Here is a 57,671-nt window from a genome sequence, read left to right as displayed (position 1 = left end):
ATGGGCCCTTGAGGACCAGGCCGAGCCGGAAGACTCAGCATCCGGAGAAACCCCACGTCTCAAGCCGGCTCTTTCCCAGACCCATCGGTGAGATCAGTCAACGACAGCGGACGGTATGACTCAAAGCGCAGGCATGCCGTCCGCTTTCGTATCCGGAAATTACGAATCACGATCACCCCGGGTGCTGCCATCGAAGGCTCCGTGCTTGCGGCCTCCTGGTGGGTGATCACCTCGATCGCAGCTTCCCCCGCTCACATAACACTGGACACGGTCCCGCCGGCCCTTCTTTTCGGCGCCGCCTGTTTCGCAACCACCGTGGCCCATGAAGCCGGGCACGTTCTCTGCAGCCTGGCCCTCAGGAGACGAGTCCACACCATCCACGTCGGAACCTCATCGTTCATTCACCACGACCAAGGACACCCCGTTGAGAACCTTCTGATTCTTACCGCGGGCCCCATCACCCAGATCCTTGCCGGAATAGCACTCCTGGCCGCGGGCTTCCCCGCCGGGAACCCTGCCATTATGTGGGCCGGCATTTTCAGCATGGCTTCCGGCTCGGCGCAGCTCCTGCCCGTCGGTCCCGTCACCGCAGACGGGCGCAAGATCTGGAGGAGCATCAGGTTGCGTCCCAGTAAGGAAATTCCTGATTCCGGGGGGTCCTTGTCGAAAGCTGCTTGACAGCAGGCCGGTACGTTACTAGTTTTATATTTGTCAGATCAAGTAATTAGAAAGGTACCGTCATGCACAACTCATCCCTGCCTCTGCCGTCCCCGAAGCACAGTTCCGCAGCTCCGGGCCAGGCAGCATCCTGCAACACCTCCAGCTCAACGCCCAAAGGGCGGGTCACCAACTTGAGGCACTTCGCCCAGGCCAAGCTGCGCCTTTCGGACAGCACATTCGAAAGGCACCTGGTCTCCGTAGCCGACTCCGACTACCAGGCGCCGGACAGTCACTCTGTTGCTCCGGAGCGGACGCCATGACACCGCGCGCGCTCAAACTGCTACAGGACAAACGTCAGGCGATCGACGCAGCAACTGCGAAACGCGAGGATGCCATCAGCGGGCTTGTGCATTGGATCTCCTCAACCCACAGGGCCTCCGGCCGGTCCCTGGTGGAGCTGATCCGTGAAGCCGGATTGAGCCGGCAGACATACTACAAACGCCAGGGTGCCGGCACGAACCAGGGCGTGACTCAGGACTTCCACGCACTCCGAAAGAGCTACACGGAGGCGGAATCGGAACTGGAGACACTGCGGAAGGAGCGCCAGGAACTTGTAGTCGAAGCTGCAGATCCGACCGCCGAGGAAGTCGCCCGGGCGGCCGGGGTAACAGCGACCTGGGTTAGGGTCCTGCGTCGCCAGCTGGCGAACGAGGGCAACGAAGCCGGCGTACCGCGACCTGACACACAGCACAGCTAACAAGTTTGCCGCTCGAACGGGAGCGCGCGGGCCCTGGGAATCACACCCAATGGCCGAATACAGCAAAGCCCTCGTGGCGACTGCGACTTCCAGTCACTACGAGGGCTTTTGCTATGCCAAGGTTATGCAGCCTGGTGCCGCCGGTGCTTCCTCACTGCTGAGTACAGGGCACCCAGCAAAGCCAGCCACACCATTCCGCCGGCGATCAGGATCCTCGGCATGTCCAGCCCAACTGATCCGTCCCCACCCAAGGGAACGGTAACGCTGCTGGTAACCATCAGTCCCTGCTGGATTGCCCAGGCTTGGATCGGCTCGAAGAAGCCAACCAAGCTGAAACTCCCCAGCACCCCTGTTGCCAGCAGGATGGCGATGATGGTGAGGACCTGATCCTCAACGCTCTCCGACGATTCGTTCATTACTCATCCACTCCTTGCGCTGGTTTCATTGCTGTTTCCGTATTGGGAAAATCTCGCCTTCAGGCGCAACGATGGTTTCGTCCGCACCATCGTCAGTGACACAGGCGATCACCCAGTGCCCCTCTTCTGATTCGTCAGCCATGGAATCCGCGACGATGCCCCAGATCCCTTCACCTTCATCGATGAGGACCTTCGTCCCTGGAACGATGTCCTCGATGCGAAGGGTTTCGATCTCCCCGAAACAGTCTTCGGATTCTTCTTCCGCGGAATCCTCTTCTTCGAGCTTTTCCCTGATGCGAAGATCCGAGACACTGGCCAAGCCTTTTCCGGAGTTCGCACGGGATGTTGACTGCATCTTCTCTGGTCCTGCTTCGGAGGGCTCCGGATCACCAGCGCGGACAAGCCGGAGAATCGAGCGTTCGGGCTCAGACTCGGTCACTTCAGTGCTGATCTGCGTATCCTCAACGTCAGCTTCCAGCGCGTCCCTTCCACCTTCTTCCTGATCGGATTCTGCGTCCTCCGGTTCTTCATAGTCCAGGGGGAACATCCTTGCGTTGGCATACTCGGAGTAACTGGGGAGCAGCTCTTCGCTCGACCCATCCTTGGATTCTCCGAACGTTGATGTGGGCAGCACGATCTTCATCTTTGGATGCAGAGTCTGGGCGGGTTCGAGGCCCTCGAGAATGGCCAGGTCTTCGGGTTCTTTCGCTTTGCGGGGATCTGGTGTCCAGTAGGCCTGGAACTCGACGATGTCCCCTGCTTCGTTCCTGGTGGTCCCGCGGCCGCGGATGTTGGTTGGAACGGCCACGCCAGCGGTCGGGTTGTTGTACATCATCCGTGCGCCGTCCATGTCCAGGGGGCCCATGGAGACGCGGCAGCTAAGGTTCAACCGCGGTTCACCGGATCCGAGCACCTCAGCGTCTGGCCGCTGCGTCAGCAGGACGATGTGCACCCGCGCTGTACGTCCGGCGCGAAGGACGGCGTTGACCTTGCGCGACGTCGGAACTTTGGCCGGTTCGCCCTGTTGTTTGATCTCTGAGTACCAATCGGCCAGGTCTTCCCGAAAGAGTGCGTATTCATCCAGGAAGAGGCAGTACGGCTGGAAGTCGTCTTCCTCCGCCTCGCCGGCGACGATCTGTGCATAGCGGTCCTGCATCAGTTCAAGGGCTGCGTGGACCAGGCGGACCTGTTCTTCCAGGATGGCGCCGACACATCTGACATTGGGCCAGGACTTGTACCCAATGAACTCGATGAGCTTGGCGTCCGAGACGTCGATGAGCCAGCCTCTTGCCGCCAGTTCGGTCAGGATGCTGTGGGCCACGACGGTCTTGCCTCGGCCGGTGCGCCCCACGATCAGCATCATGGGGTCAAGCCACGGCCGCCAGGCCATGTGTTCGCCGGTTTCGTCGATCCCGTAGCGAAGTGGTGTTTTGTAGTTTTCCTGGGGTGTGCCCACCATCGGAGCTATCGGCGGGTGGGCAATGAAGGTGGGAAGGTCTGGCCGAAGCGTGAACGTTGCGGTGTCCTCTTCGGTGTTCCAGTCGACCTTCCACCTCCCCGGGATCTGGACAGAGAACTTGTGCGCCTTGTCCTTACGGACCAGGGCGCTGGTGAGGTTCATACCGATGTTGTGCTGTACGTGCACCTTCGAGAGTTTTTCGTTCTCCCATTCCAGGTCGATCCTGGGAGCATCCTCGTTCGGTGCGGAGAACAGCTTGGTCGCGATCTTTGTGACTCGCTCAGTCAGCGGATCCTGCTCTTCTTCCGCAGCAATTTCTTCCGCCCCGGGATCGATCTGGTAAACGAGCTGGCGTTTCCGGGGGTCATGCTTGACCAGCTCATAGGTCATACCGACCCGATCGGAAAGCAGCTCGGCCAGTTCCTCACGGAGGGTGGCGTTGCCGGCCGCGCCCTGGTCATAGGTGATTCTGATCTTGGCTGGATATCCCAGCCAGCCGCCGGACCAGCGAAGTACTTTCAGCGATTTGCGTGTCAGGTACGTGGAGACAAGCGAGGCAATGTCCTCGGTTGCTCGATCGGAAAGAGCTGCCCTTTCCTTCCGCCGAAGACCGAGGGCAACGATCCCGCCGCACACCACTCCGGCGGCCAGGACGGTCGGTGCCACCGCGCCGGTGGCCGCCTGCAGCAGCTCGGCGCCCACGGCCACCCCGGTTGCCGGCGGAACCGCTGCCACACCAAACTTCCAATCCTGGGGCTTGGGTTTCAGCGTGGGGGCAATCCCGGATTGGACGCGCTCATATCCCCACTGGTGGACTCCCGGCTCAACCGGCCGCACGGGCATAGGGGGCTTCTTGACGCGCTGCTTTGTCAGCATCTGATCTCCTCGGTGGTCGACTCTTACCAACAAGAGGGGCCGCCAAATTGCGAAAACGGACAAATCCGGTGTTGCTATTAACTTGACAGGGTGATTAGACTCGGCAAGGAGTTGCGCCTTCAGGCCAACCTCTGCAGACTCCGAGTCTCGATCTCACCCAATCTGCGTTAGCAATATATGCTCCGCGCGCTCCTGACGCAGGCATCATTGTCCTGTCTCATCTAAGTTGAGGCAATCTCACTACAGATGAGGCATTGCCCGTTTTTGTCTCACTGTAGTTAAGGCATTCGCGCGGGCGTGTCTCACTTCACTTAAGGCATTGGCCAGTTTCGTCTCATTACAGTTGAGGCATGGGACACGCTGCGGCGGCGTCCGAGGCTTGTGCCGGACGCGACATTGCTCCAGGCGCCCTGACCTACAGGGAGCAGTTTTCCTCCACACCCCACCAGCCAGATCTGGCAATTTCCCAAAGCAAATGCACGAATGTCCAAAGTCGTCTGCAATGCCTAGGACTGAAACCACCGAAATGGTTCCGAGCCCCCCTCAGGCTGTCGTGGCCGCCGGGCCAACCCCTATGATCGCCGTATGGGCATGTCTTCGCGGATGATCATTATTGGCAGCATAACCGTAGTCGTGCTCACGTCCAGCCTAGTGGGATTGTGGTCCGTATCGACTCAATTAGAAACGTCCCAGAATGCGCTTTCAGGCGCACAATCGCAGCTTGAGCAGACAAGAAAAAGATTGGCCGAGCGGGAGGCGGATTTGGATGACATGGCGGCCGAGCTTGAGGCAAGCAATTCTGACTTGGAACGAAGCGCTGCGAAGGTAGCCGAACTGGACTCGCGCTTAGGGGCCCAACACGCGAATCGTGAGCAAGGAGACATGGTATCCAGCCAACAGGTCGCAGATCTACAGGCAGCCCTGAGCCAGTGCCGGGCCGTGTTGGTCGGAGCGAGGCAGAGCGGACAATTCCTTGAGGACGCCTATGACAATCTCCGCAAAATTGCGTTATCCGTACTCGCCAATCCCTCCAATCCCGCCTTCGTTCCCGGGCTTGAAGCCCGGACGTATCGGGACCAATATGCAAACAATCCCGCCTCAGCGTGGCGGTGCTGAGAGCATTTATCGCCAGACGGCCAATTCCACGATCTGAGGCTTTGGCTGCTTACCGGAGCCCCTTGAGGAGACCAACGCAGGCATCCAACAGATGCTCACGGAACAGTTCGTACCGACTGTTGGCCGGGTCATGTGCCGGATGGAATAGGTACAGCCTCGGACGGCCATCCGATTCAGTGTCGAGATAGAGGCCACCGACTCTCACCGACTGCCCAGGGTATCTGGGGTGCTTGCCGATGCTGTCCTTTATCCATTGACGAAAATCGATTCTGGACGGGCCAAACCAGGCAGGGGGAGGGGCGAAGTCTCCGTGGGCGACTAGTTTGTCTGGTTCGACTAAGTTGTGACGCCATTCCCAGAGTTGCCCGAAGACGTCGATCCCCCATTTTGAAGCCAGGACCCAGCCATCGGCGGCCCTTACCATGGGGTTACTCGCAGGCCCCTTGAAGAAATACTGAAGTCTAGACGTCGGCTGTGCAGAAAGAACCTCGAAAGGTTCCGTTGGAACTCCGCGTTCAAGGAGCAATTTCGCGAGCTCAAGGCACAGCAGTCGAATTTCATCTACTGCCGCTACGACATCCGGGTAGGCCTCTGCCCCTGAATCGACATTCGCGTCGTCACCCATTTTTTCGTTGAGCTCGTCCTCGATCCCCATAAGGTGATGTTAGCCGTAGGGGCCAAAAGTGCACGAGTTGCGCCGCACCGGTGGGGACTGTGGCCATGGCCGCCAAAGGCGCGATGACCTGGTCCTGCCAGCGCAGGCGCTCCCACGCCTCATCCGACATCCCTAGCAGGCCCCGCTCCAGGATCTGCGGGTCATCCGATGTCATGACCGGAGAGAACAGTGCAGACGACTCTTGACCATGATTAAGGCTAGTGCAGGCGGCTTCTGAAGAAAATGCCGGCAGTGCAGATGACTTCTAACAATCGGATGTCAACAGTCCCGTGCACCCGGGCCGTTCTTCCGCATGAAGTGGTGAAGGCGACTTCTGAAAATGACATCAATTCCGCGGAATCCGGACACGTAGGGTCACGGTCGCAGTAGTCGGTGAGACGTCTCGTATCCTTAGGAATAAGAAACCGTGGTGCGGCTCTAGATCCTCGTTCATTCGGCTCGATGCGCCATCTAGCGATTACAGAATGCCGCCAAAGAGCGCCAAAAGTCACATCCAAGTTGGGGCATTCCGGGTTTCTGTTTCATTACAGTTGGGGCATGGGACGCGCGATGGCGGCGTTCGATCGTCCTCCCTTGCTTTTACCATGACCCAGACGCTAAACAAGAGCCAGGACATTTGGGCGCAGGGACGTCGACAATAGGCCTCTGCGAACTTGAGGGATGATTGGAAAGAGGCCCACCCAACATGACACCACGAGTGAAGTTCCTCTTGAACGTCGGGCTCGTTCTACTTGGCCTAGGTATCCTCATTGGCATCATGCCCGCACTCGTCTTTGGAAACTTTGAACCTGTTTGTGGATCGGCTTGGTTCCGCGGCATTGGTGGTCCGATTTGCACTCCTGCGCTTCTAATGCCGACCGTTTTCTCCTTGATGCTTGCAGTACTAGGTATCGCCTTGCTGATCGTTGGTTTGGCCATGAAGCAAGGGAATGAATAGCACACACTTTGCGGCGCCTCAGGAGCTATGCACTTCTCCAGATCTCTTCATCCCGAGTGGATTTGATGCATCTGCAGGGCCTGACTGTTCGGCAGATAGCTGACCTCTGCGGGGGCGGTGGGGCCTCAGACCGACCGGATTCACAAGGGCCCGGCCCTCGGGTTCCAAGTGGAGCATGGGAGTGCAACAGCCCAAGGTTGAGCGCTTTCAGCGGATCAGCAGCCTCGTGGGAGGTTGTCCATGCGCACTCTTCGGCGCGACGGCAGCGGGCCTGGCCCCTGAAAACCACCACCACTAAACGAACCGCACAGCTACGCCAGACGATAGGGTCATTCTTCGATCTGCCCCAACTTGGATGAGACAACCAACCTTCAATTTGTCTCATTCAAGTTGGGGCAACCCCTCGATTCAGACACTCGCTGCCTCAAGTTATCTGAGACAGGACATCATCTAAGATGACCCAATCTCACTACAGTTGGCCCATCCAGCCAATCTGTCTCACTACAGGTGAACCATTCGTCCGGCGTGTCTCATCACAGATGACCCAGCACTCGCGATCGTTGGCCTGTTCCAGCGGGCGCGCTCCTCCAACGGGAGAATCCTTGGTGCGTTGAAGACTATTGACCCGTTCTGGCAAGAATCAGCCGCTTCGATGCACGGCTCAAGGCAACGTACAGATGATTTCTCGAAGTGATCGTTGGAGGGTCGAGAACAATCACGTTGTCGAACTCCAAACCTTTGAGCCGCAGCGTCGTGCCCACGATCGTTCCGAACGGTTCCCACGACGAACGATGGTTTTGTCCTTCGATTAATTGGGACACGCATTCCTCTATGGAGGAATCCGGGTCCGCTTGGCCCATGAAAAGACCTTCGACAAGAAGCTTTTGGAGTTGCGGCCGGTACGTATAGCCGCACGGACTATGGATGAGAAGCCGGAAGAATTCGAGCACGGCTTCACGGCTTCCGTGGTTGAGATAGAGCGCAGCTGCAGCGACAACGGGTTGCGTCGACTTGCTGGCCTGGCCCTTGCTCTTCAGGTTTCTGCAGAGAGTCGTGACGATGGGACTCGACACTGCGGTACGTGTTTTTGCGGCGAATTCGACAATAGCGAGGAGGACTGCCACGCGATCAGATGCGTTATCGACGGTCCGTGCAACATTTCGGACGTCGACAAGATCGGATGTCTCAGCTACGCGAATCAGGCCCCTATATGAACGCGCTATAACGGAAAGCGCGTTGATGTTTGAGTGATTGGGATAGATCACTGCAGTGGTACCTTCGCGGGGGATGACGTCGTACAGACCCCCGCGTGATGCCTCGCGTTGAAGCGTCACGATCTCCAGCGGGTGGCTGTCCGGAACCGAGGGTCTCCTGCCAGCCATCAAGTCAGTCCTGGCAACGGCAAGCCATTCACCGAGTGCCGGATTCGTATTGGTCCACCGGTGCGGTGTCGACAATGTTTCCAGGAGCGGGAGGGTGTCAGTCGACCCGTTCCAGGGAGCTGAAGGCGTGCGACCGAAATCGAAGATGGCTTGAAGAGGATCTCCGAGAACGACCGTTGGAATGACGCCGGCCAGGATTTCCACAGTGCGGGCCTGATCTGGGCTGCAGTCCTGGAACTCATCGACTATGACGAGATCAAACCCCAGTGCTACGACTTCCAGAACGGTGGTGCTCTGTAGCGCTTTAAGAGCTGCGGATTGGATATTCGACAACTCTGGCTTGGTGCCTTCCGTCCATTCGGCCCGGCTTGGAAAGGCACGTACGAGCTTAAGCGAGAAGGCGGAGATGGTTTCGATGCGAGGCCTTTTACTTCCACGAATGGCAACTCGGCGCCTAAGCGCTGCAATTCCGGCGTTCGTATGTGTGAGGACCAAGATTCGCAGCTCGGGATGGTTCTCGACGGTTTGCCCGATTGAATGGGTCTTGCCATGCCCCGCGGGCGCCACCACGGCACCCGTCCCGAGCGCTGCCAAGTCTACCCAGTCAGACACTGGCCGCCCACGCTCGGAGTTCGTGGACAATTCGTAGCGCTGAAGTACCCTCCCTAATTGCCTCCTGATCGGCGAGCACGATCGCTGCGAGATGTTCACCGCCGCTCAAGGACTTGAACCAGGCGGAATCCTTATCTTTTGCGAGGGCACCAAGGGCGCCCCGCATGATGTCCAGTTGGGCGCCCGGCACCGCTTCCTCTGTGAGGATTCTTGTAGTGACAGACTCTTCGCAGCCCCTTGACCTGAGGGCATCAACCACCGACTGGTGGGAGGCATTAGTCAGACCGTGCTTGAGCGCTCGGCGTAAGCCGTCCGCCGAGAGCGATCCGATGACCTGCTGTTCCGTGCTTCTTCCGTTGTCGCTTCGGATCAATGTCGCGGATGGAGGCAGCGATGAAAGGTCAACATCCGAATCGTGGTCACAAAAAACGGCTGTGCGGTAGCCGAGTTCGGCGAACGCCGTCGCATATTTGACCAGGTTTCCGTCGCCGCCGGCGTCGGCCGTGGAAACCGCCGTAATCAGGAGCGGATTGTTTTCTTCGGCGTGCGAATAGACGCCGCGTGCGAAGCCGGCCTCAGTGACGCCTTCGCAGACCAGGACGTTAGGCCCGAGGAATGCTTCGGCATTTTTTCGCAGGACACCCTGGAAGGTTGGACTAGGGATGATTGCTCGCGTCCTGCCTGATGGTTCCCTGCGGATGACAGTCAAGTTCGAATGGTTCAGTTCTCGCAGAACGACGGGCGAGTGCGTGGTCACGAACACTTGGGAGAGGTGCGATTCGTCGGAGGTGCGCTGTTCGAGGGCGCGCAACAGGTGTCGGATCCGAAACGGTTCCAGACCAGCTTCGAGCTCATCGACGAGGAGTATACGTGCGTCCTCGGAGTTAGCCAGCTGAACCGCCACCCCGGTGAGCCGCCGCGACCCCAATCCGTGTCGTTCTAGGGGCACGTCTCCGTTGTGAAGGGATACAGCGCCTTCGCCGAGCTGAAAGGAATCTGAGTTCAGCGCCGCTGAAAGCGTTGCCGTCGGCTGTATGCCGCGCAGCAAATGTGCCTGGACCGTGACCTTTTCGGCGATCCCGTTTAGTTCGTTGAATGCCTGAACCGTAGCGCTTTTGGCAGCTCGCGAGGCTTCGACGAGCGCTTGGCCCGTGGGACGCTGGTCCGCAGCCCCGGTCATGCGAAGGAGCGCGGAGTTCCGTGACCATCGCAGATCGGTGACGTTGTCGCCGCCCACCCGAACTACCCCGAATGCTGCCCGGTGCGAAGCACGCAGAACACCTGGCGTGCTTTGTCGGTCAGCGATCACCTGCCAGACAGGTTCGAGATAGCGGTCGACACGAAGCTCCACGGTCAATGCAGGCCGATCAGTGTCGGGCTCATCGTTAATCTCGCCCTTCGCATCAACACCGCGTACGTAGCCCATGAAAGTGCCGAGACCGAGAAGTTCGGCCGGTGGCTCAACAACGGTGGCCTGAATAAGGAAGCCCTTGGTGGCAGTCGCCGGACCGTGGAAGTCGTTGTCCGTGAAGGTGTGGCTCCACCGTGAGGAAAACAGAAGGCCAAGGGCATCGAGAATTGTTGTCTTACCCGAGTCACCTGGCCCGACAAGGGCAGTGAGACCCGTGCTCGGGCGCCATTTCAAATAATGAATTCCTCGGAAGTCTTCGATCAAGACTTCGTGTATGCGCATGCGATCTGTCCCCTCGTCAGTCGGGGCAGGAGCGCCCGAAGCATGATTGTGTTCAACCTATGGGGCGGGGAGCTGATTCATGTGTTCTGCCCCTGCCTTCCGTAGCCCTACCGCGTCTCGGCAGGTCCCACTAACAGCATGACTTCCATTCACACCATTGACTTTCAGTGTGAATGCCATTCACACTGAAGTCAACCAGTCAAGCAAAGGAGGACCCATTGGCAGAGCCGAATCCAGCCAAGGAATCGGACCTTTTGGGCCTGTTCGAGGTCGCCGACCTGGCGCATACAAGTCGGCCTGTAGTAGCAAATTGGCGAAACCGGGATCCGCGTTTTCCGAAGCCGATCGCCGAGCTGCGCAGCGGCCCTGTCTTCAGTGCGGAGCACATCATCAGGTATCTACAGAGAAGGAAGAAGAAGATGACTCACGTCGTTTCGACAATCAACCTCAAGGGTGGGGTCGGCAAAACCACGACCACTGCGGCCTTGGCCGAGTTCTTGTCAGCCGAATTTCATAAGAAAGTTCTGGTCATCGACCTGGATCCACAGACGAACCTGACGACGGTGCTAATTGGTGAGGACAAATGGAAGGAACTGAACGATGCCGGGTACACCCTAGCCACTCTGTTCACCGACGCACTGAAGTCCGATGAAGATGAACCGGACTTCGACCTTGAAAAGACACTGCAGCGGAGAGTGTCTCCTGTGCGGGATGTCGGCAGCGTTGACCTGATCCCGTCTTCGCTGGACCTCATCGACGTGCAGGATAGGTTGGGCTCAATGTCATCTGGTCGCTTCCACTCCAACGTACCGACTGACCTGCTTCGCAGAGCTGTTCGAGGCATTCTCGGCGACTATGACTACGTTCTGGTCGACTGCCCACCCAACCTCGGCATCGTAACGTTGAATGGTCTTCGTATCTCCGACGGCTACATTATTCCGACAATCCCCGATGTACTGTCCACCTATGGAATTCCCCAGATTCAAAAACGGGTAAAGCAGTTTGCCGACGGCATCGGTGAAGACATTGCGGAGATCGGAATCATCGTGAGCAAGTACCGGTCGGCCTCTACTTTGCATATGAATACCGTCAAGCGGTTGAAGGAGAACCCGAACCTCCCAGCCGTCTTGTCATCGGTTGTGCCTGAGGCCAACCAAATCGCGTCCTCCGCGGAGTTTGCAGACTACGGAACCCTGCGGCAAAAATATGGATACGCGGGCCAGTTCGACACCTTCCGTGAATTGACTCGTGAGTTTATGCAGCTAGTCGAGGAGACGACATGAGCGTGGAACGGGATCGGACGCCTGCAGTTGCTGCCGAGCAGGTTCTAGCACAGGAGATATCACGCCTATGCAACGCCCTTCAGGAGCTAGCGAAACAACGCGGTGCGGGGCTGGCGTTGACGCTTGTCCGTACATTTGCGGCGATAGCAGACGAAGCCTCCCGGACGGCTCGCTTTGCCAAGACCCTCATGTCAGCTTCAACGCCTTTAACTGAACAAGGAACTAATGAATCGAAGCCGAGATCTCGCAGGCGTTCCCCGGGGGCCATTGATCCCTTCGCCGTTTACAGCGAACTGGGCGAAGAAGGCCTTCGGCTAGACCTTGCGAAACTAGAAATCGAGGGACTGCGCGACATCGTTGCCGAGCACGGAATGGATCCAGATCGACTTGCCATGAAGTGGAAGGATCCGTCGCGGGTAATAGATCGAATAGTGACACGTGTCGCTGCGAGGGCTTCCAAAGGATCTGCCTTTAGGTGATTTGCGGTGGCGCATCGCCTAAAGTTCCGGAACAATCGCGGCCAGTAATCGACGATGATCCACGAACTGGCTGCGCGGGATAAATTCTCATCCTTGCCGCCGCCTGGCACATGCTCATCGACGGCGAGTGCTACCAGGACCCCGGAGCCGACTTCTTCGCCCGACGCACGATCCAGCCAAAGCCAAAAAGCGCCATCAAAGGCATCAGCCCCCTTGGTTACCAAGTCACCCTGCCCCTACCACCGCTACCTGGCGCACGTTACTTTCACTCAGCCGGGAATGGCGGTTTCTCCGCTCCCGCAGGAGGTCCTTGGGTTCCTTTCCCGTCCGCAGGAGTGCCCCGCACAGGGTTCCCCTGAACCTTGCTCTGGCGCCCAGGGCCACTGCTGACGATGCGGTTGATAGCCGCTAAGGCTGGAGCGAAGTCACCGGCAGTATTCGACAGTTTGGGTCAACTAAAGTGAGACAAATCAGGGAAAACTGTCTCACTCTAGTTGACCCACCCCGCGAAATTCCGGGGCGCCGTGGTTCAACTTAATTGAGACGGGACAATCATGCAGTCATTGAGCCTTTCAGAGCCCACCAGACCCTCCTTCACTTACCTGGACGCCTTTCCCTCGGCTCACCCACAGCGCCTTTTCCGCCCGGTCATGGGCATCTCAGAAACCATGCCGTGGCCCCTGCCGACGGCCTGAACAGATCATGCGCTGCACTCGCCTGGTCTTTGCATTGACCATGCCTGGCAGGTTCCTTGCATTGGATAGCCCCACATCAGCGTTCTCCTGCCCGGGACATGCACGGCGCAACAAAGAATGGGTGGACGGAATGATCCGCCCACCCATCTCCTTTTGAAGCTCCGGGATCCTGACCCGGTGTTATCTACTCTGAGTGCTCAGCGTGGTCGTCGTGGACATGATCATCAATCACTGGTGGATTGGCCGGAGTCAACACCGGACGCGGGAGTTCCGGGACCGAACCTGAAACGGGGGCAGTGAAGGCGGCAACCTCCCAGCCGGCGGCTGCCTTCTGCACGATGACCATTTTGGTGAAGGGCTCGAAGGATTCCGGCACTGATCCCTCGGCTGCAGTGCTGATCCGGTACCTTGCCAGCACTGTCACCGACCCCTTGCTGAGGTCCTGGCTTTGCACGATTTCCAGGTCATCGATGATGGCCTGGCGCACGATTCGCGCCTGCACGATCTCATTCCATCCACGATCGCTTCCCTCCTGGCCGTACATGGATCGCAGCTCGGAGCCATATGTTGCGGTCGTGAAGCTGGTGGCCCGTTCCACCCAGGAGCCAGCGGTGGAATCGTCCCAGCGTTGGCCGGTGTAGGCGAGGATGAAGCTCTGGACGGTTCCCAGGACTGCTGCCTCATCGCTGGGAGGCAGGTCCTGGGAAAGGTTGGGATCCTTGCGCGGTGTGGCCGGGGTAGCCGGCGCAGCATCCGATGCCGGGCTTTCCACCGCAGTGGCTGGCGGCTCTTCTGCCGGCGGGGTGTTGGCCTTGGATACGGCACCGATGATCATGAAGGCGATGGCTATGGCCAGCACGGCCACGATGATGAGGGTTTTCTTTGTCACGGGGATTGCCTTTCAAGATCAGCCGTCGATGAAGGTGAAGTATTCGCTGCCAGGGTTCCAATCAACGGGGTGCAGAAGTGTGCCGACTGAGGGGTTCAGTGCGCTGTACATCATTCCGTCGCCGGCGTAGATCCCTACATGGGACCAGTGATTGGTTCCATCGGGGCTCTGAACGACAAGATCTCCCGGCTGTGGGTTGGTGGTTTTCTTACCCACTTCCCATTGCTCCGTGCGTGGGATCCCTTGGATGCCGGCCTTGCTCATCGCCCACAGGACGTAGCCGGAGCAGTCCCAGGCTTTGAAGTCGGTTCCGCCCCAGACGTAGCTCCCGCCCATGCCCTCACGGGCAGCAGCAATGATTTTGCCCCTTGCTGATGATTCAGCCCCGGGCAGCGGCTTGCCGGCGCCGAAGTCCTGGCCGGGGGTGCACCCGGTGTTGCCGCCTCCGCCAAGCCGGGCCAGCAAGGCCCGCGCAACAGGTTCCCATTTGCTGTAGGCGTCGGGGACTCCCGAGCGCTGGACAGCCTGGGCCGCATCGTTGAGGCTCCGTTGTTCCCATCCAGGAATCTGCAGCAGGCCCGGCGGCCAGTTGCCTGGGGAATCGTGGATCCCCCAAAACTTCAACGCTGACTTTTCCGGATCCATCAGATCCGTCACCGTCCCCCAGCCTTGTGAGGGGCGCTGCTGGACCAAGCCCACTGAGTCATGATCAGAGCCGACGGCGTCATGGGCCACGCTGAGCGATTCCTGCACGGAGGCGTTCGCATACATTTTGAACTTGGACTCCTGCAGTGCCGTCATCAGGAATACGAGGACGCCCTTTTCGCTGACGCCCGCGGCCCGGCCTGCTTTGACCGCCCGCTCGGCGTAGCCAAGCTTGGTTGCGTTCAGCTCGATGGTGATTCCTGCTGTCGTCGTGCCGGTGAATGTGGCCTGGGCTGCCGGCGCGGCTTCCCTGGGCTGTCCGACGGTGACGGTGCCAGGTCCGGATCCCTTGCTCCCGAGGGTAACTCCCCTGGATTTCATGAAGGCAACGGGATCCACGATCGCCCCGTTGACGTGGACCTCAAAGTGCAAGTGTGGTCCGGAGGACATTCCCGTGCTTCCGACGTTGGCCAGCGGCTGGCCCGCCTGGACTTTGTCGCCCTTGCGCACTTTCGTGGATCCGTTCTGGGCGTGCCAGTACCAGATCTGCACACCATCGCCGGCGTCGATGATGATGCCGTTGCCGGTGTCTCCCTCGGGGTTGGTGTCGCCGTTTCCGTAGGCTGCCACGACGGTTCCCCCGGAGGCGGAAAGGAAGGGCGTGCCATCCGGCGGTGCAATGTCCTGTCCGTTGTGGAAGGACCCTGCTCCGGCGACCGGCGCATCCCTGGGGCCATAGGGGGAAGTCAGCGGGCCCTCGACCGGGTTGGTCCAGCCGCCGGCGCTGATCGATCCGCCGATGGTGCAGATGTCCGTTCCTGAGCCGCTGCTCCTGCTCGCCACGGCCCCGACCAGGATGACCGGCAACGAGGCAACGCAGCCGGCCATGATCAGGACCAGGGCGAGAATGCCGGCGACGAGAGCTTTCTTGTTTGTCTTGTTCATGCTTTGACAGGCTCAGCCGTTGGCCCTGCGGGCCGCGGCCCGCTCTTCGTATCTGTTGGCCTGCTGAGTGCCTTTGGCGAGCCGGGCCCTGAGCTTCTCGGCCCGGTCAGAGGGTTGCTGGGCTTCCAGCTTTTCGCGCAGCTGCGATTCTTTGGCTTCCAGCCGGGGGCGGCTGATGTGCCGGCCCTGTGATTGCCGGTTGTCGACGGCATCCAGCTTCGTGTGGATCCGTTCCTTCTTCCGTTCCAGCTGCTCATCGGCCTTGGAGACTTTCTGGCGGAGGCTTTCGTTCCGGGCCGTCCGTCGGGTCGGTTCATGCGTGACCCGCCGCGTTGCTTCCCTGGCTTTTTCCGCGAAGGCCTGTGCCTTGGGTATGACAACGGTTGCGACCTGGACGCCTTTGGCGACCGGGGCCAGGCCCGGGATTTTCGACGCTACGCTCAGCACCTTTTGCAGTTTGGGGCCGCCTGCCGTTTTCACAGCCTTGCTGGCTGCGGTCCCCGCTACACCGGCCCCGGATACTGCTGTGCTGAGACCGCCGCCCTTCGCGTGACTGGACAGAGCATTCGAGGTCTTGATCGATTGCGCCGTCCGGACTGCCTGCTGCGCGCCCTTGATGACCTGGCGGCCGTTGACCGGCTGAGAGGCGCCACTGTTCTTTGCCCCCATAAACGAGGACATCTTGGCCGCCACCTTGTTTCCCCAGGCGAGCAGCCTCTTCCGGAACGAGAAGATCAACACCGCACCGCCGATGTACAGAAACCCCAGCAGGACGAACTTGTTGGGGCCGAGACCATCCAGGGCGTTCATGATCTCGATGACGAACCTCAGGTAGAGAACCAGAACAGCCAGAGCTGCCGCCATCATGGCCAGTGACGCTGCCACGGCCGCGAGATCCTGCCAGAATCCCCCTCGCTCCTCCCCCGGCAGCAAGGCGGCGTATCCGGAAGGTATGAGCTTGATGACCCGCCACCCCAGATACACCACGGTGGCGATCAGTACGAGGCCCAGGACCATCGCCATGATGACCAGAAGCAACATGCTGAGCATCACGCCGCCGAGGACGTTGATCTGCCCGGAGGGATGCTCGATGAAGAATTTCGCCTCAGGATCGCAGGCAGCGACCGCATCCCTGACGCGGTTATCCCCCGAATCCCCGGTTTTGACTTCCTTCATCTTGGTATCGAAAACTGACTCGCATTCGCCCGTGAGCTTCTTCCCAAAGCTGACGTACATCGCCGGTTCCCTCATGAAAATATCGGTCAGCTGCTGATTGAAGGACTTGTCGATGACGTCCTGGGCGGTGAGCCCTGCGGCCGTCTGGTTAGCCCCATCCGTGGCAATGGCCACCGCGACCTGGCCACCACCGTTTATCGACTTTTTGAGCCATCCGTTTTCACCCAGGATGGTCGTGGCCGGGTTCGCCAGGATCCCCGTGAGCAAAGCCGCCACGATCGCAGTCGTGACCAGGTTGATGGACCCATGGGAGTACCTTCCCTTGGCGATCTGCCAGCCGTAGACCAGGGCGCTGAGGGCAAGGGCGAACGGAATCCAGTTCAGTCCACCAAAGAGCGTTTGGATGGTGGTGGCGAAGCCTTCCAAAGGTGAGGTGACAACACTTACCCATTCGAAGGAAAGCAGCCACTTAAAAAACCACATAACGAAGTTCAGGGAGTCGGTCAGAAAAGGCCACAGGATGTCCACGTAGATTCCGATGGCCATTTTCGACAGGTTGTCCATGCCCCCGCGGTCGAACGGAAGTACTTTGTACTTCTCACCCGGCACCCCATGAGAGTCCTGGACACCGCCCAGATGGTTGGCGTCGGGGTTTTGTGGATCCTCCGCGTGGGCTTCCGGCGCCGCCAGGATCAACAGGGCTGCCATCAGGCACAGTGCGGTGATGACCCGAAGTAACATCGGCCTGGCCAGGACATAGGCTGCACCTCTGTTCACGCGGCATCCGCATCGGGCGTGGAGAGGATCGCCTGGTAACGCTCCTCCCGTGCCGGGCGCAGGATCTGCAGCTTGCCGTATCGCTGGGCGGCGTCCCGCATGAGTCCTTCGCCTTCCCTACCGGGCAGGACCTTGTTGTGTTCATCCATCGGTGACAGATCGGTTGTGACCAGCTCGATCAGGTCTTCATCAGTTGAGTCCAGTCCCAGCCAGTCCAGGGCGCGGATGGCAAGGTTGCGGTCAGTGTGCCTCATGACGATGCGCACCGGGATGAGTCCACGGACGACTTCGTTGCCGAAGTCCTCCTGGGCGTCATGGCTGCCCAAGCCGATGGCTGCCTTGTGTTTACGTCCTTCCCTGACGAAGGTCTCGACAACGTAGATACCTTCCGTTGAGAGGGTTATGTGGTGGGCTTCGTCGACGATGAACAAGGACAGCTGGCTCACGTCCCTGAAGCAAAATTCCTTGCCAACGCGGGCCATGAGTGCGTACAGGCTCCGGCCGAAGATCTTCTCCACGGACAGCTGGGCGAACAGGTGGGCGTTACCCAGTTCCGCAGCGCTGGGAAGTTCGGTGCCCCTGGTGCACATGACGATGCCCTTGGCGTCGAGCGGCAGCGGCGGCAGCGTCCCGTCGAAGAGTACTTTTCCGAGTTTTTTTCTGGCGAAAGCATTCATCCGCCTTGCCAGCTCTTTGGCTCCATCAAGCAGGCAGTCAGTGCTGAGGTGTTTGAGGACACCGCCGAGAGATTCGATGCCTTCCTGCAGGAGGTAATCCTTGTCCATGACTTCGGAGAGGATGATCCCCATGTCATCGGTCGGGGCAATGTTCAGCAAGGTGGTGAACACGGTTTCGACCATGGAAGCGCCGGCCAGGGCACCGAAGATCCTCAACGGATCCAAGGAGTACTGGGGGTTAGCGATTTCCAGCGAAACGCAGTCGGTCACCGAAGCCCCGAAGTGGGCCCATTCCATCGTTCCGGATCGGTCGATGACGAAGATGGAGCCGTTTCTGTCGATGACGTCGCCGGCCTGTTTTTTGAGGAAGAAGGATTTTCCCGCGCCAAGCTCGGCGCAAACCCCAAATGAGCCTGACTTGTTTCCGATCATGGATCCCCCGATGTCCAGGAGCACAGGTGTCTGGCGTTCGGTGGAGATGTTCATCGCGACCAGGCTTCCCTTGGTGGCACCAAGCTCTGTTGATGCGAGAGGAATGGCGCCGGCAAGATCCCGTCCCGTTGTCAGCTGCGCATATTCGCGTACCTGTCGGGAGGTGGGGATCCCAACCTGCATCCCCCACCACAGCTCTTCCTGTCCTCCCAGAGGGGCTTCCAGGACCAGCTCCATGGAGGAATAGAACTTGGCCACCTGATCGGCAAGGTCTTTGGCTTCTTGTGCCGTTTGGGCGCCGACAGCAAAGATCGCTGTCATCTGAACTTTGGTTTCCTTGTCAGAACGGTTGAGAGCGGATTGGAAGGCCGAGAGGTCCCGGGCGATCGCGTCCAGTTCTGAGCTGGATCCGGTAATGCCTTCGTCGGTGCGCTGCCAGTACTGATCCGCCAGAGTCGCTTCTGCCTTGGCGTTCTGCCTTTTTGCAATGTCAGCGCCCGTGATTGTCAGCCGGAGCACAAAGTCGACGTCCAGGGGAAGGGAGTCGGCCAGGTACAGCCATTCCGTCCCTGGGAACATCATTCCCCCCTTAGGTGTTGCCGACACCGCCTGCAACACCTGGTAGGACGCCTTATCCGACGAGGCCACCTTGAGGTACCTCCGCTCGAAGGGATTCCTGATCTTGCCCTCTCCCACATCGGTCTGCCCGGCCTCATCCAACCAGGGATTGGGCATAGAGGATCCCGTCTGGATGAGTTCCTCAGTCACATCGCCGCCGAGAGTGGATGCCGGCACCCGTCCGTCGGCACCCAGACCGCGCTGCTGATGGTGAATAGCCATCCAGATGTGTTCTGCCGGCGTTGCCTTTCTAGGCTTGAAGACTGATGGGATGAGCTTCTCGATTTGATCCGCTTTTTGCTGATAAGAAGCGATCACCTGGGCTGAGGGGATAATCTGCGGAAGCGCGAGCATCTCAACGAATTCATGCTGGAAGACGCCTATTGCCTGCTTGATGGATTCTTTTGGACCAACCTGCAGCGGCACCGAAAGCCAGAATGCGCGGGTACCGAGCCGAATGTCTTCAAGAGCATCCAGTGTCTCCAATACCTCATCTGCCCATGAAGGGTTTGCTTTGAGATCAACGCCCTCGATCATCTGCTCCACAACGGAGGCTGGATCCACATCAGCAGTGAGACCGGACAGGAGCGCTTCCCCTTCAAACGCCTGGAACAGGGCCTGGTGGAGAGCCTTGACCGTCTTCTTGATCTTGACGGGGCAATAGCCGTATGGAACCGGCTGGACCCGGAAGGAAGCCCACACCGTGCCTGAACGGGTGAACATCAGATTCTTGCTCATGGCGGTTGCCGGTGTTCGCATTCTGTACTCCTACTTCTGACTGCTTGACTGGGCCATGAGGCGTTCAATGGCGGTCACAGCGCGGTTTTCCCGATTGCTCACAGGTTCGGTGGCGGCTGGAGCTGGTGCCGGCGTCCGGGCAGCCGGCTGTGGAACTGCTTGTAGCTGTGAGGCCGGCGAAGTGCCGGCGGATTCGGAACTGCCCTGCGGTAGATCAACCTGATAGTCGCTGACGCTGGTCGTGCCTGAAACTTGGTGGGGCTTACGAAATCTCAGAGACGCATTGGCGAGCTTGCCGCCGGATGGTGCGCTCCAGGCCCCGAGAGCGCCCGCCGCGATCATGACGGGGTTCCTGTTCTTCGTCCGGATCATCCCGGCCAGGTGGACGGGCACCAGGACAACCGTGACCAAGGTGACGAGGTTTCCGATGAGGCCGAAACTGGCCCACATTCCCCAGGTAAAGAGAGCGAGCATGATCATTGCGGCCCCGGTAATGCCCTGGGCCGCTGTGTAAGGTCCGCCGAAGATCTTGGTGCCGTCCGGGAGACGGCCCATCATCAGCGGATACTTGCTCGTCCTGTAGAACCGGACGATCTCATGCTCTTCGTTCTGACTCATTGCAATCAGACTCCAGAACCAGGACGATCCGGGAGGGACACCACGACGCTCGAGATCGAGGAGGGGGCGCCTACGATGGTCTGGTCAATCTTGGTGGAGAAGATTCCCAGACCGCCGCTGACAAGGAAGATAAGTGCAGCGCCGATGACCGCGGCGATGGCAGTCGCCATAATCGCCTTGGTCTTATAGGCAACTCCCAGCACAATCACGATGGCGGCAATCCATGCCGCGCCATTGAGCGCCCCGTTCGCTTCAGCGATCTGGCCGTTGATCAGGCCCCAGAATCCTTCATCTGATGCGGCGCTAACAGAGGTTTTGACGATAAGAGCTTCGGTGGTGAACATGGTTTTTCCTACTTTCTGGTGGGTGAGGGTGTAGACGTTGGTGCGGTGGCAGCCGGGTCTGGCGGAGTCAGTTCAGTGACCTCCCAGCGGCCGGCCCTGGCCTCAAGGACCAGGGAGTATTCGGCAGTGAGCTGCTGGCCTTCCATTCCGAGGAGCTGCACTGTTGTCAGCGTCCGAATTGAGGCACCGTCTTGCGGTGCCTGGACGGGAGGTGTGGAAGCTCTGAACTGCAGGGGTTTCACGCCGGTGAAGGGGGCCGGGCTGACTGCGGTGATCGCAGTCCCGGGGGCCAGGTACCGGGTAATGTCACCGGTCCCGGCCAAGTAGGCCTGAAGGAAGCTGGTAATCGACTGGGCAAGAGGATCCGCAGCCGCCACGTTCTGGCTGTAGCCACTTGATACTTCGGGACGGAGCAGCGGCGACGTCACGACCAGGGGCAGTCCCACTGGTTTGATGCCTTCCAGCGTGACCCGTAGACGCACCTGGAAGTAACGCTGCGGCCAGGTCGAAACAACCTGCCCGTCCTTCGCCTTGGAGTCCTCCCGAACCTCAGCGGCAATCTGGACCTGAACGACTCCGTCCGATGACTTCTGGCCGATCGAAGCCACCGCAAGGTTCCGGTACTCGAATCCCTTCTCCGGCAGCGAGATCCCACCGATATCCGTGTAGGAGTCCAAACCTGCGGAGTTGTTTCTGGTGGCAGTGAGCCATGCAGCAATGTACGCCTGAGCCATCGACCCGGCGCTCTGGTCAACCGCCGATGCCGTCTGCGTAGCTTTCACCGGCTTCGCCTGGGCTGTCGGAGTAAACCCACCGGTCATGGCCACCAGAATCAGGGGCCAAATCACCAGGGCCGCCCAGCAACCCAGGGCGATGGCCTTGGTGGACAACGCCTGGCCCTTCGTCCACGGATTGGTTTCCGGCCGCTTCCCCGAGGTCAGCTTCAGACCCCAGCGCTTGGGTTTCGCCTCCGCCGGCGACCGGCTGACCGGCGCCTTGCCCTTGTTCTGGATCCTCATCAGGCCGCGCCCCTCTTCAACCGATGCGCTGCCTTGTTGCCGGATCGGAGCCGGGGTGAAGTCAGGTACTTCCGCAGCCGCTGCTGTGCCATGGCATCAAACGGCTGGCTGTGCACCTCGGCAAGCCGCTTGGTCAACTCGCCATGGACGGCAAAAGAGGTCGCAACGTCCGTAAGATCCGCTGCGTCTTCGTCCTCTGCGAAACTGCTCAATTCAGTAGTCATGGTCGGCCCTTCGTCTCCTGGTTGGGGTGTGCTTACCAACAAGAGGGGCCCGCATAAGGCCAAACCGGACAGCTGCAGCGAACTTTTCTTTTTCCTTCACACCCGGGCGTCCGGATCCCCGTGTTTACACCGAATTCCAGCCACAGCAAGGGCCCTCACCGGACAAATTCCGGCCGGTGACATTGCCCCACCAAATGAATCAGCAAGCAGTCCAGCAAGGGGCAGTTTCCTTCTCTGGTCCTAGAGAACCGCGCACGCGAGAGGCGCGACATCCGGACCTACGAAGGAGACACCCAATGCCTACCGCCGTATTCACCCAGCTCCCCTGGCACCCCAGCGTCGACTCCGTCGAAGCGACCTTCGCGGAGTACGCACCCCGGTCCCCCAAAGGCGCCTACCCGGCTCTTGGCAACGTCCCCCTCGAGGAACTGCGGAAGTACTGGTGGGAGCCGATCAGCGGAGAAAAGCGTGACGAAATCATTCATGAGTTCCTGACGGCAGCGCAGGCCGGTGATGCGCTCGCCCAGCTGGCGCTGATCAAGCTCCTGGTGCCGAAAGCCATCAAAGTGGTTGCCAGCTCACGCCAGCTGCGTCTCTACTCCATGGACGATGCAATGGGCACCTACATCACCGCACTGTGGGAAGCGATTCTCACCCACCCGCTGGCCCGCAGGAAGTCCCTCATCTTCTCCCTCGCCATGGAAGCCCTGGGCATCGTCAACGGTCACGTCAAGAGCAGCCGGCGGCCCGTCGAATGCCCCCTGGAAGATTGGCACGATGCAGCCGCCGAACAGCAGCTGCAAAGCGCATCAAACCGCACAGAGGAAGACCTGGCCGAAGTTCTCGCCTGGTCACTGTCGGCAGGAGTGCTGACACGCGACGAAGTAGTTCTGCTCACCCGGTACTACCTGGCCGGAGACATCCCCAACTCAAGGCAGGACCTCATGGAAGACCACGCTCTCAGCGCAGAAGCCCTGAGGAAAAAGGCGTCGCGGATCCGCAGCAAACTTGTCGAAGCCGTCCGGACAGAAATCACCGAAGCAGGCTGGTAAGCCACCGACTCCCCCACCACCAAAGACTGGCGTCACCGAGCCTCACCGCACGCCAGATCTGCCACCCGTTCCGGTAGACGTACTACGGTAGTACACTGGGGTGTATCAGAACGGAGGCCCTCGCGTGAGGATCAAGAAGAGCATTACGAGTCGGGAATTTAACCACTCCTCCAGCGAGATTCTTCGCCAGGTGCGGGAAGGCGACGTAATCCCCGTGACCTACGGCCGGGACGGCGCCGTTGTGGCCTACATCGTTCCGGCATCCACCTTGAGGAACCACGAAGCGGTAGAAGAGATTCACCGCGCAGTCACTTCCCCCCGTTCAGCTGCCCGGGATGTGGTCATGGGATCCACAATCAAAATCGACTCCACACACACGCTGGATGAGATGCGTGAAGGAGAACGCTACTAATGCCGCTCACCAGCGCTGGATGCTACATCGACACCTCTTCCCTTATCCGCCTCCTCACCCCACAGCACCCCTCCCGTCAGCCCCTCCTGGATTATCTGGACCAGGGCTCGCTTTGGGACCAGTTGTGCACCAGCAAACTGACACACCTGGAGACCACTCGGGTAGCCATCAGGGATGGCAATAAGGCACTGGCCAAAGATGTGGGCAGTTTTCTTAACGAGATCACGGTCATGCCCATCACGGATGATGTCCTCGAACGCGCCATGGAGATCCCTTTCCACATCAAGTCCCTTGACGCCATCCATGTTGCTTCCGCAGCAGCTGCGTCTGTGATCCTGACATCGGACAAGAACATGACGAGCGTCCTGCACCAACTCCAGCAGGATCCGAACTCGTCCGCCAGGTACCCCTTCCGTGCGGTCATCGGATAGACCCCCTGCCGTTCCACCGAGGCACCACTCCAACCACCACACGCTTGGGGGGCTTCTGGTTAACCCTTGACGGCGCTGGGCACGGCCTTACTCTCACCCCTCTACGCATGAGCAATGTGTAGTCACCATGTTGTGCATGCATAGACAAGATGCATTCACCATGCGTGCACCATGCAGTCATTTCGCCTTCAAGATGTGTTGTGTATTCGTCACCAACTCATTGGAGTTATCAAGTCGGCATTTCGAGAATGCATGTTCTCTGTATTCACCACACATTAGATATGCACTGCTTATGTCCTAGATAGTCCTTGTCCATATGCCCACTACATACTGCCCATATTGGCCATATACCTTGCCTATACTTGCACAATATCTAGCAAGGGGGTAGCGTGCGCGTTATGGACTCGACAACCAACTCTCTGATACCTCCTGCCAATACCGCACCTGCATCGATCCTTACTGAGGATGACTTGTTCAGGTTGCGGCGCGTGATCGTTATAACCAACGGCAAGGGGGGAGTGGGTAAGACGTCCGTTACGACGAATATCGGCACCCTGCTCGCTCAAGCCGATTACAAGGTCCTCATCGTCGATCTGGACTCCCAGGGCAACGTGGCCAACAACTTGGGCTTCGATGAAACTGACAAGGACGACGGGGGAGCGGCTCTCCACTCCGCAGCCATCTACGGGAAGGCCCCGGAGCCAATCCGAGGGATCCGTGCCAATCTGGACGTCTTGCCCGGAGGCACATTCACCGATCAGCTTATGGACGCTGTCCACGGCGATTCCCTTCGCGGCGGGAAGCTCAAAGGATGCGTCGCACGCGCCATCGCTAAGATCGCCCCGGAATACGACATCATCCTCATCGACACGCCCCCCTCGTCAGCCGGGTACGTCTACGTCGAAGAGGCGATGCTCGCCTCCCGATGGATCCTTGCCCCCCTGCGGCCGGAACCCAAGTCCATCAAGGGCCTGGAGAGCCTCGCAGACCGCATCTCCCGGGTCCAGTCCGTAAACCCCTACATCCAGCTGCTGGGCGTCATCCTCTTCGGCGTCCCCACAGGCGCGACACGGGTTGAGAAGCGCCCCCGCGACATCCTGGGCGAGAGGCTCGCCGGCATCGCCCCTACCTTCAGCGCAAAGATTCGGAACGTTGTCGCAGCCGATGCCGATGCCTCATTCCGCGGGGAAGCTGCGCACGAGCTCGCAGCAGAAGTCGCCAACCAGGGGCCCTTCTGGGAACGGCTGCGCAACGGAAAGTCATCCGGGCCCACACTCGCCGGATCTGCCGGATCCCTCGCAGAGGACTACATGTCTCTCGCGACCGAAATCGTCGACCACATGAAGAGCCAGGAAGAAGCACTTGAAGCAGGAGCAAACTGACATGGAGTCAAAGAAGAGCCTCAGCGCACTGGGCGGCCTCAAGCGCACAGCAGTACCTCCCTCAGCCAACCCTGCCGGAAGCGACCAGTCGGCAGCCACTGAGCCCCAGCCCCAGCCGTTGCCAGCCGCACTCGTGCCGGCCGCTGCTCCCGCCTCGCAGCCCGCTATGCAGGCAATCGCACCGCAACTCAATCCCGCGGTCCAGCCCGCCCATTCCAGCCCGGCGGGGGAGCAGGAAAAGGCGTCCTCAGAGGACCGCGGCGCCGCGGTTCCGGGCAACCTCACCATCCGAGGATCCAAGGTCCTGATCCAGGCGCTGGAGGCTCACAAGGAACGGACAAAGCTCTCGTTCCCCAACGTTCTCTTCAACGCCATCGATGCCACCATTGACGTTCTCCCCGGGCTCCTGGAGAGCAAACGTGTGGCCGTCCCTAAGGCGAACCTCTTCGGGCGCCCACAAACGGTGCAAGTAATCGAGGAAGACGCCTCCGAGAAACACAGCAAGGCCATGCGGATCGGCGGCCAGCACATGGATGTACTGAACCATCTCGCCAATGAGTACGCCGGCGGAAACCGCAACAGGCTGATCGTTACGGCGTTAAGCGAGTACCTCAAGGACGAAATCGAACAGATAACGAAGGGCCAGTCAAAATGAGCGCGGCAACAGCGGCCGTTCAGGACACCGAGAAGCCTCGAAAGGCCCGCTCCCTGGCATCTCCTGTCCAGTCCAAGCCCCGGCTGCCCATCATCGGAGCTGCCATCGCACTCATCATTGTGATGGCGCTCCTCTTCGTCTGGATCCTGCAGTCCCAGGGACGCAGCGAGACCGTCTTCGCAGTAAAGGGGGACATCGCCCGCGGCCACATATTCGAGGTGGACGATCTCACCGCCGTTCAAATCCCAGAAGGCGAACCGATCCCGCACTTCCTGACCACTCAGCAGGGTGACGTCATCGGCAAAACAGCCGTCGTAGATATCCCCGCAGGATCACTCGTTGTCCCTAAGGCCATCAGCTCAGGCGCCGGGCTTCCGGACGACCAGTCACTGGTTGGAATGTCACTGAACAATTCCCAGCTGCCGCCCTACCCGCTGACTAACGGCGACAAAGTCCGCATCGTCAGCACCCCGGCCAACCAGGCTGAGGTCCCCAGGGAAACACCCCAGGCTGTCAGCGCCTCCGTCGTCTCCACCGAAAAGGACACCGTTTCCGGGCAAACCCTGGTCGCTGTGATGGTCCCTAAAGCAGACGCCCCGATCCTTGCAGCCAAAGCCGCCACCGGACGCGTTGCCCTGATCCTGGACGGGGATAAGTAGCGATGGCCACCACGCTCATGTTCAGCGTCTGCGGATCCCCGGGCATCACCACCGCGGCCGTCGCAGCAACTCGACGCTGGTACCGAAACTCGATCCTCCTGGAAGCCGATACCTCACGGGCCTCGGCTGTCCTGTCCGGTTACCTCAAGGGAACGGTCACTGGAAAAAAGAGCCTCATCAACCTCGCTGTTGCCGCGGCCCAGGCCGGCCACATTGACTACAACGACATGTGGGCCCAGCTGCACCCTCTGGACAGCGACAACGTCCAGGACGCCCAGCAGTGGGTACTGCCCGGGCTCATGGACCCCAAAAGTGCGCCCTCGCTCGATCACCTCTGGGGCGATATTATCTCCGGAGCAGATACATTCGAATCCGCCGGAACCGATGTCATCATCGACGCCGGGCGCTGGAATGTCGGGGACGTCCGATCTGCGCTGATGCGCTCAGCTGACGCCGTCGTACTTGTCGCCCGTCCCACCATGCCCGACGCCTTCGCTGTCCGCTCCCGCCTTGAAGATATCCGGGCAACCTTGGGGGAGATCGGCCACAGCGATCACCTGTCGATCCTCACCGTGGAAAAGCCCGGCACCGAATACCCTCCGACTAAAGTCGCTTCCAGTCTCGGCCTGAGGCTCATCGGCTCGCTCCCCTGGGATGACAAGTGCGCGTCAGTATTCAGCGACGGCGCACACATCACCAACAGCGGCAGGTTCGAGAAAAGGCCCTATATCAAGGCCGTCGACTCTCTGGTAGAGACACTGCATCAGGACCTTGACCGTCGAAGGAGCCTGCTGAACGAGGCCCTGGACAACGAAGTGGAGGAGCTCTCGTGACCACCAGTCCGGAAAACCTCGACATTTTCAAAGACCTTCCGCTTGCCGACTCGACCGCGCCGGCCCACCCTGCAGCCGGACATCTTGCAGCTGCAGCACGCCGGGACACCGGCCGCCGCCGGATTGCCGCAGTTCCTGACCAAGGCACCCCAGCCCGGCCTGTTGAGGCAGAGCCTCAGGAAGCTCCCCGGCCCAGGGCAGCGGAATCGGCAGACCTCGAACCTGCCAGCGACTGGACCCTCATCGAAAGACTCGCTGTCGAGATCTCCGAGATCCGACAGACACGGGACGAAACCCCGGAGAACAAGGACGAAATCGGCCGGGCCATCATCGCCGGTGTCCTCGCTTCCCTGGATGAGTCACGCGTCCGTGATGGAATCCCGCGCCTCACCCAAAGCCAGCACCAGGCGCTGCAGGTCGTCCTGTTCAACCAGGCATACCGAATGGGCGCGGTGCAACCGTTGCTGGATGATCCCACGATCGAGAACATCCATATCAATGGTTTCGACCGGGTCATCGTTCGCCGCTCCAACGGCTCCGATGAATGGCATCCGGCCATAGCGTCCAGCGACGAAGCTCTTATCGAAATGATCCAGACCTGGTGTGAGGAACGGGGGGAGGGCGCACGGGAGTTTAATGCCCAGAATCCCAGGCTCTCCATGATGCTGCCCTCCGGGGACCGTCTCCAGGCTGCGCACCCGCCGATCGCACCCCGTCCGACTCTCACCATCCGTTGCCACCGCATCAAAAAGATCACCCTGGACGATCTTGTGACCCAGTACGGAATGCTCTCCCAGGCCGCGGCCGACTTCCTCTCAGCCTGCGTCAAAGCCAAGATGTCCATCGTCGTGTCCGGCCACCCAGGCGCCGGCAAGACGACATTCGTCCGCGCTTTGTGCGCCAGCATGGGTCCATGGGAACCGGTCATCACCATCGAAACCGAGCGGGAGCTGCACCTCAGCGAAGACCAGCACTACAACCTCAAGTCCCTGGAAGCACGTCCGGGCCAGGGCGAGCGGGATCCGCGAACCGGGGAAAGCATCGGTGGGGTTTCGCTGCGTGAACTGGTCGCAGACTCTCTTCGCTTCGACGCCCAACGCATCATCGTTGGAGAACTCCGCGACGACGAGACGGAAGCGGTGTTCGGCGTCTTCGCCGGCGCGGCAGGATCCATGACCACCATCCACGCGAAGACCGCCAAAGACGCCATCGCCAAGCTGGCCGACCTGCAGCAGAAGCGGATCGGCACGTCCCCGGCTTTCGCCTACCGACAGATCCAGGACCATATCCAGATCATCGTCCAGCTCTCCCGATTCTCCGGACCAGGCCAAAAGCGCCACGTCACGGAAATCGCTGAAGTACAGCCCGGCGGCGACGGGGAAGCGCCCATCGCCAGCCTGATCTTCAAATCCCGCACCCGTGGCGGGGACGCAGTATTCCAGGAACTGCCTCGCGATGACATGCTCTGGGAGCTGGAACAGCATGGATACGACGTCGAACAGTTGAGGGCCGGCTGAGATGAACACCATCCTGGCCATACTCTGCGCCCTTGGCATCGGCTTCGGCATCCTGTGGATCATCCTCGAATTCACCAGGACACCGGGGCAATCCCGGCCAACCAGCAACCGGCTCTCGCCATGGGCCCGCCTGCGGCAACGCCTCGGTCCAGGACAGGCTCTGGCCCTGGTCCTGGGGATCGCCGGCGGACTGCTGCTTTTTGCCCGCACCGGCTGGCTCGTCACACTCGTTGCCGTGCCGGCTGCAGCGCTGCTCCTCCCGCCGCTGTTCAGCACCTCAAAACAGATCAAGGAAATTGCCCAGCTCGAAGCTCTCGAATCCTGGGCCAGGTCCCTGTCCGGGCTCCTGGGGACAGGATCGACCACCCTGACCGGAGCAGTTGTCAGCAGCCTGCCCAATGCGCCTGAAGCCATCCGGCCACAGCTGAACAACCTCGTTGTCAGGCTCAATTCCCGCTGGTCCCACAAGAGGGCCTTCAAAGCCCTCGCAAACGAGCTGAATGACCCCACCGCCGACCTGCTGGCCGCACACCTGATCCTTGCTTCCAAGATCAAAGTTTCGGGCCTCCAGGACGCCCTGGACGACCTCGCCCAAACCATCTTTGAAGAGATCAGGCAGCGCCGGGAGATCGACGCCGCCCGGGAAACGAACAGGACCACGGCCAAGTGGGTGACCATCTTCACCGTAGGGGCCATGGTAGCTGCGGCTACTTTCCTCGCGGACTTCTTCTCCGTCTACCAAACACCCATCGGCCAGGGCATCCTCACCCTCATCATCGGCGCCTACGCCGTTGCCCTGAAATGGATGCACTCACTGACCAAACCGGATCTGCCGCCGCGGATCCTCGTTGACTCGGAAGGAGCCCGGGCATGATCTGGACAACCCTCATTATCGGAGGCACCGTCGGCCTCGCCCTGGTTTGGATAGTCGCTGAACTCTCCCCCCGCCACCCCAAACTTTCCGCTGCGCTGGAGAACCTGGGAACAGTCGAGGTCGACACCAGCAAAGCTGATTTCCGGGCTCAACTCGGACGCCTCATGCAACGTGGAGTCCTTTCCAAATTCGGCGTCAACAAAAAAGACCTGGCCCTCGTTGGGGCAACCTCCGAACAGCACTCAGCCAACCAGGCCCTTATGGGAATCATGGGCCTGGTGATACCGCCGGCATTTGGCACCGTGTTCGTCCTGATCCTGGGGCTGCCGGCACCCATCCTCATTTTCTCCCTGCCCGTAAGCCTGGGCCTAGCCGTACTGCTCATGTGGGCAACAAACCTCACCATCACCCAGAAAGCGGCCGAAGCGCGCCAGGAATTCGCCAGGGCAGTGGCAACCTACATCGAACTCGTAGCGGCCGAACGCAAACGTGCCACGGCGGCCACCATCGCCCTGGAACATGCAGCCGACGTCGCAGACTCCTGGGTGTTCGTCCGGATCCGCCAGGAACTCCAGCTCGCCCGATACAAAGGCCAGCGGCCCTGGGATGCGCTGAAGCAGTTCTCCAAGGAAATCGGTGTCCCCGAGCTATCAGACCTGGCCGACATCATGCGCCTGGCCGGAGCCGAAGGCGCCAGCGTCTACGAACCGCTGCGCGCGCGCGGAAAAGGCCTGCGGGTCCAGCTTCTCAACGAAGCCCGTTCCAGGGCCAACGCAGACTCGGAACGCATCACCATGCCAATGGCCCTGATGGGCCTGATCTTCATCGCACTCATCGCCACCCCACCACTGTTTAAACTAATCACTAGTTGAATGTCCGGAATCGGCCATTCACGGCACCTCTTGTTGGTGTACGGGGGTAACCATCAAACAAAGGAAAGACAAATGAACCAGGCTCTTCTCCGCGTAGCTGCAACGCTCCACATCGCTGGAGTCAACTTCAAATCAGCGGTTCACAACCGGCGACTGTTGCTCAAAGACGATCCCAAAGAACGTGGATCCCTCACCCTGGAACAGATCATCTGGACCGTCGGAATCGCCCTCGTCGCCGCCGTCGTGCTCGCCATCGTAGTAGCGGCGATTAACTCCAAAGCGGCGGAACTCCCCGGCGGCTAAGCCCGGGAGACCAGTCATGGCCACCACTTCAAACACTCAGCTCCGCCACCGCTTACCAGGTGACGGGGCTGAACGTGGTTCCGTCAGTCTGCAGGGCGTCATTCTCTACCCCGTGTTCATACTGCTGATATTCGGAATCCTGCAGACCGCGTTCTGGATGCACGCCCAAAACATAGCCCAGAGCGCAGCATCAGCAGGATACGCAGGGGCGAAAGCCTTCAATTCATCCTCAGATGCCGGGCAAAGCGGCGCCTACAACGTGCTCTCCGGAACCACTGACACCCTGCGAAACCAAAACGTCCAGGTGGCCCGCTCCGCAACAAGCGTCACCGTCATCGTCACCGGGACAGGTCCATCCATCGTTCCCGGATGGGGGGGACCTGCCGTCAAAGCAACGGTCAGCGGCCCCCTCGAACGGTGGGTCGACGCACCATGAAGCAGACCCAAGACAAAGAACGGGGATCCCTGACCCTCGAAACAGTCATCCTCGCCGGCGGCGCAATACTCCTCATCGGACTACTTATAGCCGGCGTCCGGATCTCGTGGGCAAACAACGCCGTCCAGTCAGCTGCATCCTCAGCAGCCCGGGACGGATCTCTTGCCCGAAGCGCAGACCTCGCTCAAGCCAGGGCAAACGAAGCGGCCAGCGTCTCGATGGCCCAAAGCGGTGCGACCTGCAGCGGACAAAACGTATCCCTGGACACCAGCCGATTCCTGGCACCCCTGGGACAGACCGGGATCGTTACGGCCAACGTCAGCTGCAACGTCCCACTTTCCAATCTCCTTCCCGGGCTGCCCGGCTCCATCTCAGTCAATAAAAGCGCCAGCTCGCCCGTCGACCCGTACAGGCAGAGGTAGCCGTGAAGGCCAGCAGGACTGCAGAGCAAGAGCGCGGATCCGCGACGATGTTTTTCGTCGTTCTTTTCCTCGGGCTCATGATCGCCATCGGCCTCGTGGTTGATGGCGGTGCAAAAACCACGGCACAACAAGAAACAAGATCCGTGGCGGAAGCAGCCGCACGCGCAGGCGCCAGTGCCGTCACCGGATCAACAGTCACCGGCGGGTCCCCGATTGTTAATCCCCAAGCAGCCCAGGCAGCAGCGCAAAGCTACATCACCGCCGCCGGCCTCACCGGAAGCGCCAGCACTTCAGGGACCACCGTCACAGTGAACGTCTCCAAGACAACTCCAACGGTTTTCCTTGGACTGATCGGGATCTCAAGCCTCACCAGCCAAGCGACCGCCAGCGCCGAAATCCTCAAACGATGAAGGAGAACCATGCCACTCAAACCCTTGATATGGGCAACGGCATTAGCCGCCCTGGCCGCCGTCTCACTCGCCATCACCATCACCATGCTTTCCACCCTTCACTCGCTCCCATAAAGGGCGAGGAACACACACTGGCCCAAACGCCGCAGAGGAAAAGGACCCAATCCATGAAGCCCACCAAGATTGTCATCGGATCGATCGCCCTCGCCGGCGCACTCGTTCTAAGCGCATGCCAGGGTGGTGCAACTCCAGGGACAACAACCACACCAACTGCCAGCGAAACCGCTACGGCCACACCAACACCCACCGCCACCGACGTGAGCGCCCCCACCACCGAGGGACAGGCTCTCAAAGACGGGCTGGGCGCGGTACAGAAGTATGAAACCGCGATGGAGGAAGCTGCCAACGCAAAGAGCCTTGATACGACTCAGGTGAAGGCCGTGTCAACTGGTCCGGCACTCAAGTTTGCTGAAGACTTCGTGGCCGCCTCTTCGAAGTCAGCCACGAAGTACACCGGGCTTAGCACCGTGACTCTGAAGGAAGGTTACGCAAGCAATCTGACGGCAGGGGATCAAAGCCTCGAATTTGGCTTCACTGACATGTCGGTCTGCGTTGACTCGTCACAAGTCAAAGGAACGCGGCCAGATGGTTCCGCTGCCCCGACATCTGAAGCCCCGCGTGCGTTGTACCAGTTCACTGCCGAGTACAACCCCACGAGCAAGTTGTGGATGGTCACGAAGGTTACCCAAGACGCGGTGATCCCATGCTAAAAAAGGCCTCTTTGCTGCTGCTTGCTTCTGTGCTGGCTTTGTCCGTCGGCGTACCGGCAGCTCAGGCAGTCCAGCCGATGAGTGGCGGCTGCGCCAACAATCGCTGTGACGTTGATGTGGACGTTCCAGGCGCGTCTCCTGGCCCGGGCGGTTCCAAGCCTGGTGGAGTTGATGTTGTTCTCCAGCCTGGGCCGACGGAGTGCAAGCAAGGCGATAAGGAAGTGGACTGCACCAGCGATAAGGGTTCGTGGTCCAACGCCGACGAATGCTACTGGCGCCTGGCTGATCCTCAGAAGGCACCTCCCGGGGGGAAGACGGCTGGCGACGGCGCTTGGTACGAATGCACGCGTCCGCTGGGTGGCCAACTTGGTCTGGCCGCCATCTCGTCGACGCGCTGGCTGGACCAGCCGCCTCCTGGCGTTGTTGCCATCACTCCTGCCCAGGCTGCAGCCCAACTGCTGCGTCAGTTCGTGTTCCAGGGCGTACCGATCGGCATTGCACCGGAAGCCAAGGCCGGATCAAAGGGTTCCGTGGGTCTGCCTGTCTGGATGTGGGTTTCCGCCCCGTCCCAGCAAACCTATGGGCCCTGGGCGCAGAGCGCCACCATCGGCGGCGTGGCAATCACCGGGACCGCCCACGTCACCAGCATCGACTGGAACATGGGAGACGGCACCGTCATTTCCTGCGCCAACGCCGGAACCGCGTACCAGGAAGGTTTCGGGCTGAGTCCCTCACCCACCTGCGGCCACATGTACACACGGATGTCCAAGGATCAGCCGGGCGGTAAATACACCGTCACGGCCACCAGTAACTGGACATTCGACTGGACGGCCGGCGGACAGACCGGAACAGCCACAACAACTGTCCAGAACTCCACGCAGATCGAGATCGGCGAAATGCAGACGGTCATCGTAAACCGCTAAGCCCGGGTGCGGGCCACGAAAGTTAATTGACAGAGTGGTCCGTTACCGCCTAAGTTTTATATAAGTCAGATCAAGTAAAGGTTGAGGTCATGAAGAAGTTCATCTCCGGAATCGCGGCACTGGCAGGTCTCGCAATCCTCCTGGTAGGTATTCCAACGGCACTCGTGGCACTCGCCGGAAACCCCATCCCGTCCTGGGAAACCCTTGTCCAGGGGTTGACCCAGCCGGACTGGACGGGGTCCTTCCTGACAGGCCATGTGCTGCCCGTGATTGCCTGGGTGGCGTGGCTGACCTTCGCCATCGGCATCGTAAGCGTCATTCCCTCTGCCATCCGCGGGATCGATCCTCCCCGGATCAGGGGCCTGGCCGTGCAACAGGGTGCCGGCCGCGTCCTCATTGGCGCTGTCCTGGTCATGTTCGTGGGTCTCGGCAGCGCGACAGCCGCCACCGCGGCCACACCCCATGACATGCCAACCGCCAACGAAACCAGCGTCTCTGCAGCACAGACACCAACACCGACGACGTCGGTAGCCCCTCTTCAGACATCTGCCCCGGCAGTGCAGGAGACCACCTCCAACCCTTCGGTGCCAGTAAAGAACGGTGATTCGCTCTGGTCGCTGGCAGAGGCACACCTGGGCGATGGAAACCGCTTCGCTGAGATCGCCCAGCTCAACTACGGGGTACCGCAGCAGGACGGCGGCTCCCTGAGCGAAAACCACTTCGTCAACGCCGGATGGACTCTCCAGCTGCCGGCAGACGCGACAATCGGCGCTGACAAAGAAATCACCGTCCAGGCAGGGGACACTCTCGAAACTCTGGCGGCCGCCGAATATGGAGATCCCTCCAAAGCCCCCGTAATCTTCGCCGCATCACAAAGCATCACCCAGCCCGATGGAACCCAGATCGGCAACACCGGGCAGGTACTTCCCGGCTACCGCCTGATCGCTCCCGATACAACACCTGCAGCCATCGCACCCGCCTCCAGTTCGCCTGCCCTCACAACCCCTGCAGCTGAGCCCGAGGTCGCTCCTCCGCTGGACTCGTCAGCTCCCCAAGCCGAAGTCAGCCCCGCTGCTGAGGCCCCCGCCGAAGCTGCTGCCCCGGACACCGCACCGGCTGCATCGGAACAGATAACCGAAGCAGCTCCTGCCCCGGCCGCGCCAGTAGAAGACATCGAAACAGCAGCCGACACCGGTGAAGAGTCCGCCCGCGATGCGTTCCCCGTCTCAACACTGTGGGGCGCCGGCGGCATTCTTGCTGCAGGTTTCCTGACCCTGATTGGCGCCCGGCGTGCCACCCAGAACCGCAGCCGCCGTGTAGGTCAGCGAATTGCCGTCCCGGCCCAAGACATTGCCGTTACCGAGCTGGAGCTTCGGGCAGCTGAAGATCCCGCCGGCGTCGACGACATCGATCGCATCCTGCACCACCTGGCCGATTGGGCATACGAAACCAACCAGGAACTGCCCAAACTGTTTGCCGTCCGACTTTCCCCTGGAACAGTCGAGCTTTACCTCGACCAGGCGGCGCAACTGCCGGAACCGTTCGAAGCCGTTTCTGACGATAACTGCGCATGGTCCATTGACCCCCGCCGCGTGACGGCCTTCGAGCCGCAGACCTCCGCCCCTTACCCGGCGCTGGTCACCCTGGGGCAGGATTCCGCCGAGGGTCACATCCTCGTTGACCTGGAACAAATCGGCGCACTGAACCTTGCCGGGGATCCTGAAATGACGGAGGGTGCACTCACTGCCATTGCCATTGAACTGGCTTGCTCCAAGTGGTCTGAGGAGCTGCGGGTCAGCGTTGTAGGTTTCGCTTCCGAACTCCCTTCCGCCTTCAACACCGGCCGGGTACGGCACATCAAAAACATCCAGGAACTCGTCAGCGATCTGGAGGCCCGGGCAAAAACTGACTCTCTTCTGCTGGAGGAGCTGGACCTCAATTCCTCCCACGATGCCCGGATCTCCTCAAAGAGCCAGGATCCGTGGCCGCCGGAGATCATCCTCCTGGCGCAGCTGCCTGACGAAGAAACAACCGCTCGGCTGGCCGCCCTGATCCAGAACGTACCACGCGTGGGAATTGCCGCGATCACCCAAGGGCATCTGGCAGGGGAGTGGTCACTGGACATCGGCAAGGACCGCATGGCCAAGCTGTTGCCAGCCGGTATCGAACTTCAGGCTCAGGTTGTGGCCGGAGCTAACTACACCAACATCCTCTCCGTGCTGCGCTCCACCATCGGAGAACCACAGCCGGCACCGCACGTCGTTCCGGAGGTCAAGGTTGCCGCCGTCGTTGCCACGCCCGCGATCGCGGAACCGGAAACATCACCTGAACCTTCCCCGGTAATCGTGCCCGACAGCCCTGCCAGCTTGATCGACATCGACAGGCGGAAGAACCGGCCGGCGCCGGCGTCCGAGGAAATTCGTATCGAACTTCCCGACGCTCCTTTCGTGCGGGTCCTGGGAAACGTCCGGCTCGAAAACGCCCACGGCGTACACCCGGCAACCGTCAAGGGCGCCAGCGTTGCCCGCGCAACGGAAGTCATCGCCTTCCTGGCACTTCACCGGAACCAGTCCACCGAGGAGTATGACCAATCCATCCACCCGAACAACGTCATGACGGCCAACAAGCGCAACCCGCTGATCACCCGGGCACGTAAATGGCTGGACTCCACCGGCGACGGGCAGGATTACCTGGTCAAGTTCGACGTCGCCAAGTCCTATACCCTCCTGGACACCGTCCGGACCGACTGGGACGTGTTCCAGGAGCTGGTGGGCCCAGATCCCCTGGAGGCATCCGACGCACGCTTGGAAGCCGCCCTGGAGCTTGTCACAGGCCAGCCCTTCCAGGGCGTCCGTTCCGGACGCGGCGCCTGGGGATGGGCCGAGCTGGACCAGCAGGAAATGATCGCCGCCATCAGCGACGTCGCCTACGAAGTTGCCGAACGGGCAAAGGAAACCGGCAACCCTGCACTCATGCTCAAAGCGGCGCTGCGGGGAACCATGGTCAACCCCTCCTCAGAGATCCACAAGAGGCACAAGCTTCTCGCCTACGCCATGAACGAGGACCAGGAAGGTTTCAACCGCACCGTCCAGCAGATCTTCGACCAGTGCGAAGCCATGGAGGAAGAAGCACCCGAACAGGAAACCCTGGACCTGATCAACCAGCTCGAACTCCGCTTCGAAAAACTCAAAGCCAGCTAGCCACCTAGTACATGGGACATAAGAATCCCCGTGTTTCCTCCCGCCAAAGCGGAGTGGAAGCACGGGGATTCTTGTTTGCCGTATAGGTGATGGGGGGAGCGCGGGAAAGGATCGACTCGTTTCGAGCCGTGCTCAGCGAAGATCCCGCGGCCGCCCAAACAGAGAATCTCTCAGCTCCTGCCACACTCCCGCAGCCAGGCCATGGCCGGTCTCCAGTTCAGCCGCCAGGAATGTCAGCAGGTCCTGCACACCGATGATGGGCAACGCAGTCAGGAACTGGCGGCGGTGCAGCGCAGACACAAAGGTCCTCAAATACAGACCGGCCCAGATCAGCGCATTTTCCCCCTTGAGGATCCTGCCCAGGGGGCGACCAAGGGCTTTCTGAAGTGCCAGGTCAACGTCTTTCTCTTCACATTGAGCCTCTGCCACGTCAGCGGCCGAAACCTGAGCAGCCGACATAACGAGGTCAGCGAACAGATCCGACGCGACAGAGACATACTCCGGACGATGAACAGTCCTTTGCGGCGGCTGGAATGACCTGCCTCGAACCGGAACTGGCTTGATGGACGCGATACTCATGGTTCCCCCCTCTGCGTTGACCGGCGCGTTCAGCACCTAGAAACAAGAGGGGACATGATCGGGCGAAACCGGACAGCGTGAACCGTCAGTTTTTCAAACACCTGACAGCGTCACGGGTCTTGACCTGCGGGGCCGCGGGTCCTCCTGCCACCGTTGGCAGCGACGGGCGAGAGACTGCCCGCTTCCCGTTCGCCGTGACCGGGTGTTCGGCCTGGTCGCGGCCGTGATCACCCATAGGATTCTTTGCATGGAGGAAACTAATCTGCAGGCAAGGCGTGATCCCCCCGGAACGGAACCTCCTGCCCGTCCCGAAACGGCGGACGGTTCTGGAGAGGGTGACGCCGCTGCTGCGCAGGAAGAGCAGACCCTGGTTGGGCTGATTCCTTTGGTCCCGTTGCTTCTCGAGGACCAGCACAGCGTTTATGTGCGGCATCTGAAGAACGCGCTTACGGGGCCCGACCGCGATCTCTACCGCAACATCGCCCTGACCGGAAGCTACGGTTCTGGTAAGAGCAGTGTCCTGCAGTCCCTCGACGGGCCGAAGGTCCTCAACCTGTCGCTGTCGACGCTGGGCGATGAGCCCCCGGCGGGTCAGAACGGGGCGTCTCCGGTTTCGAAGACCAACAGGATTCAGAAGGAACTCGTCAAGCAGTTGCTCTACCGTGAGGACCCTTCGGATGTCCCGGACTCCAGGTACCGGAGAATCGGGTCCTTCAAATGGGTTCGGGAAGCTGGTTTGGCCGGGTTTGTCGCGGCTGGCTTGGTGCTGCTTGGGTATCTCACGCGCTTCACGGATCGTCTGGTGAACTTCGCGGGCAGCAACCCGGTCGGACGGGTTGGCATGCACGTGGCATTGTTCGTCTTCCTGGCTCTGGTGGTCTTCTCGGCACGGAGGATTTTCCATAACAGGTTTTGGATCGAGAAGTTCGTCGCGGGCCCGGCAACCGTCACCTTGGCGAATTCCGGCAGCTACTTTGATGAGTACCTGGACGAAATCGTGTACTTCTTCGAGGCGACAGACTACGACGTCGTGGTGTTTGAGGACATCGACAGGTTCGAGGACCCACACATCTTCGAGACGCTGCGCGAGTTGAACACCCTGCTGAACAACTCCAAGCAGCTGCGCCAAAAGATCCGTTTTGTTTATGCCATCAAGGACAGCATTTTCGAACAGCTTGGCGCAATGGAGCAGGACACACCGCCGGCCGGGCCTCTCCAGGACACCGACACTTCCCATACCGTCGACCAGTCCCCTGACGTTGCCCGGGCTGAGCTTGAACGGGCCAACCGGACGAAGTTCTTCGACCTGGTCATTCCTGTCGTGCCGTTCATCACCCACCGCAGCGCACGTGACCACATGACAGAGGTCCTGATGGCGTCAGACCTGGATATGGACCGGCGCCTCGTCACCCTGGTTGCTAGACACACGGCTGACATGAGGCTGATCAAGAACATCCGTAACGAGTACGTGGTCTTCCGCGAACAGCTTCTCCTGGCTGAAGGGCGCTTGCCGGGTTTGAAGCCGGAGGCAGTGTTCTCAATGGTCGTCTACAAGAACATTCACCTGTCCGACTTCGAGGAGATCCGCACGGGCACCAGCCAGCTGGACAAGCTCTACGGGTACAGCCGGGATCTGGTCACCGAGAACGTCAGGGTGCTCGATGAGGAAACCCTCAGGCTCGAACGGAGGCTCAGCCACCTCGACGCCGCAGCGGAGGTGGCCAAAACCTTGGGTGAGCGCCTGGATCAGTACATCCGCCGCGTCCTGCGTCACTCAGGCATCGGTACCCCGAGCGGGTTCCAGGTAAAGAAGGGCGCGGACACGCTCAAACCGGAGGATCTGAGGACCACTGGCTTCTGGGAGTCCTTTACGGCACAGCAGCAGCTGCTGGTCCCCATCAACACGCATGAACGCAAGGTATTCACCTATGAGGACGTGATGGAGGAGCTGGGTGCGGACTTCTCACCCGAACGCTGGGAGAAGCACGAGCGTGCCAAGATGAACGCCAGGCTGGCCGCGATCCGCAAGACGAGGGCCATACTGCTGGGGGCCGACATGGCAGATCTGATGGACAGACCGGAAACCCTGGCGGTCGATGGGCAGGCCCTGACGTTCGCGGAGCTCGCGGCCGGGAACCTGGGGTCACCGTTGGCGCGTGAGCTCGTCGCCGCCGGGTACATCGACCGGAACTTCTCCCTGTACGCTGCCCAGTTCCTCGGGGTGTACATCAGCCTCCAGGCGATGAACTTCCTCCTGCACAACGTCCAGCCGAACCGGATGGACGTCAACTTCAGGTTCTCATCGCCGAAGGACATCGAAGCGGTTCTGGACGAGGCCGGTGAATCGGTCCTCCACGACCGAAGCATCTACAACATCGCGATCATGGATTACCTGCTGTCCGGCGATGATCCTCGCTGTGAACATGCGGTCCGGAAACTCTCCGCTCCGGGAACCGACGAGCAGATGTTCCTGAACGCCTACCTTGCCCGGGGGAACCAGCGTGAAGCCCTCTACCGACGAATGGCCAAGTATTCAGCCAGCATCTTCGACACTATCGCCAACGGCGACAGCATCCCGGATGACCTGCGCGTGCCCCTGTTCAGCGCCGCCATGTCAGGCTCCCGGCCCGATCTCTACTACACGGTGGGCGAGACGCTAGCGGCCTTCGTTGAGGACAACTATGAAGCCATGAACGTCCTGACCGTCAGGCAGGACGAACCGGAACGGGCCGCCGCGGCCATCACGGTCCTGTCACTGCTGGAAGTGCAGCTGAGTTCATTGGTCCCACTGAGCCCTGAGATTCAACGCGCGGCCGTGGCCGGCGGCCTCTACGACCTCACAGTAGGAAACCTCACCACCGCTCTCGGCGGTCAGGAGGACCTCTCCCTGGACGCCATCAAAGACAAGGACCCCAACGTCTACGGCTACGTCCTGGACAAAGCAGAACGGTATGTTCCCCTTGTCACCAACCAGCCTGCGGCCTCGCCTACAGTTGGGTCCCCGTCCCGGTTCATCGAAATCCTCCAGGACGTCGCGGAAAGCAACCGCCCCGCGGTGTCTCTGGTCGCCAGGCACGCCTCACCTAGCTGTGTTGTCCAGAACATCGCGGAGATCGACAGCGGCCTCTGGCCGGTCCTGGCACGGGAGAACAGGTTCCCACCGACTTTCGCCAATCTCGATGCCTACGTGGAGGGGAACGGCGGCATCATTGACGAAGCCCTCGCCGTCGTTCTGCGGGCTGCTGGCAACGTCCAGGGCCACGAGGAGGTGGAGGACGAGCAGAAGGCGAACCTCGCCGTTCTCATCCTTAACGCGGGTGCAGTGCTGCCGGAGCCGGACTTGCGGGTCCGGCTGGCTGACAGCCTGGCGCTCACGAAGTACCTCAACGTCACCCGTATCACCGCCGAGCCAGGAAAGTTCATTGGCCTCCTGATCGGCGAAAAGATCATCACGGACACGGAGGTGTCGTTCGAACCCGCCATCGGGCTGGATTGGCCTACCCGGGAGTTCGCGATCGGACAGTCCACTGCTTTCCCGGAGTACCTGGCGCCCCGGCACGTGCCGTCCGAAGATCTCCGACTGCTGCTAACCAGCAAAACCGTTCCTGCGGAGGTGAAGACCGCGGTGGTCAAGAGGCTCGCCGAATTCGGTCCAGGAGCCTCCCGGTCGGCCCTTTCAGAGGCAGCCAGCTACGCGAGGACGACGGGGATCACCTTGGATGAAGCAGCGTTCCGTGTCCTGGCTGAAGGAAAGGCAGACCCTGCGACCGTTGTGGCCTTGCTCGAACCCTGCCTTGAAACATTTGGCTATGACGCCGTCAAAGAAATCGTGGTGTTGATGGGACGGCCGTATTCGAGTCTTGACCTCCGTGCCGGCCAACATGTGGTGCTCCCCAGGAACCAGGAGCATCTGGCCCTCGCAAGGTTCTTCGAAGCCCACGGGCACGCAGCATCAGACAACTGGGACAAGGAAAAGCCTGAACTGAGGGTCTACATGAAGAGAAACTGACTGGCACAGGACCGCCTGGGACCCCCAGGCCGTCAGCCATCGGATTTCGTTTTGTGAGAAAGCGCCCAGTTTTGAACTGCGCGGAGGGCTCCACCCGCCCCCATTAGGCACAACCCTCACTGAAGGGTTACCAGGCCCTAACACGGAGGAAGTTCTACCTCGGCAGGGTCCAGCTCCGGACGTACGCGCAGCACGCGCAGCGGGTGGCGGAACGTTCGGCCCGACCAGGCAGTGTCAGCGGAGACCTCCACCACCACCGGTTCCACCAGCGTCAGGGCCACCGGCTCTTTGCCGCGGTTGAATCTGTCGAGCGTCGTGCCCTTCACAACCGGCGGCCACGGGTGCCGAGTGGTGGCCGGACGAAGCGAGCGGGCAAGTTCCTTCGCGGTGGCTGTCTTCAGCGGCGTGGATCTGCCGACTATCCGGAGTTCGCCGTCGATGATGAGGCCGGCGACGACTTCCAATGGCCGGGTTATGGGGCCGATCACCGCCCCGCAGATGACCTCGATGGTCTCGCGGTGCTTGAGCTTCAGCCATGACCGGGATCCAGGAACATAAGGCTGCCCGGTGCCTTTGATGACCAGGCCTTCTATCCCGGTTGATGGCAGATCCTCGAACCATCGGGCGGCTTCGTCCGGATCCGTGGTGGCGGGGGAGAGGGACAACGGGGGTTCCCACCCATCGGCCAGCTGCTCAAGAAGCTGCCGCCTGCGCTCCAAGGGCAACGCCCTGGCATCATGGCCGGCCACGGCCAGCACGTCGAAAGCAACGTAGTTCGCCGGGGTTTCCCTGACCATGCCGGCGAGCGTCCTTACCCCGGCAGAAAGCCGCTGCTGCAGGGCGGAGAAGTCCAGGCGGCCACCGGCCCAAATGACGGCCTCGCCATCAATCACGACGCCGGGAGGGACCGCCGCGGCGATGGCCGAAGCAAGTTCCGGAAAGTACCTGGTGAGGTCTTTACCCTGGCGGCTCCACAGCGTGGCCCCAGTGTTGTTGCGGACTGCTACGCACCTGTAACCGTCCCATTTGGGCTCAAAAAGCAGCGTGCCCGGCAGCATGCCGCTACGGGGCATCACTTCAACAGCACGCGCCAACGCAACCTGCACCGGCAGAGCGAGCCCTTCCGGCAAGCCGGCGCCTACGCCGCCCGCTGCCTTAGCCGCCATCCTGACCTTCCAGGGCCTGCACTTCCCCTGGATTGGTGTCGATGAACCCTGGAGCGATCACGTCCTCCCGCATGATGACTAGGTCCCTGCCCTGGGAGCACCCGACGACGAGATTCCACAGCCGTTCAAGCCCGGCAGTGGTCATTTTTCCGCCAGCAACCTTCTCGATAAAGCCCTGGATGGCGGCGCTGGTGTTGCTCGGTCCGCTTCCGCCATACCCATGAGTAAATCCGGCGGAACCCCACTGCTTGGTGAACGGCATCAGTTCCACACCTCTGGGCGTCGAGATGAAGAGGGGGCCACCCTGAGTGTCGGCCGTGACGAGGATCTTTTCGAAGTCTGCCCCGCTGATACCCTCCTCATCGCCATGAGTGATCGGCACTGCCACGGTCAGGCGGCGTTCGATTTGGTTGTCGTACCTCAGTACCTCGGTGAGACGGGCGAGGTTGCCTTGCCCGTCCATCAAAAGGTCATCGGTCCCGCCGGCAACCTTCTGGCCAGGATCTAAGGCGAGGAGCTCACGCGCCTCCGGCTTGGTTCTGGCTGACTCCGAAGCGCCTACCAGGGACCTCGCCCATGCTTCCGCGTTCCTGTCCCCAGCATCGAGGGCCGTGACACGGAGAGTGTAGTAATTCCATGGGAGTAGAGACATGCCCCATCCATCGCCGCCCTTGAAAAAAGACTGGACACGGCGGGAAGCCTGGTGGAGCGCCAGGTCAAGATTGGGAGAAGGGGTTTTTCCCCATTTTCCATAGGTCAGATGCCGCAGGTCCGACAGGACCCGGCACGCAGCTGCGGCCTCATCACGGCTAACCTCGTCACGGCCAAGCAGCTCGGCCGGTAACTTGTCCCTAAACCTTGCAAAATCCGGATGGGCGGCATTCACCAGCCACTGGACTTTGGACTCGAAACCGAAAACATACCGCCCGTCGATCGGCCCTCCGCTTCTTTCCCAACGGACACGCTCCAGGAGCGCACTCACGGCTATCAGCTGCTCCCTACCCTCCAGACCCCGCACGTCCATCAAGAGTGCAGCGGAAGCAGCGAGAAACTCGTTGTCGTCCAGATCAACCTGAACGGTGGCCGTTGGCGTTCTGCCGGCGGCGCGCCAGGCTTCGACGCTCTGCTCTGTGGAAATGCTCGGATGAAGCATCGGAATGGGCGCGCCGAGTCGAGCAACGAGCTGGTCCTGGGTGACGTCGTTGATAACCATCCGCCAGGTGGGCTTCGGCGCCAGTCCCCATTGGTCTTCGCTGTCGCCCTCATCAACGAGCACGACGTCACTAAGGCGCCACAAACTATGTTCCTGATCGTCGACCCAGCACCAGCTCACACCGAAAGGGTCTCCGCCAAACAGCTGCTCGGCCGCTGCAGTCAGCAGTTCAATGCGGGATCCATCGCCCGGACTCGAAACCTTTGCCGGGGACTGGCTACATCCCGGGAACGGATGATCCGTCCTTTTTCTCAGGGGAATGACCAAGGCCAAGGTTTCCCCCGAAACGTCAAAAGCCTGCACGAAGGCCGAGTGCTCATTGAAGTGCACGATTGCGTCGCTGATGCGCGGGGCCGGCGACACTACCGGGAGAAGGCCGAAGAAGCTGACAGAAGTTCTGCGCCCACTCTTTTTTCCTGCCAGCTCGGCCCCATAGCTCTCTGACCACACCCTGGACTTCTCGTCGAGGACAATTTCAGGTTGGGCAATCCTGCCTTCTGCCTGAAGCTGGGAGACCCTTGAAGGGCTAACCCCCAGAATTTTCGCAAGGCCGATTCGGGTTAGAAATCCTGACACATTCGTTCCTCTCCTAGTGGCTCGCTTTTACATTAGCAGGTTCCTAACACATTCGTTAGGAGGCTCTCGCTGGGGTGTCAAAGGCCGGGGCATACGCAACGTTTAGTGTGGGCCTATGACGAACGAACTCTTTGCCTGCGATGGCCGGGTGGACGACGAGAAAATGTACGAACTTCTCGGCGTGGGAACCGAAACCGACACCCTGGACTACAAGTCCACTCTGGATCTCAGCCGAGGTGCCGAGAAGCAGAAAGTCGAGTTCGCCAAAGACTGCATGGCGATGATGAACCTCCCCACGGGGGGCTATCTCGTCATTGGTGTAGACGGAACCGGAGCGCCGGCACTCGACGTCGACCCAATCGACAGGAGCCACTTCGACTCAGCCGCGCTCATGCAGCGAGTGAGGAGTTATGTGGACTGCCCTGTCGAGGTAATCTCGGCCGTCCACACCCACAACACGTTGGCCCGGGAAATCGCTGTTGTCTACGTGCGGCCCAGCAGATCCGGATTTCCCGCGATCGCCAGCCGAGACGGGTCTTACAGGACCGACAACAGGACGCTCACGGTTTTCAGGGAAGGGGAGATCTTCATCCGTGAGGGAACCGTCAACGCGCGGCTAACGCACCGTATGTGGCCCCTGGCACTGGAGCGGTACAGGGAAGCCATCAAGGCGGAAGCCCGCAGGGACATCGATCACCTGGTGAGTCGCCTGGCACAAAACTCGCGGGAAGAGGGCCCCGGGAGCCCGGGTATCGCCCCAACACTTGAAATGGATGACCAGGCCTTCGAAAACAGCGTCCAGGCCGCATTTGAAAGCGGGAGGCCAATGGGCCTGCGGCGGTTCGCTACCGAAGCCAAGAACGCGCTTAAAAAGACCTACAAGGACAAAACGGGGGACAAGCGGCAGATCGCGCTGGATCGTCTTACGGAATTCATCGCCATCGCGATCTTCCACGAACAAGATGAGCAGGTGGAGGCTGGCCTGAAGGTCATGTATTCGGCCTACACAGCGCCCCTGGACGAATCCGGCGTCGCATCAACCAGCGTCCACGCTCACCAAGTGGAAACCGCTACCTACTGGCTGGACATTCTCGTGAGGGTGTATGCCCTTGGGGCGCTGGCGGTCCGGTGTGAACGATGGAATGCGGCCAGGAGTCTGACGCTGCAGACCATTGGCGACGAAACTTATAGCTACCGGTCCTGGATCCGCCACGGCATGGTGGAAGCGGCACGCGCCGGTATCCTCTCCCCAAAGGCCGGCGAGGAGGCCCGTGGAGGTGTCGTCATTTCCTTAGCCCTCGAGTTGTCCACCAAATTGGCGGCCCTGCACCCAGACGTCCTTTTGAACGAAACCCCTGACCAAGACGCCGGCAGATCCGCCACTGACCCCATCCTTGATTCCATCTGCCAGTTCGACATCCTCTACTGCCTGATTGCCGCGACTGCTCCAGAGGGCCGCAGATCAGAGTTTTACCCAAGCAGTGCAGCCTTTCATCAGTCACGAGTCAACCCGATACTGGAGCGGGTTGTGAGGAACGATGAAATCAGGCGCTTCCTCTTTCCCGGAATCTCCGACCAAGCTGTAGCTGAGGCAATCTCAGGTGTCGTAGACGCTGCAGCAAGTGAGTCCTGGCGGTACGGAGGTTTCTGGCATGGCGTGCAAGGCAGCATCGAACGTTTCGTTGATTCGAACCGCCAGGAGGGCTGAGTCTTCACCACATCCCGTTACTTAGGCTGCCGCCGATGCTGATCTGATCGACCAGCCAGCGCCGTTGCGTTCCCGGATCAGTTCGAAGGTGGTCAGGGCGTTCTGTGGATTCCGTCCCAGCCGGGCCTGTACCTGCCAGATCTCCAAGTCAATCCTCTTGTCACCGCCCAGGGGGAATCTCCGCTCCCTTTCCCACCAGCTGACGCGCTCAAACCAACGCACTGGCTCAGCGGCCACTGACCATTGCCGCCCGCCCCAAATCAGATAGACCGGAACGCCGGCGCTGTCCGTTGTCACTGATACCGAATCCGTACCCATTTCGGTCTCCCTATGCTGCCTTGACGATGGGGAGTTCATCCCAGTGAGTCGTGTACCGGGGAGAGAGCATGTCCCGCTTCATGGACCAGTCCAGGCCCCCCTTGATTCCGGCGTATCCGAGGCCGATGGAACCACGGCCGTAGCGCCGGCAGACGTCCTCCAGAAGCGCACCAATTTCTCTTTCTTCGTGCGGGTTCTCGAACAGCTCCAGGGGCTTCTGGTTTCCGCTTGGCCGCAAGTCGGTCACCATGATGCCGGCGCGTACATATTTAACGCCTTCGTGGATTCCAGGCAGCAAGGCATGGGCTGCCTTGGTCAGGATCACGGGGTCAGCTGTCGGCATCGGCAGCGGCACGCAAACGGAAGGGAATGACTTGTCGTGCTGATTGAAGTACGACGTTCCCGCGAAGGCGGTGAGAAGCTTTGCCTGCAGTCCGTGCTTCGCCAGCCTGGCGCTGGCCTGCTGCGCGTAGACGCTGAGCACCTGGCGCAGATCCGCGGCCGCCGTGATCGGCTTGGAGAAGGAACGCGAGAAGATTAGCTGATCCCTTCCGATCCGTTCTTCCTCCATCGGAATGCAGGGGGTGCCCTGCAGCTCCAGTACAGTCCGCATCAAGACCACCGAGAATCTGTCCCGGATCATCACAGGATTCGCGTGGGCAAGATCCAGAATTGAGTGGATTCCCAAGGCATTGAGCCGTTTGGTGAGCCTCGCGGCCACACCCCAAATTTCTTCAACGGAGAGCCTGCTCATCAGGGCCTCCCGATCCACGGCAGGCACTGAATCCCACCGGCACACTCCGCCGAAAGCTGGATTGTTTTTGGCCCATCTATTTGAAAGTTTTGCAAGGCTTTTCGTAGCGCCAATGCCGACGCAGACGGGGACGCCGACGTTCCTGGCGACGGCAGCCTTCATGTCATGGCCGAGCTGCAGAAGGGTTTCAGGCGATCCTTTAACGCCGATAAAGGCTTCGTCGATGCTGTAAATTTCCAGGAATGCCCCGTATCGCCCCAGCAATTCCATGACTCGTGCACTGATGTCGCCATAAAGTTCGTAATTGCTGGATCGGGCAACCAACCGCCTATCGATCGGGATAGCCTCTGACGCGAGGCCCTGCAGCTTGAACCATGGGTCCCCCAGCTTGATCCCAAGAGCTTTCGCTTCGGGGGAGCGCGTGACAGCGCAGCCGTCGTTGTTCGAGAGGACAATGAGTGGCCGGCCCTCAAGAGAGGGATCAAAGGCGCGCTCAGCGCTGGCATAAAAGCAGTTGACGTCCACCAGAGCGATCTCCTGCATCCGCCGCATCTGCAGTGGTTTGGACATCACTGTGCACGCTTCCGCGGGTGGCCAAAATTCCCGTCTAACGGAATAGCGCGCGTTAAATATGGTGCAGACATCGCGTTGCCACACCCCAGATCGTCAGTTCCGATAGCGCTGGCACCCTGATATCAGGAAAGAGCGGGTTCTCGGCCTGCAGCACAACGCCATTGGGCGTGATACGTAGTCTCTTGATGGTGAGTTCCCCGTCAAGAACTGCAATCACAACGGATCCGTCTTTTGGTTCCAACGCCCGGTTGACGATCAGCTCGTCACCGTCGCTTATACCCGCCTGCTCCATGGAGTGCCCTGCCACCCTGACGATGAAGGTACTGGTCACATCCTTGATGAGGTAGGCATTCAGGTCTATGCGTCCGTCGAAGTAATCTTGCGCAGGAGATGGAAAACCGGCAGCGACTGACATCGGCGCGATGACCACCAGCAACTGAGAGAGTCCCGCATCTATCACGCGGGGACCGACAACCAAGCCCACAACACACCATTTTCTCGAATATATGTTCGATTTCAGTCTACCGCTCGGCGCGACAAAGAAGGTTTGAGGGAATGCATCGGACTACCTCCTGCCCACGAAGAAGCCGGCGTCTGGTTCTGCGCAGCGGAAACCATGGCTCTGTCCTGCAGCGGCTCCTGGAGGCTGTCACGACGGGTGACGGACCAGAAATATGATGATCCAGTGAAGATTACGGGCACCATCGAAGACCCCTCCGGCGAGCACGAGCGCATAGACGCTGAAGGGGCCACCTACGAGCAAGCACGGCAAGCACTCGCCGCGAAGGTGCCGGAAGGCCACAAGCTGATCGCGATCCGGACCAACTAGCAGGAGCCCCTTTCCTCTCGCCGGCGGCCGCGTAGCGTTGGCGCATGGGACTCATTTACGACGATCCGCAGCTGGCCGCGCTGACGCTCACGCGAATGGCGGCTGAGGAATCCGAAGGACCCAGCGAACTGACGGGCCGCATGCATGCTGCCCTGGACGACCTGGCACAGCGTAACGGGACCGCATACCTGGCAGAGCTGGTGATCACCCTGGCCCGGACCCGGTTCATCGCCCTCGATGACCTCGCCCGAGCCACCGGGACCGACACGGGGCAGCTGTTGGACGGGGCGGAACTCAGGGCGCTGGAAGACCTCAGTGAGGGCTGGTAGGCCACCACTTGGCGCCGGTGTAAGTCGCTCTGGCCCTTGCGGTCACGAAGATGGCGCCGGCGAATGTCCTGGAGCAGCCTTCTGAACGGCGTCCTTCACCCGACCTTGGGCGGGACCGCATCAAAGCAACTGGACGGACCACTTTTCTGCGCAGCACCCCTTGCATCCCAGCAATCACGGGGATTTCCACGTCTGTTGATCAAAACCATCAAAAGTGGACGGCTGCCCCCTGCCCTGGGCAATTCCATCCCTCGCCGTCCAATTAGGGGCACTTTTCATCCAGTTTCCACCGGTGTCCCACCTTTGCTTTTCCCGAGGGTGGGACACGGCAGATGGCTCTGACCTGCGAAAACTCCAATCCAGGCAGTTCGGGATATCCGGGGGTGGGACAGCAATAAATCACTCTGACCTGCGGAAACGTTGATTTTTGGTCATTTTGTCCCACCTGTCCCACCTTTTGAAAAACAGGTGTTCCGTATGTGTGCGCCTGCGTGCGCGCGCGTGCGCGCGCGTGCGCGCGCGAGGGTCCTTTTGTCAAGGCAGATCGGACAAAAAGAAGTTTGGGGGTGTCTGTCCGGTTTCGTCCGCCCTGGTCCCCTCTTGTTTGTAGACCATTCCTACTGGAGAGAGATCAGAGACCTTGACTGGGATTAACGCCACGCCGAAGGCAAGAGGCTACGGAACATTGAGTCAAACCGACGTTAGGTTAATCCCATGCCTAGTCCTGAAAAGCACCCGCAGAGCTTCGGTGACAGGAAGCTCATCAGCGTCCGTCCTCCCGATGACCTTTACGAGTACTACGACTCCCTCGCTGCCAAGGAGTCTCTCGACCTTGGCCCCTGGATCCTCAAGGAACTTTCAGAAAAGCACAAACTGCCTGTCCCAGCGTTCGTCGGCATTCGCAAACGCCGCCGCCGTAAGGACGACAACTGTCAGCCAGCGGATTCACAAGAACGCTCTGTGCCAGCCCTCGATGACAGGCGCACTCTCCGCGAAGAGGACAGGAGCAGCCACCCAGCAGCTTAAAAGAAGAGCAGCCGCCCTGGTAAGGCAGCTGCTCTGTCAAGTAGATGATCTGAACTCTGACGCCAATCAAGTTCTCAGATCTTTCAATATCCAGTTACGGAAGGGCTTTTTCCATGCAGTGGAGGTGCCACCTCTTGCTATGAGTATAGCCAACGTGCTTCACGATGTGCGAGAAATCTCGGCCCGCGTGTCTATCGACTTTCGGGGCGGGGTTCCCGCGTGACATCAATGACTCCTGCCCCAGTGTCCAGGTCATCCCTGGACCGGGTAATTGCTGCGCTCGAGAACCGGGGCTACCCGAGCAAGCGAAGCGATCGCTTTATGACCCTGTGCCCGTGCCATGCTGACCGCACCCCCTCTATGCATGTCACTTGGGAAGATGGCAAGGTCATGCTGTTCTGCTTCAGCTGCAGCAATTCAGGTTCCGCCACCTTCGAGGACCTTGCCCGCGGTATTGGCCTTGAGCCCTCAGATCTTTTCGATGAGCCGCTTCCGCCGCGTGATTCCCGGCCCAACGCCTCCGTGACAAAGAAGCCGGTGGAACGGCGCAAGCCACTCCCGAAGATCCTTCCCTTGGCCGATGACTCGAACGGTGCGCTGCAACCCCGCCATCGTTTCGAGACCACCGCGACTTATGACTACGTCGATGCTGAGGGAAATCTCGTTCAGCAGGTCATCCGTGAGGAATGCAAGGTCAAGGCACATCCCTCGAAGCGCTTCAAGCAGCACTTCGTTGACACCGCTACCGGTGAGATCGTCAACCAAAAGCCTGCGGGCTTCGTCCCGGTCCCCTATAACCTCCCTGCGGTCCTAGAAGCCGTGCAGGCCGGAAAGACCATCTACTTGGTTGAAGGGGAAAAGGACGCTGATACCGCGGCCGCGCACAAGCTGGTGGCCACGACCAACGCCCAGGGCGCTGGCGTCTTTCCCAAAGAACTTGCCATGTGGCTCCTTGGCTACCGTGAAAACGGCGAGGCGCTGCAGACGAAGGTCCGCGTCGTCGCTGATAGGGATCTCGCCGGCTACCGTCGAGCCGCGAACCTTTACCAGGTGCTCACGGATATCGGGGTCAAACCGACCATCGTTCTCCCCGCCACCAAAGATCCTAAATCCGATCTCACCGATCACTTTGAAGCCGGACACGGTACCGGAGATTTCATCCCGACATCGCTGCAGACCGTCCAGCTCCTGGCCCAGCTCGAAGACATCCGCCAGGCGCTCAAGCACGTCGACGCTGCCTGCGAGCAAAGCGAAGCGCGATTCCGTCTCGCTCTGGACGCATCCGACGAGACAACCCAGGAAGAAGAAAAAAGCGCCGCTGAATCCTGGGCAAAGGAAGGGGCCCGTAGGCTCAGCAGTATCCGTGAACTTGCTGACATCAACGGCGAGGTAAACGCCGATGACGCGCAGCTGGTTACCGCCATTGGTGCAGTCCGTGACCAGGCCTTCGCCAGAGTAAATGACACCTACACCACCCTTGGCCTGAAAGCCCCCGCCGCTGTCCTGGACCGTCAGGGCGGCGAAGTCGTTCCTTTCGCAAAGCCGACCGGCCCCGTTGTGGCCCCGGGCGTCTATGCCGACGATCCTGCCCCCCACGTCCCCAACATGACCGTTACCTACCGGGTCAGGCGCGGCGAGACCGTGAAGGTAACCGAGAAGTTCTCCGAAGACGAAGGCGTGAAGTACCGCTACGACAGCGTCATGAACTGCTGGGCCGAGGTGATCGATCAGTTCGTCGAGGACGACGGCCTCGAATCAGAGTTCTCCCGCCCGTCCCTAGGCATGAGAGTGAAGTTCCGCCGGTGGCGCCGCGACGAAAACCAGCGCCCCATCAGGCTGCCGGACGGTTCCTTCGAAATCGAAGAGCAGATCGTCACCTGGACGGCCGACACCATCCAGAAGGGGAAATGGGCAGAAGAGATCCCCTGGTACGGCGCAGCTGCTCTGGCCTCAACCAGCCGCCGCGGCAAAGACGCAGCCTTTGACGGAATTCTCAAGGCCGTCCAGGGACCAGCCCAGAAGACCGCGAAATACACCTCCACAGGATGGAGGGAGACCCCCGATGGTCGAATCTTCATCCACGCCGGCGGGGCCATCAGCGCAACCGGTCCCGTAGAAGCAGACGTCGCTCTGCCTGACGCGATGGCCGTTTACCGGATGCCTGACCCCACGACCGACGCCGGGCGCCTCCGCCAAGCCTGGATGGAAGGCGTCAAGCCGCTGCTCAAAGACATTCCGGCCAGGATCGTCTACCCGATGCTCGGTTTCGTTTTTGAGTCCGTTTTCGCCGACAGGATGAAAGTCACCCTCCACTTCCAGGGTGGTCGATCGTCCTACAAGACAGCCTGCGCCAATATCGGTATGCAGTTCTTTGCCCCTGGGATCCACTTCGGCAACAAGCGCGAGGTTGTCTCAGGCGCCAACTCTGGCGGAACCGCCCTGGGTATTCTCCGCACGGCCGCAATCTGCGCCAACATGCCCGTCCTGGTCGATGACTTCGCCCCTGACGGCGATCCTAAACGCGCTCAAAAGAAGCTGGGCGACGTCGCTCGCATCAACTACAACGGTTCCCTGCGCGCCGTCGGAACAGTCAACGGCGGTGTCCGCAATGACCGACCACTGAATACCGGGTTGATCACCACCGGCGAGCTGGGTCCGGACGACTCGGCCGAAACCCGGTTGCTGACCCTGTTGCTCTCACCTGGAGACATCCAAAACGCACAGGATCTGTTTCCCCGACTGGAACACACCGTGGCCCGCCGAGGCCGTGCCCTTTTGGGTTCATCGCTGATCCAGTACCTGGCAGAAACCTTGGACGAGGAAATTGCCGAGCGCGCGCACTGGCAGGACCACCGCGGAGAACCAGGGAACCCTTACGACTTCTGGGTGGAACAGATCCGCAAGCTCCCGCATGATTCCAGCCTGGAAGGCCGCTTCTCAGATTCGGCCCAGTGGTGCTCCCACGGGATCCGATTGATGCTGCGCATGATGGTCACCCGCGGGGCTCTCAGCCAGGAAGAAGCCACCAACATCCTCGCTCGGGCTGACCAGGGAATCCTGGAAGCTCTGGCCTTGCAGAACGATGTGGCCGGCGACTCCGGACACCGCCTGATCAACTACCTCAAGGACGCCATCGCCTCTAACGAAGCGCACCTGAGCAATGCCGACGGCGGCATGCCCGAAGACGCACACAATTTCGGTTGGGTCAGCCGGGGATCCAGCACAGTCCACGGGATTCTCCAGGAACAGAATTGGGTACCGATGGGCACCAAGATCGGTGTCATCAAAAATGGCCGGGCATTCCTGATCCCAAGCGTTGTACTCGGCATCGCCAACCAGATGGCGAGCCGGGCCGACGCCACCTTCGGCGAATCCCAGGTCAGCATCGCCTCAGCCATGCTCTCTCACGGCTGGATCGTCCCGGACAGGGACGGCAAACACGCCAACCAACGCCGCATCTCTGGGAAGAAGATGCGGGTCTGGGACATCCCGCTCGCCGTACTCCTGGGTGAAGACGACATCCCTGATGACGGGCCCGGCTCAACTCCTGAACCCCCTGTCGCGCCGGCCTCGCCGCCGCTTTTCCCGGACGGCACCCCTGCCGGGCCAACCAATGATGCGCCGGTGCCCGGCACCCACCACTCATCTGACGAGCTGCAGCCCAAGGAGGGCCAGATGCCACAAAGCCATACCTTCGTCGACGTCACCGGCGAAGTCGTCCTCATGGATCACCTCAGTCAGTGGGAAGACTGCATCAAGTGCCAGGAACAGGCCGCCGGCGCGATCGACGGGCTTCCTATCCACATGAAGTGCTGGAACGCCTCCATGGAGGCTCTGAAGGTCGAACAGCAGTCACTTGCGGCCAACGCCCCGGCTGCCGTTGTCGACCCTGCCCCCACAGCTCCGGCGCCGGTCGAAACGCCACTGCCGGCCACCAGCACCATCGAAGATGAATCTGTGCCCGTGGAGGATCCTGCTGACCCGGACGCTGCCTCCAAGCCCGAAAGCGAATCAGCGCAGCTGCCCACCTTCGATGCCGCCTTGGCTGTCCTGGACGTCGACGGCCTCCATATTCCAGGCCAAGCACTCCGGCCGCTGGAAACCATGCCTGCTCACATGGGCGAAGTCGCGGACCTTGCAGCAAGCCTGAACCTGGGCACCGTCGTCCGGAAGACCAAGAATCAGGCCGGAAAGTGGAACTACAAAGCCGCTCCGGGCCAGTTCTACATCACCATCGAGGCCACCAAGCTGCTGCTGGGCCTCGAGGACCTGCCCGGGGACCGGACCCAGCGCAACGAACTCATCAAAGCCCACACCACCAGCCACCCCTTCGTGACCCAGGCCTTGGAGCACGGCTGGCAGATGAGCAAGGAAGGCAAATTCCTTGGAGGCACCACCCGCATGTGGCGCAAAGACGACAACCGTCGGGCGATGATCACACTCATCCCCATGCTCGGTGACGATGCGTATCCTGCCATCGTCGAATTCCGCAAGGACGGCAAACCCAAAGGGCCGGCTAAAGCTGACGTCATCGCCACCCGCCTCCAGCGCTTTGCCGCCGCACTGCAGTACCCGTACACCGTTTCAGCCAGCAGCACCGGGCTGGACCTGTTGTCCGAAACCCGGAAAGACCGTGAGGACACACTGGCACCCCTGGAGCCGGTTCCGCCGGCAACCATCCCCGGGCTGGTCCTGGACTACAACTGGTCCCGCAAACCCTCCGCCGAAGAGGCTGAGCATGAATTCATCCACGCCTACGACCGCGGCGCCTCATACCTCGCAGCCGCTGACACCGTCTTTGGCATCGGCCATGCCACCCACCTGACCAACAACCCAACGTTCGACCCGAAGCTGCCCGGTTACTGGCGAATCAACATCCCGCCGGCAGAAGAATGGCTGCACCCCTCAGTCTTCAACCCCCAGGGCACCATGTCGTACGACGACTACTGGTACACCACCGAAACGCTTGCTTTCGCCGCCGAGGACAAGGGACTCGGCTACAAGATTGAGCCGCTGGAAGCCTACGTCTGGGAAAAGTCCGGACGCCTCTTCTCCGGCTTCGTCAAGCGCATCGTCGACGCCAGGACCCTCCTGGACACGGCAGATGCCGATGACCAGGCTGCCCGGGACATCATCAAATCCATGTACGTCCGCACCTTCGGCATGATCGGATCCCACGAGCACCAGGCCGGCCGTCAGGGATACGCCCCCGAACGCTACGACACCATCAAGGGCCGGGCCGGCGCCAACATCCTGCGCAGGATCATCGACATCGGCAAGAAAACCGGCCGATGGCCAGTCGCCGCCTACACCGATGCGCTGCTGTACACCTCCAACAACCCTGACGGTGCGGCCGCATGGCCTGGTGAACCAAAGACCTTCGGCCGCAAGCCGGGCCAGTACAAGCACGAAGGCACCGCCAAGCTCGCGGACCTCCAGCAATACCTCACCGGCTCAGGCTTCGACCTCGAAGCCCGCAACCTGTTCAAGTAAGGAGGACCACCGTGTACGAAGATCCCAAACCACCCACACCCACCGAGCGGCGCAGCACCTTCTTCGCTGCCCTTACCGGACGAAAAGGCGCAGAAGTCTCAGGTAAATCCACCAACATCGTGGGGATGCTCCAAACGCTGTTCCCCAAAGAAGGAAAGATCGATACCCGCCGCGCTGCCGAACGCCTGGGAGTCAGCCAACGGACAGTGCAGCGCTGGGCGAAAGGCGAGCAGAAGCCCAAAGCTGACAACCTGGCCACACTGAACAAGCGCGCACGGCAGGCCGCCACCACAAAGGCCGGCCGTGCCGCTGCCGTCAAGAGCCAGGCGCAGGGCAAACTGGCCCGCCAGGGCGCAAAAATCACCATCCGCGGCCATCAGGGCGTACCTGGTAACAACGCTCACGGAGATACCTACACTCGTTTCCGTTCAGCAACGATGAAGATGACGCCAGAACAAATGCAGGATCTCTACATCGCCTACGCCGAGCACGGGGACACCGGGCTCCATGATTTCCTCGAGCAGCAGTACAGCGAAAATTATGGTGCGGGCCAATGGAATATGGACTTCATCAGCAACATCGACCTCAACGAGATCTAGGGTTCCGCCGCCACCAACGGAGGCAGCGGTGCCGCCTCCAGGACGGCCGAGGAGCTCCCCTGCAGCCGCTGCAGGCCCCGCGGACCATGAACCAGCGGCAGGGCCAGCCGCCAGTCATCGCAGGCCTTCAGCAAGGCAAATTTCGCCGCCTGCGCCTGGAAGTAGTTGGGGTAGATCTTTCTTTCAAAAATGGCACCGCCCCCAGCGCCTGCAGTGACCCTGGTCAGAGACTTTTCGTCGAGCCGGCCAGTTCGCGGAATCCACACACCAATGTTCCTGAACCACACCAGGTACAGCACATGAGGCTCGGTCCATCCTCTCTTGTGCCAGTCCTCACCCCGAACGCCTTTCAGCTTTAGCGTCTCGGCAGCATCGACAGCATTTCGCCATTGCACCCGCTCCTGATCCCTGACTAGACCAGGAACTGCCAGCAGCCGGTGGATATCATCCCTCCAGCGCGCCGGTAGCCTGGTGCGGACCCACCGCCGCACAGTCCCTGTCGACACCAGGCATTCCTGGGCCACAGCAGCTGCGTCCAGCCGGCCATCAGGCTTGAGCGCATCCAACGCCAGCCCCAGCACAAAATGAACCTGCGGCCCATCAAACCAGGCCGAAACACCAGGCGCACCTGAGGGAGGCCGCACCCCAACATTCTCGGAGGGACCGAGCAGCTCCGGGATCCTCACGACTCTGCCGGCTTATCCTCACCCTCGGCAGCTTTGGTCGCCACCTTGGTTGGCCGGCCCCGCTTGTTCGGGTTGCGAGCCGCCCGGGCCGCCATGTAGTCCTCGATGTCCTTCCGGGCGTAAATAGTCACCTTCTGGACCACCGGCTGAGGAAAATCCGGATCAAACTTCGGCTGCTTCTTGCGTGCGGCCGAAGCCTGGGTGATGAAGCTCTGCGGCTGGATACCCAACAGATCGGCAGCCTCATCAGTAGTCAGCCATTCCTCGCCCAAAATCGACATTTTTCGTCCTCACATCTTTCGTCAGCAACGCAAACGGAAATCACATTGCACTATCCATTAATGTATCTCAGATCAACTAAAGAATTTGCTTTCCCCAAAAAGATCACAAACACGCATCACACCACCCCGCAGCCCGCCCCGCCTCCGCCCAATCGCGGAGCGATTGGCCAACCCACCACCAAGAGGAAACCGCGCCCACAAAGTCCTCGCCCCCCTCCCCGCTGGCTTGCCAGCGTGC

At 60.4% G+C, this 57,671-nt stretch carries 51 protein-coding genes (1 of these 51 running past the window's edge); 30 read left to right on the top strand and 21 right to left on the bottom strand.

Features of this window, described 5'->3' with window-relative positions; translation table 11 throughout:
- From ACQCSW_RS20470 to ACQCSW_RS20455, 4 genes are all read left to right on the top strand, one after another.
- Nucleotides 1-91, top strand: partial view of a hypothetical protein gene (locus ACQCSW_RS20470; RefSeq protein WP_426990803.1) — the final stretch only. Its footprint begins 167 nt before the window's first position; only the last 91 of its 258 coding nucleotides appear in the window; its start codon lies beyond the left edge, outside the window; its stop codon occupies nucleotides 89-91.
- 110 nt (nucleotides 92-201) lie between these two features.
- A complete protein-coding gene (locus ACQCSW_RS20465; RefSeq protein WP_426990802.1) occupies nucleotides 202-678 on the top strand; it encodes a M50 family metallopeptidase in 477 nt (158 codons plus the stop codon).
- 62 nt (nucleotides 679-740) lie between these two features.
- Nucleotides 741-980: a hypothetical protein gene (locus ACQCSW_RS20460; RefSeq protein WP_426990801.1), complete on the top strand. Its 240-nt coding sequence runs from the start codon at nucleotides 741-743 to the stop codon at nucleotides 978-980.
- On the top strand, nucleotides 977-1,417 hold the full coding sequence (locus tag ACQCSW_RS20455) for a hypothetical protein (protein ID WP_426990800.1): 441 nt from the start codon (nucleotides 977-979) through the stop codon (nucleotides 1,415-1,417). The genes ACQCSW_RS20460 and ACQCSW_RS20455 overlap by 4 nt, the downstream gene beginning before the upstream one ends.
- 122 nt (nucleotides 1,418-1,539) lie before the next feature.
- On the opposite strand, the gene ACQCSW_RS20450 is transcribed toward ACQCSW_RS20455, so the two are convergent.
- From ACQCSW_RS20450 to ACQCSW_RS20440, 3 genes are all read right to left on the bottom strand, one after another.
- Nucleotides 1,540-1,833 carry a hypothetical protein gene (locus ACQCSW_RS20450; RefSeq protein WP_426990799.1) on the bottom strand — a complete coding sequence of 98 codons (294 nt, stop codon included), beginning with the start codon at nucleotides 1,831-1,833 and terminating at the stop codon, nucleotides 1,540-1,542.
- 25 nt (nucleotides 1,834-1,858) lie between these two features.
- Nucleotides 1,859-4,168, bottom strand: a complete 2,310-nt coding sequence (locus ACQCSW_RS20445; protein ID WP_426990798.1) for a hypothetical protein — start codon at nucleotides 4,166-4,168, stop codon at nucleotides 1,859-1,861.
- Nucleotides 4,169-5,333: 1,165 nt separating this feature from the next.
- Entirely contained in the window at nucleotides 5,334-5,939 is a 606-nt protein-coding gene (locus ACQCSW_RS20440; RefSeq protein ID WP_426990797.1) for a hypothetical protein, read from the bottom strand.
- A gap of 778 nt (nucleotides 5,940-6,717) precedes the next feature.
- Here ACQCSW_RS20440 and ACQCSW_RS20435 point away from each other — a divergent pair.
- A complete protein-coding gene (locus tag ACQCSW_RS20435) occupies nucleotides 6,718-6,897 on the top strand; it encodes a hypothetical protein (RefSeq protein ID WP_426990796.1) in 180 nt (59 codons plus the stop codon).
- Nucleotides 6,898-7,514: 617 nt separating this feature from the next.
- On the opposite strand, the gene ACQCSW_RS20430 is transcribed toward ACQCSW_RS20435, so the two are convergent.
- On the bottom strand, nucleotides 7,515-8,891 hold the full coding sequence (locus ACQCSW_RS20430; protein WP_426990795.1) for a UvrD-helicase domain-containing protein: 1,377 nt from the start codon (nucleotides 8,889-8,891) through the stop codon (nucleotides 7,515-7,517).
- Complete coding sequence (locus ACQCSW_RS20425) at nucleotides 8,884-10,566, bottom strand: ATP-dependent nuclease (protein WP_426990794.1); 1,683 nt, start codon at nucleotides 10,564-10,566, stop codon at nucleotides 8,884-8,886. Before ACQCSW_RS20425 ends, ACQCSW_RS20430 begins: the two co-directional genes overlap by 8 nt.
- A 437-nt stretch (nucleotides 10,567-11,003) precedes the next feature.
- Here ACQCSW_RS20425 and ACQCSW_RS20420 point away from each other — a divergent pair, with 437 nt between their 5' ends.
- Nucleotides 11,004-11,867 (top strand): ParA family protein, encoded by an 864-nt coding sequence (locus tag ACQCSW_RS20420; protein WP_426990840.1) that lies wholly within the window; start codon nucleotides 11,004-11,006, stop codon nucleotides 11,865-11,867.
- 1,358 nt (nucleotides 11,868-13,225) lie between these two features.
- On the opposite strand, the gene ACQCSW_RS20415 is transcribed toward ACQCSW_RS20420, so the two are convergent.
- Genes ACQCSW_RS20415 through ACQCSW_RS20380 form a run of 8 tightly spaced genes read right to left on the bottom strand, consistent with a single transcriptional unit; the run spans nucleotide 13,226 to nucleotide 22,143 of the window.
- Complete coding sequence (locus ACQCSW_RS20415) at nucleotides 13,226-13,930, bottom strand: hypothetical protein (protein WP_426990793.1); 705 nt, start codon at nucleotides 13,928-13,930, stop codon at nucleotides 13,226-13,228.
- A gap of 18 nt (nucleotides 13,931-13,948) precedes the next feature.
- Nucleotides 13,949-15,520 carry a peptidoglycan DD-metalloendopeptidase family protein gene (locus ACQCSW_RS20410; RefSeq protein ID WP_426990792.1) on the bottom strand — a complete coding sequence of 524 codons (1,572 nt, stop codon included), beginning with the start codon at nucleotides 15,518-15,520 and terminating at the stop codon, nucleotides 13,949-13,951.
- A gap of 12 nt (nucleotides 15,521-15,532) precedes the next feature.
- Complete coding sequence (locus ACQCSW_RS20405; protein ID WP_426990791.1) at nucleotides 15,533-17,473, bottom strand: hypothetical protein; 1,941 nt, start codon at nucleotides 17,471-17,473, stop codon at nucleotides 15,533-15,535.
- Entirely contained in the window at nucleotides 17,470-19,959 is a 2,490-nt protein-coding gene (locus ACQCSW_RS20400) for an ATP-binding protein (protein ID WP_426990790.1), read from the bottom strand. The genes ACQCSW_RS20405 and ACQCSW_RS20400 overlap by 4 nt, the downstream gene beginning before the upstream one ends.
- A gap of 9 nt (nucleotides 19,960-19,968) precedes the next feature.
- The gene (locus tag ACQCSW_RS20395; RefSeq protein WP_426990789.1) at nucleotides 19,969-20,556 is read right to left on the bottom strand and encodes a hypothetical protein; all 588 of its coding nucleotides are present in this window, start codon (nucleotides 20,554-20,556) and stop codon (nucleotides 19,969-19,971) included.
- Nucleotides 20,557-20,561: 5 nt separating this feature from the next.
- Nucleotides 20,562-20,900 carry a hypothetical protein gene (locus ACQCSW_RS20390; protein WP_426990788.1) on the bottom strand — a complete coding sequence of 113 codons (339 nt, stop codon included), beginning with the start codon at nucleotides 20,898-20,900 and terminating at the stop codon, nucleotides 20,562-20,564.
- Between the two features lie 8 nt (nucleotides 20,901-20,908).
- Entirely contained in the window at nucleotides 20,909-21,919 is a 1,011-nt protein-coding gene (locus ACQCSW_RS20385; protein ID WP_426990787.1) for a conjugal transfer protein, read from the bottom strand.
- Nucleotides 21,919-22,143, bottom strand: coding sequence for a hypothetical protein (locus tag ACQCSW_RS20380; protein ID WP_426990786.1), 225 nt, complete (start codon nucleotides 22,141-22,143; stop codon nucleotides 21,919-21,921). The genes ACQCSW_RS20385 and ACQCSW_RS20380 overlap by 1 nt, the downstream gene beginning before the upstream one ends.
- 296 nt (nucleotides 22,144-22,439) lie before the next feature.
- On the opposite strand from ACQCSW_RS20380, the gene ACQCSW_RS20375 reads away from it, so the two are divergent.
- The 17 genes from ACQCSW_RS20375 to ACQCSW_RS20295 all read left to right on the top strand — a co-directional run bounded on the left by ACQCSW_RS20375 (nucleotide 22,440) and on the right by ACQCSW_RS20295 (nucleotide 37,294).
- Entirely contained in the window at nucleotides 22,440-23,195 is a 756-nt protein-coding gene (locus ACQCSW_RS20375) for a hypothetical protein (RefSeq protein ID WP_426990785.1), read from the top strand.
- 124 nt (nucleotides 23,196-23,319) lie between these two features.
- Complete coding sequence (locus tag ACQCSW_RS20370; RefSeq protein ID WP_426990784.1) at nucleotides 23,320-23,607, top strand: hypothetical protein; 288 nt, start codon at nucleotides 23,320-23,322, stop codon at nucleotides 23,605-23,607.
- Nucleotides 23,607-24,038, top strand: coding sequence for a PIN domain-containing protein (locus ACQCSW_RS20365; protein WP_426990783.1), 432 nt, complete (start codon nucleotides 23,607-23,609; stop codon nucleotides 24,036-24,038). The genes ACQCSW_RS20370 and ACQCSW_RS20365 overlap by 1 nt, the downstream gene beginning before the upstream one ends.
- A gap of 488 nt (nucleotides 24,039-24,526) precedes the next feature.
- Nucleotides 24,527-25,420: a ParA family protein gene (locus ACQCSW_RS20360; RefSeq protein WP_426990782.1), complete on the top strand. Its 894-nt coding sequence runs from the start codon at nucleotides 24,527-24,529 to the stop codon at nucleotides 25,418-25,420.
- A 1-nt stretch (nucleotide 25,421) separates the two neighbouring features.
- Nucleotides 25,422-26,075, top strand: coding sequence for a hypothetical protein (locus ACQCSW_RS20355; protein WP_426990781.1), 654 nt, complete (start codon nucleotides 25,422-25,424; stop codon nucleotides 26,073-26,075).
- Nucleotides 26,072-26,734 (top strand): SAF domain-containing protein, encoded by a 663-nt coding sequence (locus tag ACQCSW_RS20350; protein WP_426990780.1) that lies wholly within the window; start codon nucleotides 26,072-26,074, stop codon nucleotides 26,732-26,734. Before ACQCSW_RS20355 ends, ACQCSW_RS20350 begins: the two co-directional genes overlap by 4 nt.
- A gap of 2 nt (nucleotides 26,735-26,736) precedes the next feature.
- A complete protein-coding gene (locus ACQCSW_RS20345; protein WP_426990779.1) occupies nucleotides 26,737-27,567 on the top strand; it encodes a hypothetical protein in 831 nt (276 codons plus the stop codon).
- Nucleotides 27,564-29,084 (top strand): CpaF family protein, encoded by a 1,521-nt coding sequence (locus ACQCSW_RS20340; protein WP_426990777.1) that lies wholly within the window; start codon nucleotides 27,564-27,566, stop codon nucleotides 29,082-29,084. The genes ACQCSW_RS20345 and ACQCSW_RS20340 overlap by 4 nt, the downstream gene beginning before the upstream one ends.
- Nucleotide 29,085: 1 nt before the next feature.
- The gene (locus tag ACQCSW_RS20335) at nucleotides 29,086-29,958 is read left to right on the top strand and encodes a type II secretion system F family protein (RefSeq protein WP_426990776.1); all 873 of its coding nucleotides are present in this window, start codon (nucleotides 29,086-29,088) and stop codon (nucleotides 29,956-29,958) included.
- The gene (locus ACQCSW_RS20330; protein ID WP_426990775.1) at nucleotides 29,955-30,830 is read left to right on the top strand and encodes a TadC protein; all 876 of its coding nucleotides are present in this window, start codon (nucleotides 29,955-29,957) and stop codon (nucleotides 30,828-30,830) included. Before ACQCSW_RS20335 ends, ACQCSW_RS20330 begins: the two co-directional genes overlap by 4 nt.
- A 72-nt stretch (nucleotides 30,831-30,902) precedes the next feature.
- On the top strand, nucleotides 30,903-31,133 hold the full coding sequence (locus ACQCSW_RS20325) for a hypothetical protein (RefSeq protein WP_426990774.1): 231 nt from the start codon (nucleotides 30,903-30,905) through the stop codon (nucleotides 31,131-31,133).
- 16 nt (nucleotides 31,134-31,149) lie between these two features.
- Nucleotides 31,150-31,569 carry a TadE family protein gene (locus ACQCSW_RS20320; protein ID WP_426990773.1) on the top strand — a complete coding sequence of 140 codons (420 nt, stop codon included), beginning with the start codon at nucleotides 31,150-31,152 and terminating at the stop codon, nucleotides 31,567-31,569.
- Nucleotides 31,566-31,991 (top strand): TadE/TadG family type IV pilus assembly protein, encoded by a 426-nt coding sequence (locus ACQCSW_RS20315; protein ID WP_426990772.1) that lies wholly within the window; start codon nucleotides 31,566-31,568, stop codon nucleotides 31,989-31,991. Before ACQCSW_RS20320 ends, ACQCSW_RS20315 begins: the two co-directional genes overlap by 4 nt.
- 47 nt (nucleotides 31,992-32,038) lie before the next feature.
- Nucleotides 32,039-32,401, top strand: coding sequence for a pilus assembly protein TadG-related protein (locus tag ACQCSW_RS20310; protein WP_426990771.1), 363 nt, complete (start codon nucleotides 32,039-32,041; stop codon nucleotides 32,399-32,401).
- A gap of 167 nt (nucleotides 32,402-32,568) precedes the next feature.
- The gene (locus ACQCSW_RS20305) at nucleotides 32,569-33,171 is read left to right on the top strand and encodes a hypothetical protein (protein WP_426990770.1); all 603 of its coding nucleotides are present in this window, start codon (nucleotides 32,569-32,571) and stop codon (nucleotides 33,169-33,171) included.
- Nucleotides 33,172-33,392: 221 nt separating this feature from the next.
- On the top strand, nucleotides 33,393-34,094 hold the full coding sequence (locus ACQCSW_RS20300; RefSeq protein ID WP_426990769.1) for a hypothetical protein: 702 nt from the start codon (nucleotides 33,393-33,395) through the stop codon (nucleotides 34,092-34,094).
- An 89-nt stretch (nucleotides 34,095-34,183) separates the two neighbouring features.
- Nucleotides 34,184-37,294 carry a LysM peptidoglycan-binding domain-containing protein gene (locus ACQCSW_RS20295; protein WP_426990768.1) on the top strand — a complete coding sequence of 1,037 codons (3,111 nt, stop codon included), beginning with the start codon at nucleotides 34,184-34,186 and terminating at the stop codon, nucleotides 37,292-37,294.
- 132 nt (nucleotides 37,295-37,426) lie between these two features.
- Here ACQCSW_RS20295 and ACQCSW_RS20290 read toward each other — a convergent pair whose 3' ends face one another.
- Nucleotides 37,427-37,723 carry a hypothetical protein gene (locus ACQCSW_RS20290; RefSeq protein WP_426990767.1) on the bottom strand — a complete coding sequence of 99 codons (297 nt, stop codon included), beginning with the start codon at nucleotides 37,721-37,723 and terminating at the stop codon, nucleotides 37,427-37,429.
- Nucleotides 37,724-38,120: 397 nt separating this feature from the next.
- Between ACQCSW_RS20290 and ACQCSW_RS20285 the strand changes: the two genes are divergently transcribed.
- On the top strand, nucleotides 38,121-41,882 hold the full coding sequence (locus ACQCSW_RS20285) for a hypothetical protein (RefSeq protein WP_426990766.1): 3,762 nt from the start codon (nucleotides 38,121-38,123) through the stop codon (nucleotides 41,880-41,882).
- Nucleotides 41,883-42,019: 137 nt separating this feature from the next.
- Here the strand turns inward: ACQCSW_RS20285 and ACQCSW_RS20280 are convergent, their stop codons facing one another.
- Both ACQCSW_RS20280 and ACQCSW_RS20275 read right to left on the bottom strand, forming a co-directional pair.
- Nucleotides 42,020-43,048, bottom strand: a complete 1,029-nt coding sequence (locus tag ACQCSW_RS20280) for an ATP-dependent DNA ligase (protein ID WP_426990765.1) — start codon at nucleotides 43,046-43,048, stop codon at nucleotides 42,020-42,022.
- A complete protein-coding gene (locus tag ACQCSW_RS20275; protein WP_426990764.1) occupies nucleotides 43,038-44,837 on the bottom strand; it encodes a hypothetical protein in 1,800 nt (599 codons plus the stop codon). Before ACQCSW_RS20275 ends, ACQCSW_RS20280 begins: the two co-directional genes overlap by 11 nt.
- Nucleotides 44,838-44,952: 115 nt before the next feature.
- Between ACQCSW_RS20275 and ACQCSW_RS20270 the strand changes: the two genes are divergently transcribed.
- Entirely contained in the window at nucleotides 44,953-46,545 is a 1,593-nt protein-coding gene (locus ACQCSW_RS20270) for an AlbA family DNA-binding domain-containing protein (protein WP_426990763.1), read from the top strand.
- Between the two features lie 21 nt (nucleotides 46,546-46,566).
- Here ACQCSW_RS20270 and ACQCSW_RS20265 read toward each other — a convergent pair whose 3' ends face one another.
- Genes ACQCSW_RS20265 through ACQCSW_RS20255 form a run of 3 tightly spaced genes read right to left on the bottom strand, consistent with a single transcriptional unit; the run spans nucleotide 46,567 to nucleotide 48,674 of the window.
- Entirely contained in the window at nucleotides 46,567-46,863 is a 297-nt protein-coding gene (locus ACQCSW_RS20265; RefSeq protein ID WP_426990762.1) for a hypothetical protein, read from the bottom strand.
- 10 nt (nucleotides 46,864-46,873) lie between these two features.
- Nucleotides 46,874-48,187 (bottom strand): Y-family DNA polymerase, encoded by a 1,314-nt coding sequence (locus tag ACQCSW_RS20260; protein WP_426990839.1) that lies wholly within the window; start codon nucleotides 48,185-48,187, stop codon nucleotides 46,874-46,876.
- Nucleotides 48,188-48,242: 55 nt separating this feature from the next.
- Entirely contained in the window at nucleotides 48,243-48,674 is a 432-nt protein-coding gene (locus tag ACQCSW_RS20255; protein WP_426990761.1) for a LexA family protein, read from the bottom strand.
- Between the two features lie 63 nt (nucleotides 48,675-48,737).
- Here ACQCSW_RS20255 and ACQCSW_RS20250 point away from each other — a divergent pair, with 63 nt between their 5' ends.
- The 5 genes from ACQCSW_RS20250 to ACQCSW_RS20230 all read left to right on the top strand — a co-directional run bounded on the left by ACQCSW_RS20250 (nucleotide 48,738) and on the right by ACQCSW_RS20230 (nucleotide 56,466).
- The gene (locus ACQCSW_RS20250) at nucleotides 48,738-49,019 is read left to right on the top strand and encodes a hypothetical protein (protein WP_426990759.1); all 282 of its coding nucleotides are present in this window, start codon (nucleotides 48,738-48,740) and stop codon (nucleotides 49,017-49,019) included.
- Nucleotides 49,020-49,063: 44 nt separating this feature from the next.
- The gene (locus tag ACQCSW_RS20245) at nucleotides 49,064-49,348 is read left to right on the top strand and encodes a hypothetical protein (protein ID WP_426990758.1); all 285 of its coding nucleotides are present in this window, start codon (nucleotides 49,064-49,066) and stop codon (nucleotides 49,346-49,348) included.
- A 714-nt stretch (nucleotides 49,349-50,062) separates the two neighbouring features.
- A complete protein-coding gene (locus ACQCSW_RS20240; protein ID WP_426990757.1) occupies nucleotides 50,063-50,374 on the top strand; it encodes a hypothetical protein in 312 nt (103 codons plus the stop codon).
- A 228-nt stretch (nucleotides 50,375-50,602) separates the two neighbouring features.
- Complete coding sequence (locus tag ACQCSW_RS20235) at nucleotides 50,603-55,867, top strand: CHC2 zinc finger domain-containing protein (RefSeq protein WP_426990756.1); 5,265 nt, start codon at nucleotides 50,603-50,605, stop codon at nucleotides 55,865-55,867.
- Nucleotides 55,868-55,878: 11 nt separating this feature from the next.
- The gene (locus tag ACQCSW_RS20230; protein ID WP_426990755.1) at nucleotides 55,879-56,466 is read left to right on the top strand and encodes a helix-turn-helix domain-containing protein; all 588 of its coding nucleotides are present in this window, start codon (nucleotides 55,879-55,881) and stop codon (nucleotides 56,464-56,466) included.
- Here ACQCSW_RS20230 and ACQCSW_RS20225 read toward each other — a convergent pair.
- Nucleotides 56,463-56,732: a hypothetical protein gene (locus ACQCSW_RS20225; RefSeq protein ID WP_426990754.1), complete on the bottom strand. Its 270-nt coding sequence runs from the start codon at nucleotides 56,730-56,732 to the stop codon at nucleotides 56,463-56,465. The two genes, ACQCSW_RS20230 and ACQCSW_RS20225, sit on opposite strands and share 4 nt — an antisense overlap.
- 416 nt (nucleotides 56,733-57,148) lie before the next feature.
- Nucleotides 57,149-57,424, bottom strand: coding sequence for a hypothetical protein (locus ACQCSW_RS20220; RefSeq protein WP_426990753.1), 276 nt, complete (start codon nucleotides 57,422-57,424; stop codon nucleotides 57,149-57,151).
- Nucleotides 57,425-57,671: the final 247 nt, after the last annotated feature.

This window comes from Pseudarthrobacter sp. Y6, from assembly GCF_050156205.1.
Lineage (GTDB): Bacteria > Actinomycetota > Actinomycetes > Actinomycetales > Micrococcaceae > Arthrobacter.
This window is presented reverse-complemented; position numbering and strand designations above follow the sequence as displayed.

Coding starts and splice junctions, on each gene's coding strand:
- ACQCSW_RS20270 (WP_426990763.1), top strand. CDS start 44,953: ATGACGAACGAACTCTTTGCCTGCGATGGCCGGGTGGACGACGAGAAA.
- ACQCSW_RS20320 (WP_426990773.1), top strand. CDS start 31,150: ATGGCCACCACTTCAAACACTCAGCTCCGCCACCGCTTACCAGGTGAC.
- ACQCSW_RS20240 (WP_426990757.1), top strand. CDS start 50,063: ATGCCTAGTCCTGAAAAGCACCCGCAGAGCTTCGGTGACAGGAAGCTC.
- ACQCSW_RS20380 (WP_426990786.1), bottom strand. CDS start 22,143: ATGACTACTGAATTGAGCAGTTTCGCAGAGGACGAAGACGCAGCGGAT.
- ACQCSW_RS20315 (WP_426990772.1), top strand. CDS start 31,566: ATGAAGCAGACCCAAGACAAAGAACGGGGATCCCTGACCCTCGAAACA.
- ACQCSW_RS20450 (WP_426990799.1), bottom strand. CDS start 1,833: ATGAACGAATCGTCGGAGAGCGTTGAGGATCAGGTCCTCACCATCATC.
- ACQCSW_RS20395 (WP_426990789.1), bottom strand. CDS start 20,556: ATGAGTCAGAACGAAGAGCATGAGATCGTCCGGTTCTACAGGACGAGC.
- ACQCSW_RS20330 (WP_426990775.1), top strand. CDS start 29,955: ATGATCTGGACAACCCTCATTATCGGAGGCACCGTCGGCCTCGCCCTG.
- ACQCSW_RS20310 (WP_426990771.1), top strand. CDS start 32,039: ATGTTTTTCGTCGTTCTTTTCCTCGGGCTCATGATCGCCATCGGCCTC.
- ACQCSW_RS20385 (WP_426990787.1), bottom strand. CDS start 21,919: ATGAGGATCCAGAACAAGGGCAAGGCGCCGGTCAGCCGGTCGCCGGCG.
- ACQCSW_RS20365 (WP_426990783.1), top strand. CDS start 23,607: ATGCCGCTCACCAGCGCTGGATGCTACATCGACACCTCTTCCCTTATC.
- ACQCSW_RS20460 (WP_426990801.1), top strand. CDS start 741: ATGCACAACTCATCCCTGCCTCTGCCGTCCCCGAAGCACAGTTCCGCA.
- ACQCSW_RS20285 (WP_426990766.1), top strand. CDS start 38,121: ATGGAGGAAACTAATCTGCAGGCAAGGCGTGATCCCCCCGGAACGGAA.
- ACQCSW_RS20375 (WP_426990785.1), top strand. CDS start 22,440: ATGCCTACCGCCGTATTCACCCAGCTCCCCTGGCACCCCAGCGTCGAC.
- ACQCSW_RS20390 (WP_426990788.1), bottom strand. CDS start 20,900: ATGTTCACCACCGAAGCTCTTATCGTCAAAACCTCTGTTAGCGCCGCA.
- ACQCSW_RS20295 (WP_426990768.1), top strand. CDS start 34,184: ATGAAGAAGTTCATCTCCGGAATCGCGGCACTGGCAGGTCTCGCAATC.
- ACQCSW_RS20435 (WP_426990796.1), top strand. CDS start 6,718: ATGCCCGCACTCGTCTTTGGAAACTTTGAACCTGTTTGTGGATCGGCT.
- ACQCSW_RS20245 (WP_426990758.1), top strand. CDS start 49,064: ATGGGACTCATTTACGACGATCCGCAGCTGGCCGCGCTGACGCTCACG.
- ACQCSW_RS20455 (WP_426990800.1), top strand. CDS start 977: ATGACACCGCGCGCGCTCAAACTGCTACAGGACAAACGTCAGGCGATC.
- ACQCSW_RS20260 (WP_426990839.1), bottom strand. CDS start 48,187: ATGTCCAAACCACTGCAGATGCGGCGGATGCAGGAGATCGCTCTGGTG.
- ACQCSW_RS20445 (WP_426990798.1), bottom strand. CDS start 4,168: ATGCTGACAAAGCAGCGCGTCAAGAAGCCCCCTATGCCCGTGCGGCCG.
- ACQCSW_RS20440 (WP_426990797.1), bottom strand. CDS start 5,939: ATGGGGATCGAGGACGAGCTCAACGAAAAAATGGGTGACGACGCGAAT.
- ACQCSW_RS20305 (WP_426990770.1), top strand. CDS start 32,569: ATGAAGCCCACCAAGATTGTCATCGGATCGATCGCCCTCGCCGGCGCA.
- ACQCSW_RS20325 (WP_426990774.1), top strand. CDS start 30,903: ATGAACCAGGCTCTTCTCCGCGTAGCTGCAACGCTCCACATCGCTGGA.
- ACQCSW_RS20420 (WP_426990840.1), top strand. CDS start 11,004: ATGACTCACGTCGTTTCGACAATCAACCTCAAGGGTGGGGTCGGCAAA.
- ACQCSW_RS20350 (WP_426990780.1), top strand. CDS start 26,072: ATGAGCGCGGCAACAGCGGCCGTTCAGGACACCGAGAAGCCTCGAAAG.
- ACQCSW_RS20280 (WP_426990765.1), bottom strand. CDS start 43,048: ATGGCGGCTAAGGCAGCGGGCGGCGTAGGCGCCGGCTTGCCGGAAGGG.
- ACQCSW_RS20345 (WP_426990779.1), top strand. CDS start 26,737: ATGGCCACCACGCTCATGTTCAGCGTCTGCGGATCCCCGGGCATCACC.
- ACQCSW_RS20400 (WP_426990790.1), bottom strand. CDS start 19,959: ATGCGAACACCGGCAACCGCCATGAGCAAGAATCTGATGTTCACCCGT.
- ACQCSW_RS20355 (WP_426990781.1), top strand. CDS start 25,422: ATGGAGTCAAAGAAGAGCCTCAGCGCACTGGGCGGCCTCAAGCGCACA.
- ACQCSW_RS20410 (WP_426990792.1), bottom strand. CDS start 15,520: ATGAACAAGACAAACAAGAAAGCTCTCGTCGCCGGCATTCTCGCCCTG.
- ACQCSW_RS20335 (WP_426990776.1), top strand. CDS start 29,086: ATGAACACCATCCTGGCCATACTCTGCGCCCTTGGCATCGGCTTCGGC.
- ACQCSW_RS20265 (WP_426990762.1), bottom strand. CDS start 46,863: ATGGGTACGGATTCGGTATCAGTGACAACGGACAGCGCCGGCGTTCCG.
- ACQCSW_RS20235 (WP_426990756.1), top strand. CDS start 50,603: ATGACTCCTGCCCCAGTGTCCAGGTCATCCCTGGACCGGGTAATTGCT.